The following is a 51,113-nucleotide window of genomic DNA, read 5'->3' on the forward strand; positions in this document are numbered from 1 at the left end:
AGCGACTGCAGGATCGTAGGCGGGGCTTTCAAGCCCCGACGCGGCCGCACGACGACATCAACATGCAATCGCCCTGGTTCGTGACTCAGGGCGATTGCATGTTCATTGGTGTCCCCGAAGCATCATGGAACGGGCGGTCGGGGACTGAAGTCCCCGCCTACACGCATGCCGTCGCTGCGCGACGGACACCGGGCACGGATAGGCACTGGTGCGACTGGAGCGTCGCGCAGCGACTGCAGGATCGTAGGCGGGGCTTTCAAGCCCCGACGCGGCCGCACGACGACATCAACATGCAATCGCCCTGACTCGATCCCGGGCATCCTGTTCGGCGGGTGAGGCGAGCGGCCATACTCTGAGCGGCGGTTGCGTCTTGAGCGGTGCACGGAGGCCGAGCATGCCAGGAACGATCCGGACCACCTCGCCGTATCCGATGCTGTCCGTCGCGGAGGCGACCCGCGAGATCCTGTCGCGCGTCGAGCCGTTGCCGCCGGTCCGTCTGGACTTCCGCACGGTGGCCGGGCTGGTGCTGGCCGAGGATGTGCTGGCGGACGACGATCTCCCGCCGACGCGCCGGGCCGGCGTGGACGGCTACGCGGTGGTGGCGCGGCCCGGACCGCTCCGGCTGCGAGTCGTGGGCGAGGTGACCGCTGGCAACGCGTCCTCGGTGACGGTTGAGCCTGACACGGCGGTCCGGATCATGACGGGCGGCGTGCTGCCACACGGGGCCGACGCCGTCGTCATGTTCGAGGACACCGGCGGCGAGCAGGATGGGTACGTCGAGGTCGTGCGCCCGCCCCGGTTGGGAGACCATATCCAGGCGGCCGGCGTGGACGCGCGCAGCGGTCAGGTGGTCTTGCGGGCCGGCCAGCAGCTGCACTCGCCCGAGATCGGCATGCTGGCGGCGGTCGGGCACACCGCCGTCAGCGTCCACCCCCGTCCGCGCGTCGCGGTGCTGGCGACGGGCGACGAGGTGGTGGCGCCAGACGGTACGCCGCCACCCGGCTTCGTGCGCGACAGCAACCAGTACGCGCTGATCGCGGCGGCCGAGGAGGCTGGCGGACAGGTTGTCTGGTCCGGGCACTGTGTGGACGATCCGGCTCGGCTTCGCGTGGCCGTCGAGGCGGCGCTCGGCGTAGCGGACGTGCTGATCACCTCGGGCGGGGTCTCGATGGGCACGCGCGATCTGCTCAAGCCGCTGCTGGCCGACCTCGGCGAGATCCATTTCGGGCGGGTGGCGTTCAAGCCGGGCAAGCCGCTGACCTTCGCAACGGTCCAGCGAACGGCGGTGTTCGCGCTGCCGGGGTTTCCCGTCTCCTCGCTGGTGACCTTCGAGGTGTTCGTGCGGCCGGCCTTGCGGCGGCTGCAGGGTCTGACGCGCCTGCACCGGCCCCGCGTGACGGTTGAGCTGGAGCACCCCATCGAGGCGAGCCGCTACCGGCTGGAGTATCAGCGGGCGGTGGTGCGGTGGCAGTACGGCCGGCTGATCGGCACGGCGACGGGGCGGCAGGCGTCCAGCCGGCTGCTGAACATGATCGGCGCGAACGCGCTGCTGGAGATCCCGTCTGGCGGCGAGATCCTGCCGGCTGGCGCCCGAGTGACGGCGCTGCTGACGGGGGAGATCGAAGACGCGCCAGCCCAGGGCTGACGCGTCTTCACTTCATCTTAGATGATGCCCAGGCTCAGGCCGCCGTCGACGAACAGGTCCGCGCCGGTGATGTACGAGCCGGCGTCTGAGCAGAGCAGCAGGGCTGCCGCCGCGCACTCGTCGGGCTGGCCGACGCGCCCCACCGGAATCCGCTCGTTGAGGCGGGCCACGACGTTCGGATCGGCCAGCGTCTCGGCGTTCCGGTAGGTGTCGATGGCGCCCGGGGCCAGGTTGTTGACGGTCACCCCGAACTTCGCCACCTGAAGGGAGAGGTTGCGCGCCATGTTGAGCTGGGCGTGCTTGGTCCCGGCGTAGACCATCATCTGGGCGCTGGGGCGGGCCTGCTGGACGCTCCCGATCATCAGCACGCGGCCCCAGCCCTGCGCGCACATCGACGGCACCGCCAGCTGCGTCAGCTCGAACATCGCCTTGAGGTTGACGTTGATCTGGTGATCGAACTCTTCCTCGGGGATCTCGCTCCAGCCCGAGCGGTACTGCACGGAGGCGTTGTGTACCAGGATGTCGATGCCGCCAAGCGCGTGGACCGACGCCTCATAGAGCGAGCGCGCGGCCCCTGGCTGCCCTAATTCGGCCTGGATCGCGTAGGCCGAGACGCCGAACGCCTCGGCCTCAGCCACGGCCTGCTCGGCGAGCGCGCGGCTCGACGCGTAGTTGACGACCACGTTCGCGCCGCACTCGGCCAGCGCCAGCGCGATCGACTTGCCGATGCCGCGCGGCGCGCCGGTCACGAGCGCCCGGCGGCCATCCAGCCGGAACTGCTGCAGGATTCCCATCGTTTCCGTCCTTCACTGGCCGTGTCGTGCGCGCCCCGTCCTCCGCTGGGCCAGCGGCCCCGCACGCCGTGGCCGTGAGTGTACCCGCGCCAGCCATGCGGCTCCGCTCACAGGGCGATTGCACGTTGAGCGGGTCGCGCAGCGCAGTCGGGGCTTGAAAGCCCCGCCTACCATCCTGCAGTCGCTTCGCGACGCTCCGGTCTCACCTGTTGCCGCTGGTCCCGGCGTCCGTCGCGCAGCGACGGCGTGAGTGTAGGCGGGGGTTTCAACCCCCGACTGCGCGTTTCACGGCGTTGCGGGAACATCGACGAACGTGCAATCGCCCTGGCTCCGCTCACGCCCGGCTTCGGGTTGGCGGAGGTCCGGGGTATAGTCACGCTCCAGCCTCGGCTTCAGGTCGGCTGGCCGGTGTGCCAGCGGGACCGTGAAGCACGTCAACGGCGGATCGTGGATGCAGCAGTCAGAGCCATCACGCCAGACGCGCACGCTCAGCATCCTGCTCGAAGTCTCCAGTGCGCTCGCCAGCCAGGTGCGCCTCGACGATCTGCTGGGGACCATCATCAGCAAGACGACGGACGTGCTCGACGCCGAGCGCGCGACCCTCTTCCTGTACGATGCCCAGCACGGCGAGCTGTGGAGCAAGACGACCGGTCAGCTTGAGATCCGCGAGATCCGGCTGCCGGTTGGCAAGGGCATCGCCGGCGACGTGGCGAGGACGCGGGCCGTCGCCAACATCCCCGACGCCTACGCCGATCCGCGCTTCGATCCGGCCGTCGACCGGCGGACCGGCTACCGTACGCGCTCGGTGCTGTCGATGCCGCTGATCGGCGCGCACGATCAACTGGTCGGCGTGATCCAGGTGCTGAACAAGCACAACCTGACCGGTTTTGACCGGGAGGATGAGGCGCTGCTTCGGGGGCTGACGGCCCACATCTGCGTAGCCATCGAGCGGGCGCGGATGGTCGAGGCATTCATCGAGCAGGATCGTCTGCTGGAGATGCAGAACGTCGCCAAGTCTCGGATGATCGACCACCTCTCCCACGAGCTGAAGACGCCGCTGGCGGTGCTGGCGGCGTCGAGCGGGGTGCTCCAGAAGATGGCCGCCGCCCAGCAACCGGAGCGGGCGCGGACCATCGGGGAGCGGGTGCAGCGGGCCATCAGCCGGCTGTCCGAGCTGCAGCTCGAAGCGTCGGACATCGCCGACCAGCGCAACTTTCACGAGGAGATCATCCTCTCGACGCTGCTGCGGCGGGCTGAGGATCTGTTCGACAGCCTGGCCGACGTCGAGGGCACGCCGCACGAGCTACGCCTGCGCTTCGCCCGGCGGATCGCCGCGATCTACGCCGACGACGACGATCAGGTCGCCTCGACGCTGGCGCTCGACACCTGGACGTCGGCGGTGGTGGAGTCGCTCCGGCCCGCGTTCGCGCATCGCGGCGTCAGGCTGACGCTGGCGCTGGCGGCGTGCCCGGCCGTCTGCCTGCCCGAATCGATCCTGTTCAAGTCGTTTCGAGGGCTGCTCCGCAACGCCATCGAGGCCACGCCTGACGGCAACGAGATCGAGGTCCGGCTGCGGACGCTGCACGGCGACGTGCGGCTGGAGATCCACGATACCGGGGTGGGCATCGATGCGGACTTGCAGCGCCAGTTGTTCTTCGGGTTCGTGCACGCCGGCAGCACGGACGACTACTCCTCGGGTCGCCCGTACGACTTCGGGGCCGGCGGGAAGGGGCTGGATCTCCAGCGCATCAAGCTGCTCTCGGAGCGTCACGGCTTCCAGCTCCGTTTCCGGAGCCAGGTGGGCGTCGGGAGCACGTTCATGCTGATCTTTCCGACAGCCATCCAGGCCATCCAGACGCCGCCGGCCGGCGAGCCTGAACCGACGGACAGGCCATGACGCACGACGCTGCGACGCACGATACCACCCAGCCGGCCGAGGGCGGCGGTACGTTCTTCCAGGAGCTGGACACGCAGCTGTTGGTACATGAGCTGAAGAGTCCGCTTGCGCTGGTCGAGGCGACCACCCGGACGCTGCTGGCCAGCCCCTCGCGGCATGGACCGCTGACGGAGCGCCAGGAGAAGGCGTTGCGGCGCATTCTGCGCGGGGCGCTGCGCGGGCGGCGGCTGGTCGAGCACCTGCTGGAGGTCGGGCGGGCCGAGGCATCGCAGTTCACCTATGCGTCGTTCGCCCCGGCCGAGGCGGTGCTCCACATCGTGCTGGCGGCCGTCGAGAGCTTCGACGACGCGCTGGCCGGCCACGTCTACGACGGCAGCACCGACGCCGAGCGGCTGGCGTCGCTGGCCGCCGCCGGTATCCACGTCCACGCTGGCCCGGGCGTCGGGAGCCTGACCATCCATCAAGACCCGGTCAAGTTCGATCTGATGGTGGGAAACCTGGTCCAGAACGCGTTGCACTACCGGCGGCAGACGCTCGACGTGACGCTGGAACAGGCTGGCGGGATGCTGACGGTGCAGGTGCAGGACGATGGGCCGGGCATCGCACCGGAGCACCATGCAACGGTCTTCGAGCGGTACCGGCAGGTGGCGGCGAGCGACGGCCTGGAGCGCAAGGGGCATGGGCTGGGGCTGGCGGGGGCGCGCATCCTGGCGCGTCGGCTGGGCGGCGACATCACGCTGAGCAGCGAAGTCGGGCGTGGCACGACGTTCTGTCTGACGGTCCCCACCGGGCGCCGGCGCTGAGACGCTGTGGCGCCGAACCCGTCGCGTGTGGCCCACGGTGTTCGTCTATACTCCGCCGCCAGCCTTGCGGGTCTCTGGGGGATGGGCTGGCGATGCTGGGAGGAGTGAGCTGACATGTCGGATGCAAGCGCCACGGATCGCCTGAGCGGGCTGCGGATCCTCGCCGTGGACGACGAGCCGGATATCCTTGAGACGATTGTCGACGTGCTGGACGGCGCGACCGTTGACGGCGCCCGGACCTACCAGGAGGCCGTCGCGTTCCTGGAGGCGCACACCTACGATGTGGCCGTGCTCGACATCATGGGCGTGGACGGCATGGAGCTGCTGAACCAGACGGTGGCGCTCGGCATCCCGACGGTGATGCTCACGGCCCACGCGATGAACCCGGACACGCTGAAGGCGTCCATCGAGCAGGGGGCGAACTCGTACCTGCCGAAGGAGGAGCTGGCGAACCTGGGCGAGCACATCGCGGACGTGCTGGAGGCCATCGAGGCGGGCCAGTCCACCTGGGAGCGGCTGTTCAACCGGATGGGCCGGTTCTTCGAGCGGGCGTTCGCCCCGGGCTGGCGGAACGGCGACCCCGACTTCTGGGCCTACTACTACGGCCCGGTGATGTAGGGTGCAGCCTTCGTAGCACGGGCACCTGACGCGACGACGACACGAGGCGTGCGATGGTACATCGGCGGCGTTGTGTTCGCGTTTCATGACGGCCAGGAAATCGGTCCTCGTATGCTCGCTCGCATCGCTCGACAAACTGGCCTGACGCCTGACGACCTGCAAGGTTGAGCGCGACTGCCGAAATGGCCCTGGTATCGACACCGTTGCCGGGCCCGAGGCTCTCCCGCGGCTGCTGCTACGCGCGTTTGGCGTACGCGGCGGCCTCGCACTGGCGTGCCGGCTCACGGTCCCGGGCGATCTGGTGACCAGGCTGTCTCGCGCGGAACAGCCGGGCGGCTGGCGCCGACCTATACTCAAGCCCATGCACCCGCGCAGACCGTTGATCGGGCGTGAGGATGAGCAGGCTGTCCTCGACCGCGCAATCGACGCGGCCCGAGACGGCTGTGGCAGCCTGGTGCTCGTGACGGGCGAGGCCGGCGTCGGGAAGACCGCGCTCGTCAAGGCGGCGTTGGCCGAGACAGATCTGCTGGCGCTCGCATCCGCTCCGCCACACGTCGATGCGGAGCCCTACGGGCCGATCGTTGCCGTGCTCCGCGCATTTCTCCACGACGCGCCGGATGGCTTGCCGGGACCAGGACCGCTCTCGATCCACCTCAACATCTTGCTTCCCGAGCGGGGGCCGCCACCCGAACGGAGCGACGCGCCGACGCTTCTCGAAGCGGTGCGGTGGGGCATGGAACAGATGGCCGCACGCCGGCCGGCTGTCGTGTTCCTGGACGATCTGCAGTGGGCCGACGCGGCGACAATCGACCTCCTGAGCGCGGCTGCCACCTGGCTCGAGCAACTTCCCCTCCTGATGATCGGCGCATACCGAGCCGATGGGCTCCCTCGTGACCACCCGCTCCGTCGCCTGCGCCTGGACCTGCGCCGGGCCGGTCGGGCACGCGAGCTGAGCATCAAGCCGCTCGACCAGGCTGGAAGCTCCCGTCTCGCTGCCTGCGCCCTTGGGCAGCGCGTGAGTCCCCACCTCCAGTCGATCCTGCACGACCGGACCCAGGGACTGCCGTTCTTCATCGAGGAAGTCGCGATGGCGCTGGCGGCGAGCGGACGACTGCGCGAGACGCCGGCCGGCCTCGCGCTCGATCAGCGCGATCCGCTGCCGGTTCCTGAGAGTGTTCGTGACACCATGCTGCTGCGCACCCAGGGATTGAGCCGCGACGCGCTTCAGGCCCTCCAGGTTGCGGCGGTCGCTGGCGTGCGCTTCGACCTCGATCTGGTGGCGGATCTGGCCGGCGGGGACGGTGGCCTGGACGAGCTGATCGAGCGGGGCATCGTGATCGAGGCGGAGCGCGGGGTCGGAGCGTTCCGTCACGCGCTGGCGCGCGATGCCATCTATGCCGATGTGCCGTGGGGACGCCGCCGAGCGCTTCATCGAGGGCTGGCGGAGCGTCTCGAGCCGCGTGGTGCTCCGCTCGGGCTCGTCGCGGAGCACTGGGGGGCGGCCCAGGAGACGGAGCGGGCGCGGCGAGCCCTGGTCGCCGCCGTCGAGGCGTTCTGTGCGCTCCATGCCTACCGGGACGCCGCCCGTGCCGCCGGTCGAGCGCTCGCCCTCTGGACCGAAAGCTCCGCGGCAGACCGGCTGGGGCTCCTGGAGCGCCTGGGGCATTGTGCCGAGCTGTCCGGCGAGCCGGCCGAGGCGGTCCAGGCATGGCGGCAGGCCGCCGCCGGCTGGCGCGACCTCGGCGACCTGCGCAGGGCGGCCACGGCGGAGCGTCGCCTGGCCACGGTCCATGAGATGCAGGGCGCGTGGGACCAGTCACTCGCGGCGCGGCTGTCCGCCGCCGATGCGTTCTCCGCGAGCGGGCTGCCCGGCGACGCGGCGGCAGAGCGGCTGTCGGTTGTGGCGCATCTCCGTTCGGCCGCGAGCCTGACGGCGGCGTTGCCGCTGCTCGAGATCGTCCATCGCGAAGCGGATGAAGCCGGTCGACTGGACCTCAAGGCCCGGGCCATGGGCCTCGAAGGCAGCGTTCGCGCCAAGTCGGGGCAGCACGAGGCCGGACTGGCTCTGGTGCGCGAGGGACTGTCGCTCGCGCTCGAGCGCGACTTGCCTGGGCTGGCCGCCGAGGTGTACCAGCATCTCGGCGATGCCCTGGAGCAGGCAGGGCAGTATGGCCAGGCACGGGAGACGTACCTGACGGCGGCTGAGTTCTGTCGCGCGCGCGGCGAGTCCGGCCTGGCCCACGTCTGCATGGCGTGCATGTCCGTCTTGTTGAGGCAGATCGGGGAATGGGACAGGACGCTCCGGGTCTGCCGAGACGTCCTCGCCTCCGACGAGAGCCCAGCACCTGCCCGCTCGGTCGCAGGAGCCATGCTCGGATCTATCTATGCGTTCCGGGGGGACGGACCCCGCGCGCGACCGCTCCTGCTCCAGTCGGCGACGCTCGCGCACCTGATCGAGCTGGCGGCGATCGAGATCCAGGACGCGTGGGGCCTGGCATTCGTGGAACAGCTTGCGGGAGATGACGACGCGGCGGCGGGTCATTGTCGCGCCCTCCTCGAGCGGTGGGAGCGGACCGAGGAGCGGCACTACGCGATCTCGTCACTCCGGTGGTCGGCGACGTTCTTCGCGGTCCGTGGTGCGGCGGCCGAAGCGCGCGCCTGTGCGAGCGCCCTCTCGCGGATCGCCGCCGAGAACACGCACGGCGAGGCGCTGGCTGGCCTCGCCCACGCGCTCGGCGAGACCCTGCTCCTCGAGGGCGAAGCGGAACAATCGGCTCGTCAGTTCGAACACGCGCTGGCCCTGCTGCGGGACACGCCGCTGCCGTTCGACGTGGCCCAGACACACCTCCGCGCTGGCGCGGCCCTCGGGGCGGCCGGTCAGCACCAGAGGGCCGTCGAGCACCTGACCGATGCGTATCGGATGGCGCGGAAACTGGGAGCCCGTCCACTGGCCGCGCAGGCCACGCAGGAGCTGGCGGCGCTCGGCGAGTCGCCGGAGCGGAGACCGGGCCGGGGCATGGCCTCCGGGCTTGAGCGTGGCGGCCTTTCGCATCGGGAGCTCGAAGTGCTGCGACATATCGCGTTGGGCCGAACCGACCGCGACATCGCGCGCCTGCTCTTCTTGAGCCCACGGACCGTCGAGCGGCACGTCGGCAACGTCCTGGCGAAGCTCAACTGCCGATCTCGCGCCGAGGCTGTCCGCCGGGCCAGCGAGCTCGGCGTCCTGGGCGACTGAACGCGCCACTCGAAGGCCGGGCAACGCACGACCTGGCCCATTCGGTCATCCGTGGCTGCCGAAGACGGCCTCCGGACGACGAAGCCCGCCTGAGAAAGATACGTAGGTCCCCCGATACGGCTGGGTGATCTCCCGCATCCTTGCGGCCTGCCGCCGTCGATAGGCTGAGGGTGCGAGCCAGCGAGCGCCCGGCCGCACGCTCCGGTGCGAAGTCCGCAACGGACGCGTGGACCTTGACGGAGACACCGCGGCGACGGAGACACCACGGCGGGGCACACGGCCGTGCCGGTCGGCACGACGTGCCAGTGTGCACGATAGGGGGAGACCGATGACCTTCGCGTGGACTGCTCAACGTGCGGCTGTCGCGCACGTCGCTCATCGCGCCATGCCGACCGTCGGCCTCGTGGCCGCCCTGGTCGTCACGGTACTCGGGTTGCCGGCTCCTACGCAGGCGCAGCCCGCGCGGTCCCGCGACCCGGCGGCGCGGGTGCAGCTCATTGTCAAGTCCGCCCACATCCTGGACGATCACGACTGGCACTCCGAGGGCGACCTGCAGTTGGAGGCAAAGCTCCTTCGCTGCTCGGCCACGGACACCTGCTTCCCGGGCAACGACGGAATGGCCGGCCTCACCGATCACCTGGAGCTCTTCGACGCCAGTTCCGACGAGACGGTCCCCCTGAATGTCGTGATCCCCAAACTCGGCGACCAGGGGCACAGCGGGTACGACCTGTCCGAGCGAGCCGGCTATCCGATGTACGCCGGCGCGGAGTACTTGCTCTGGCTCGACATGTACGACACGGACGACGAGCTCGATCCCGCCGGAGTCCGATGGGAGTACCTGGGCCGGATCTACGTCTGGCTCACCCCGGGCAACGACTGGGGCGTCGGCAGCTACACGCCGCGGAGCTTCTGGACCGATGGCGGCCCTGCTGACTACTACCTCGACTTCGAGATCCGCCGTACGCCGCTGCCGGACCTACGGGCGCGCGAGATCCGGAGCTTCGACGCCGGCGGGCTGCAGTACCGCTGCGTCGTCGTCGACAACGTCGGCAGCGAGCCGTCCGGCCTGTTCCAGCTCGGCATCCGCGACAGTGGCGTGCCGCTGTCGCGGACGCCGACCCTGCCGGCTCTCGAGGTCGGGGCGTCCACCGAGCACTGTGTGCTCCTGTCGGAGCTGGGGGACGGCCAGCGCGAGCTGTCGTTCGCGATCGACGAGGCGCGGCAAGTCCCGGAGATGGACGAGGCCAACAACCGGATCGCGCTGGTGGTGGACCGAACGGCGTCGCCGACGCCCGGCCCCACGCCGATGCCGACGCCGAGCGCGGCCCGGTCCGACCTCACCATCAGTGCGATCGAGGTCAACGGCCGGACGCCGGACGGCAAGGACGACTGTAAGGACGGCAAGAACGACGTGACCGCCGTCGTCAAGAACACGGGCAACGCCAACGCGGGCGCCTTCGCCGTCTCGCTCGCCGTGGACAAGGTGGAAGTTGGCAGCGAATCGGCGCCTGGACTGGACGCCGGGCAGGAGCGCGAGGTCCGCTTCGAGCATGTTCGGCTGAAGAAGGGCCAACGCACGCTGACGGCGACGGTCGACCCGGCGAAGCGTGTCGCCGAGGCGGACGAGGCGAACAACACGCTCACCGTCACCGCCGCGTGCAAGGACGACGACTAGCGCGCGGGACGACGGCCGGCCGCCCCTGAGCCGGCCATCTCGACACCACACCCGACACCACACAAGGAGGGACGCCATGCTCGCCTTCGACCCCATCGCGTACAAGGAGACGACACGGGAGCAGTGGCAGCAGGCCGCGGAGGCCTGGCATCGTTGGGGCCCGACGTTGAAGAGCTGGCTCGGCCCGGCCACGGATGTCATGCTCGATGCTGCGCGGATCAGCCCCGGCTGCCGCGTGCTCGACGTGGCGGCCGGCGCCGGCGAGCCGGCCATCACCATCGCCGAGCGCGTCGGACCGCGCGGCTACGTCCTCGCCACCGACATCGCGCCCAACATCCTGGAGCTTGCGGCCCGATCCGCCGGCGAGCGTGGACTCGGCAACGTCGAGACCCGCGAGATGGACGGCGAGCACCTCGAGCTGCCGGACGCGTCGTTCGACGTGGTGACCTCACGGGTCGGGCTGATCTACTTCCCGGACCGGCAGCGGGCGCTGTCCGAGATGCGACGGGTGCTCAAGCCGGGCGGACGCGTCGCCGCCATCGTCTATACGACGCCGGAGAACAACCGCTTCTTCTCGATCCCCGTCTCGATCATCCGCCGCCGCGCCCAGCTCCCGCCGCCGCTGTCCGGCCAGCCCGGCCCGTTCAGTCTCGGCGGTCCCGGCGTCCTGGCCGAGGCGTACCGGAGGGCAGGTTTCCGCGAGGTCGAGACGTGCATCGTCCCGTCGCCCCTGCGGATGCCCTCGGCGGCGGAATGCGTGCGCTTCGAGCGCGAGTCGTTCGGCGCATTGCACCAGATGCTGGCCGGCTTGCCCGAGGGGGAGCGCCGGGCCGCCTGGGACGAGATCGAGCGTGAGCTCGGCCAGTTCGAGGGGACCGGTGGATTCGAGGGTCCGTGCGAGCTGATCGTCGGAGTCGGCGTCAGGTAGCCGCCGGGTGCAAGGGTGACACCTGACAGCCCTGGCGCCCCGGCGCTTCAAGAGCCGGTGAGGAGGCCAGCAGGGATGGTCAACGACCGACCGGCGCGCTGCTCGGACCCGGTACAGGATGCGGCATGCACCACCACCTCTCCGGCGAGCACGGCGACACTGCTGTTCGCAGTTGGCCTCGCGACGGTGCTGCCACTCGGCGCGACGCAGCCCCCCGAACGCGACGTCCTCCCAACGATCCGATCCGACACGGACGGGATCCTCGACTCAGTCGACGTGGCGGCGATGCTGAACGGTGCAGGAGCCGAGGTCGGACGTGGGCGAGTGGCGCTGGTGGAGATGGACTGGCGACTGCGCGGGCTGGTCGTCTCGTTCCAGATCTTCCGGGTGACCGGCGGAGCGGGACTCGGGGCGCTGATCACCCTCGGCAGCGTCGGCCTCGACCGGGCAACGAGCGGTACCCGGGGCGCCACGCCCGCCGACCTCTGGACGCTGGCCCGCGAGACCATCCCGCTGTACGGCGGCCTGCGAGGATGCCACCTGGACGGGGCGGCCGACGCGATCCTGGTCCACTACGGCACGACGTCCCAGGTGGCCTGGCTGGCTGCCGACCACCTGGCGACGGTCAGCGTGACCGACCTGGGCGGCAACGAGGCGCGGCAGTCTGGGCTGGCGCAGGCCATCGCCCGCCTGGTCGCACCGCGCCTCGCATCCCGTGTCGCCGGGCGATAGCCGGCTGGGCCGAGACATGATTGGCCGTGCGACTGATCGGCCGATCATGTCTCGGCCCAGGCCCGACGGCGAGACGCTCACCGGTCCGATCGGCTCTGACGCCGCCCGGTGGCCGTGCGGACCGATCCGACGGGCTGGGCCTGCACCAGCAGCGCAGCGGCGTTGAGCAGGTCGTCGTGGCCACGGTGCTCGGGCACGAAGAAGCTCATGACTTGCCCGGCGCGCATGGCGTACTCGGCGGCCTCGCACTGGCGCAGCAGTTCGCGGCGCAGATCGTTGGCAGCCGGATCGGTCAGGAGTATCGGGGCGCCCGTCTCCTTCGGACATTCCCCCGCCTCGGCATAGAGCTTCAGGCGGCCAGCGTTGACGGCCGACAGGAAGTCGTAGGCGAGCTGGCTCTTGCTGGCCGCCGTGTACCGGAACGGCCTGACGATGGCCGGCCCAAGCGCCGCGCCCAGGAACGCCGCCAGTCCGCCGCCGACGCCGGTGGCGTCCACCACCACCGAGCGGCAGCGCCAGCGCTCGCTGACCAGCGCCAGGATGCGCGGGTACAGCTCGCGATGGCGGTCGCCGCGCCACGCATACTGGTGCACGATCTCGAAGCGCGGCTCCAGGACGCGCTCGCCGATCCGCGTCTGGGCCGCGTAGGCGATGGTCAGGACGGTGGAGTCGCGGCGCGGGTTGACACGGACGGCCTCGCCGGACGGGTCCTCCTCGTCCTCGCCGGCCACGTCCAGGCCGGCCACGTAAGCGCCCGGCCCCGCGCGGCGCGCGGACGGGGCGTCCTCGGGCGGGTGCTCCCCCAGCAGCAGCCCGAGCTGTCCGGCGTCGAGGAAGCGCCCACCACCGGCCACGGTGCGGAGCAGATACTGCGTCCGCACAATCGGGTGGTGCTCCCCGAGCCGGGCGATCTCTCCCTCGACGTGTCGACCGTAGGCCGGGTTCGCATCGGCCACGGCTGACCAGTCCACCTGGAAGTGCCGGCGGACGCCGTCCCGGGCCTCGGCCTCGCGGTTCAGGGCGACCTGGCGGGCCAGCAGCGTGTCGTCGGTCCAGGGGGTGCCGTAGAGGACGCTGGCGGCGTTGGCGGTGGCGGCCATCGGGCGGAAGTCTTTCTCCCACTTGTCTGGCAGCACGTCCTGGGCCTCGTCGCACTCCAGCAGCAGGCTGGCGGTCCCGCCGACGACGTGCGCGCCCGGCTCAGCCGAGTAGAACGCGATGCTGGCCCGCCCCAGCACGACGATGTGGCCATCGCGCCGCCGCCACTGGCCGCCCGTCAGCGGGTTGTCGAGCGTCCGCAGCAGCCGCGCCACCGAGACGAGCACCTGCGGCCGGTAGGTTGGCGCGCACTTGACGATGCTGCCGCCTCGGCGCTGGCGGCGCGTCAGCAGGTACGCCTCCAGGTGGGCGGACAGCTCGTTCTTGCCGCTCTGGCGCGGCAGCATCACCGTCAACTGGCGGCCGCCACCATCCTCGATGGCGCGCAGGACCGACCGGGCGATCTCCGCCTGATACGGGCGCAGCGGCATCGCGAGCAGGCGGGCCGAGAACGTCTCGATGTCCCCGAGCAGGCGGCGCAGGGCCGCGGGCCGGCCCCCGCTGCTCGCACTGCCGGCCGCCTGGGGTTCCGTTCGCCGTGTCGTGTCGTCTCGCATGTGCCCTCCCGACCGGGAGTACCCGCGAGGCGGCCCGAATCGGTGGGCAGGCGGGCGCACCATCTGAGACGGTTGCGGCACGCTCCCCGTCCGGCCACAATCCCGACACGACCGCACTCGCCGCGCACGCGCTCGCCGCGCATCCCCCGCATTGGAGCATGCTGCATGGACCCGAAACAGGCTGCCGCACGGCGCATCGCCCAGGAGCACGAGCGGCTGGTCGCCCTGAGTCACCGCATGTACGCCGCGCCAGAGGTCGCCTGGGAGGAGGAACAATCCTGCCGCTGGCTGGCAGACCTGCTGGCCGACGGTGGATTTGCCGTGCAGACCGGCGTCTACGACCTGCCAACGGCGTTCGTGGCCCGCGCCGGCTCGGGGCCGCTGCACCTGGCGATCTGCGCCGAGTACGATGCCCTCCCGGATATCGGGCACGCCTGCGGCCACAACATCATCGCCGCTTCGGCGCTGGGGGCCGCGTTCGCGCTGCGCGAGCTTGCCGACGATCTCGGCCTGACCGTCAGCGTGCTCGGCACGCCGGCCGAGGAAGTCCTCGACAGCGGCGGCAAGATCCTGCTGCTGGAGCGGGGCGCGTTCGCCGGGGTCAACGCGGCGATGATGGTCCACCCGGGGCCGTCGAACGTCCTCGAACCGAACCTGATCGCCGCGACGATGTTCGACGTGCGGTACGCCGGCAGGCCGGCCCACGCCGGCGCGTTCCCGCATCTCGGCGTCAACGCCGCCGATGCGATGGTCGTAGCGCAGACGGCCATCGGGCTGCTGCGGCAACAACTGCGACCGACCGACCGTGTCCACGGCATCGTGACGCACGGCGGCGACGCCCCGAACGTCATTCCGGCGAACACGGCCGCCCGCTACTGCGTCCGGGCCTCGGCGATCGGCGATCTGGTCGATGTGCGCGACAAGGTCTTTCGCTGCTTCGAGGCCGGCGCGCTGGCGACTGGCGCAGCGCTCACGCTCTCCGGCGGCGAGAAGCCGTACGCCGAGGGCCGCTGGGACGCCGAGCTCTCGGCCATCTTCGGGCAGAATGCCAGCGGGCTCGGGCGTGAGTTCGTGGTGTCCCCGATGCCGGCCTCGACAGACATGGGCAACATCTCGCACGTCATCCCGACGATTCACCCGATGATCGGGATCGACTCGCTGCCGGCCGTCAACCACCAGCCGGAGTTCGCGGCCTGCACCGTCACCCCGGCCGGCGACCGGGCCATCCGCGACGGCGCCACGGCGCTCGCCTGGACGGCCATCGACCTCGCGACCAACCGAACGGTCCGCGAACGGCTGCTGTCGCGGTCGGCCTGAGGGCAGGGCGATTGCATGTTGGGCGCGTCATGCAGCGCAGTCGGGGCGTACCACGTTCTGGGAACGCCAACGAACATGCGATTGCCATGGGCCTGAGGGGACCCAACTTGAGCGGCGGCGGCCGGGCGTGCCATCCTCACGGCGACGCGGCCGACCCGGCGATTCGGTGTCGGCACGCACCGCAACGACGTTGTTGATTCCCCGGAGGCTCCGATGCAGCCCGAGCTGATCGCCGATTACCAGTGTGTCGTGGGCGAAGGCCCCCTCTGGCACGCCACCGAAGGCCGCCTGTACTGGTCCGACATCCTGACCGGCCGCCTCTTCCGCTACGACCCCGCCAGCGGCCACCACGAACAGATCTACAGCGGCCCGCAGGTCGGAGGATTCACGATCCAGGAGGACGGCTCGCTGCTCCTGTTCATGGAGCGCGGGCAGATCGCCGTCTGGCGCGACGGCACGCTGACCACCCTGATCGACGAGATCCCGGCCATCCGCGCCAGCCGCTTCAACGACGTGATCGCCGATCCGCGCGGGCGGGTGTTCTGCGGGACCATGTCGCCGCCCGTCGAGGGCGAGCCGGCCAACAAGCGGACGGGCTTCCTCTACCGACTCGAGACGGACCTGACCTACTCCGTGGTGCTGACCGAGATCGGCGTCTCGAACGGCATGGGCTTCACCGCTGACCGGAGCAGGCTGTACTACACCGACACCTCGACCCGCGACATCTCCCTGTTCGACTACGACGCCGACTCCGGCGCGATCACCAACAAGCGCCAGTTCGTGTACGTGGCGGACGAGCCGGGCCAGGGCGCCCCCGACGGCATGACGATGGACGCCGAGGGGTGCGTCTGGTCGGCGCGGTGGGGCGGCTCGTGCCTGGTGCGGTACGCGCCGGACGGCAGGGAGCTGTCGCGGATCGAGTTCCCGGCGAAGAAGGTCTCCAGCGCCATCTTCGCCGGGCCGGACCTCTCAGACCTGTACGTCACGACGGCCGGCGGCGATCAGAAGGACGTGGACGGCCCCGGGGCCGGGGCGCTGTTCCGGGTGCGGCCGGGCGTGCGCGGCCTGCCGGAGTTCACCTCGCGCATCGGGCTGTAGCGGCCAGCAGCAGGCCGGGGTGGCCGCCGCCGCGAGGCAGTCACCCCGGCTGCTGAACCGTCTCCGGCCGGCCGCGCTCCTGGCTGCTATCCTGCCTGCTGACTCGCGCTGAGCCGCCGCTCAGCGACGCGCCGGAGGTGGCCCGTGCCCACTGCCGACTCGCTCATCACCGTCAACGGGCGTGACTACCGCCTGCCGCGCCGCCCGACCGTCGTCATCACCGTCGACGGCTGCCAGCCGGCCTACCTCGACGATGGCATGGCGCGTGGCCTGATGCCCCGCCTCTCGGCGCTGCTGGCCGGCGACGGCGCGTACCACCTCGGGCGCGGGCAGATGCCCTCGCTGACCAACCCGAACAACGTCTCCATCGTGACGGGCGTGGCTCCCGCCGTCCACGGCATCCCCGGCAACCACTTCCGCGCGCCAGACGGCTCCGAAGTCCAATTGACGGACCCGGCCCACCTGCGCTGCCCGACGATCCTGGGGGAGATGCAGCGGGCTGGCGAGCTCGGGCTGCCCGGCCTGGGCATCGCCGACGTGCCGGCCGTCGTCGGGCGGCCGGCCCCGAAGATCTACGAGTGGGACGCCAGCGCCTACGCCGCCGAGATCGGGCTGACCGTTCACCGGCACCTGCTGGCGCGCGATGGGCGCGGCCTCGACCTGTTGTACGTCTCGACCACCGACTTCGTCCAGCACAAGGAAGCCCCCGGCAGGGCGATTGCATGTTGATGTCGTCGTGCCGCCGCGTCGGGGCTTGAAAGCCCCGCCTACCGTCCTGCAGTCGCTGCGCGACGCTCCAGTCTCACCGGACGACGGCTGTTCCCGGTCTCCGTCGCGCAGCGACGGAATGACTGTAGGCGGGGGTTTCAACCCCCGACCGCCCGTTCCATGATGCTTCGGGGACACCAATGAACATGCAATCGCCCTGAAGCCCCCGGCGGGCCGATGGCCGACCAGTTCTATCGGCGCTTCGACCAGTTGCTGGGCGAGTTTCTGGATGCCGGGTTCGTGGTCGGATTCACGGCGGACCACGGCATGAACGCCAAGCAGCAGCCGGACGGCGCGCCGCGCGTCATCTACCTGGAGGACGTGCTCGACCACCTGGGCGTCCGCGACTACCACGTCGTGCTGCCGATCACCGATCCGTACGTCCTGCACCACGGGGCGCTCGGATCGTTCGCCTGGGTCTACCTGCCCGAGGCGGATCGCGAGCGCGCCCGCGCGGCCTTCGTGGCGCTCGACGGCGTCGAGGAGGTCTACCCCCGCGAGGAGGCCGCCGTCATCTACGAGCATCCGGCCGACCGCATCGGCGATCTGACCGTGGCGTCGGATGCGCGGACGGCGCTCGGGAAGGCGCAGTCCAAGCACGACCTGTCGCTAGTCGAGACGGGGCTGCGCTCGCACGGGGGCCGCCACGAGCAGATCGTGCCGATCGTGGTGAGCCACCCGTTGAAGCCACGGTATGCGGCGTGGCACGCGGCCGGCGCGCAGAGCCGCGACCTGTTCGACTTCGTGCTGAACGGCATCGAAGGGTAGGAGCGGCACGCGGTCGCCCACATCCGTCGATATAGGCGCAATATAATCTTTACATCCAGCGCGCAAACGCGATAGCATGATGGTGAAGGCGCGCGGTCATCGCTGGCAGGCTCGGTGGCGGGCGCTCCTACCGCTCACCCTCCGGAGGCCGCGCTCGTGCCCGTCCCGCCCTTGCCGTTCTTCCGATCACCTCGGGACAACGACGCGCTGGCCGGCCGTAGTGGCCTGGCGGGTGGCTTGCGCATGCAGATCGCGCGCATCGGCCCCGCCGACGACGCCGAGAGCGGCCTGCTGAGCAGCATCGACGGTGGCGGCACGCCGGCCATGCTGGTGGACGACAGCCGGGCATCCATCGCCGCGCTCAACGAGGCGCGTGACCGTGCAGCACAGGTCGGAACGGGCCTGGAGCAGCTCGAATCGGCAGCGGACAGCGCGACGACCGTCAAGACGCTCCTGGCCCAGCTTGGAGACGCGGTGGTGGTCAGCACCGGCCACGGCATGCAGCCGCAGGAGCGCGCGGCACTGCAGCGTCAGGTCAACGAACTGCTGGGCGAGATCGACTCCCTTGCCGACGGGACGCTGTTCAACCAGGAGCTGCTGCGGCCCGGGATACGCAGCGCCTCGGGGCAAACCGCCACCCCCGCCCCGTTCAAGCAGATCAGCACCTCGGCGCTGGGCCTGACCGAGCTGTCGGTGCGCTCCTCAGACCAGGCCGTCGCCGCATCCGGCGCCCTCGACCTGGCCGGCACGCGGCTGGATCGCGCCGCCGACGCCGTCCGGCGGGCGCAGGCGCGCCTCGAGGACGACCTGGATGCCCTGACCAGCCCGCCGCTCACGGCGACCGGCGAGCTGGCGTTGGGGAACTCGACGGCGGCGTTCGGCACGACGATCCAGCTGCGCTCGGATCTGCTGTCCAGCCCTGGCGACGCCCTGCTGGCGCAGTCTGGCCTGGATGTCTCGCGGGTCTTCCGCCTGCTCGATACGTCGTCGTAGACACGTTCCGTCGAGAACAGCGGCCAGCCCGTCCGATTCGGTACAACCTGACGGATGGGACAGACAGCGCCAGGAAGCATCCTCAACGCCTACGGCTTCGACGGTCTGTTCGCCGAGCGGTTCGAGCCGTACGGCGAGCAGGGGCTGCTGCCGGCCCGCGTGGTGGTCGAGTACCAACACATCTACCGGGTGGTGACCGAGGGCGGCGAGCTGCTGGCGACGGTGGCCGGCCGGCTGCGGCACCGGGCGGGCGGGCGCGTGGACTACCCGGCCGTTGGCGACTGGGTGGGGCTGCGCCGCATCCCGAACACGACGGGCGAGGAGCGCGCCACCATCCACGGCGTCCTGGAGCGCAAGAGCCGCTTCGTGCGGAAGGTCGCGGGGAGCGTCGTGGCCGAGCAGGTGGTGGCGGCCAACGTGGACGTGGTGCTGCTGGTGATGGCGCTGGTGGACGCTGACTTCAGCCCGCGCCGGCTGGAACGGTACCTCGTGCTGGCACACGAGAGCGGCGCGCGTCCGGTCCTGGTGCTGACCAAAACCGATCTGTGCGACGACCTGAACGACCGGCTGTCTGCCGCCCGCGCAGTCACCGGCCCGAACCTGCCGATCCACACGGTGAGCCGCCCGCGCGACGAAGGGTATGACGACCTGTTCGCCTATCTCCAGCCCGGGCAGACGGTCGCGCTGCTCGGGTCATCGGGCGTCGGCAAATCCACCATCGTCAACCGGCTGGCCGGGCGCGAGCTGCAGCGCACCCAGGAGGTCCGCGAGTTCGACGGGCGCGGACGCCACACCACGACCCATCGGCAGTTGCTGCTGCTCGACGGCGGCGGCCTGATGATGGACACGCCCGGCATGCGCGAGCTGCAGCTCTGGGACGTGGACGAGGGTGTGGAAGAGACGTTCGCGGACATCGAGGACCTGGCGCTCCAGTGCCGCTTCCCGGACTGCCTGCACACGACGGAGCCAGGGTGTGCCGTGCTGGCGGCCGTCGAGGCGGGGACGCTGGGGCAGGATCGGCTGGAGAGCTACCACAAGCTGCGCCGCGAGCTGCGGGCGCTGGCGGCTCGCCAGGATCACCTGAACCGCCAGTTCGAGAAGCGGCGGGTGCGGGCGGCCACGAAGGCGTTCAACAAGCACGCGCCTCGGCGGTAAGCTCGCCATCGGCAAGCGCGCCATCCGTTCGGCAGGCGCCGAACGGCCGCGCACCCACTTGACAGCCCGTGAGGACCGCTGTATGCTGCGGGAAGGTTACCGGTAACGTTACCGGAGTTCGTGCGCAGTGGCACGGAGTCTCGCAGTGCGCGTCACCATCCGCGATGTCGCGGCGAAGTCAGGCGTCTCCGCCAACACGGTCTCGCGCGTCCTCAACGGCAAGCAGGACGTCAGTCCGGTGACCCGTGAGCGGGTGCAGGCCGTCATCGACGAGCTTGGCTTCCGCCCGAACAACCTCGCGCGCTCGCTGCTGCGGCGGCAGAGTCACACCATCGGGCACGTCGTCACCGACTGCACGAACCCGAATACCGCCCAGCAGATCCGCGCCATTCAGGACGTGACGACCCGCGAAGGGTACAGCGTCGTCCTGTTCGACACGAACGAGCGGGCGGACCGCCAGACCCAGTCCCTGCACCTGCTGGAAGGGCAGGTGGTGGACGGCATCATCCTGACGCCGGCCCGCTCCGAGGACGATGGGCTGGCGAAGTTCGTCGGGCGGGGCAACCGGCTGGTGCTGCTCAACCGCGACGTGCCCGGCCTCGACGTGGACCGGGTGATGATCGACAACCGGGCCGGCGCGCGGGCGGCCATCGAGCACCTGATCGAGCTTGGGCATCGGCGCATCGCCTACATCACCGGCCGCCCGGAGATCTCGACGGTTTCCGAGCGGCTGGCGGGCTACCAGGATGCGCTCGCGGCACACGGGATCACACTCGACCCGCACCTCGTCTGCCGGGTCGAGATCGACGTGGAAGCGGCCACCGAGGCGACCGGCAAGCTGCTTGGACGCCGCCGACGCCCGACGGCGATCTTCGCCTACAACGACCTGATGGCCGTTGGGGCGCTGGTGGCGATCCGCGCGGCCGGCCTGCGCGTGCCCGAGGACATCTCGCTGGTCGGCCACGACGACATCCTCTACGCGCCCTATCTCCAGGTGCCGCTGACCACCGTGGCCCAGCCGACCCGTGAGATGGCCGAGACGGCCGCCCGGCTGCTGGTCGCGCGGGTGCGCGGCGACACCGCTCCCCATCGTCGGATCGTCCTGCCGCCGAGGCTCGTCGTGCGGGCGTCCACCGCTGCCCCTCCCGGACTGGAGGCCGTCTCATGAGCGCATCGGCGCGCCCATCGTCGCCCCGCGCAGCCACCCACGACGCGCCGTCCACGGGCGGCCTCGGCGCGTTCCTGGAGCGGCGCATCGCCTACATCCTGGTCTTCCCCACGGTTGTCGGCATCCTGCTGGTGGACGTGTACCCGCTCCTGTTCAACCTCTGGATCAGCTTTCAGGAGCGCAAGATCTCCTCGGCCACGGCCACCTTCATCGGGTTCCGCAACTATCAGCGCATCCTGGCCGACCCCGAGGTCTGGAACGCCATCTGGATCTCGATCATCTTCACGGTGGCGTCGGTGTTCTTCTCGTTCATCATCGGGTTCGGGCTGGCGCTGCTGCTGAATCGGCAGTTCCCCTTCCGGGGCATCGTCCGCTCGGTGTTCATCATCCCGTGGGCGATCCCGGCCTTCGTGGCGGCGCTGGTCTGGGCCTGGATGTTCAACGACCAGTTCGGCATCCTGGCGGCGCTGTTCCGAAGCGCTGGCTGGCGCGCCCCGATCTGGCTCGGGAAGGACTGGGCGCTCTGGTCGCTGATCGCGGTGATGGTCTGGAAGAGCTTCCCGTTCCAACTGGTGGTGCTGCTGGCGGGCCTCCAGTCGATCCCGAAGGAGCAGTACGAGGCGGCGGCGGTCGACGGCGCGAACGTCTTCCAGCGCTTCTGGTCGATCACCCTGCCGTTGGTCAAGCCGGTCGCGATGGTGGGCGTCCTCCTGGCGGCCGTCAACGCCTTCCACTACTTCACAATCCCCTGGATTCTGACGCGGGGCGGCCCGGCCAACGCCACCAACGTCATCCCGATTGCGACCTACAACATCGCCTTTATCGCGGGGGACTTCGGGTACGCCGCCGCCGCCGCCGTGCTGATGTTCCTGTTCATCCTGCTGATCAGCGGCATCTACATCTGGCAGTACATCCGGGAGGTGCAGGACGTTGGCTAGCCTTGCCGTGAGCGCCGCTCCGCGCCGCCCGCTGCGTCGCCGCCTGAGCCAGCATGTCGGCAGCGCGGCGGCCTGGGCCGTCATCCTGTTCGCCATCTTCGTGGCGCTGTTCCCCTTCTTCTGGGTCTTGCGGACGGCCGTCACGCCGGCCCCGGAGGCGTTCTCGCTGCGCCCGACGCTGCTCCCGAACAGCTACACCCTGGACAACATCGTTCGGGTGATCGTCTCGCCAACCCTGCCGTTCGGGCGGTACTTCTTGAACAGCGCGCTGGTCTCGCTGGGGACCACCGTGCTGGTGCTGGTCGCCGGCTCGTGGGGTGCATACGCCCTGGCGAGGCTGAAGTTCCGGGGGCAGCGGGCGTTCGGGATCTCGCTGCTGCTGATCCAGTTGTTCCCGGCCGTGCTGCTGGTCATCCCATTGTTCGTGGTGTTCGCACGGGTCGGGCTGGTGAACAACCTGCTCGGGCTGGTGGTGGCCTACACCACGTTCAACCTGCCGTTCGTGACGTGGCTGCTGCGCGGCTACTTTCTGTCGATCCCACGCGAGCTCGAGGATGCCGCCAGAATCGATGGGTGCAGCTACCTGGGCGTGCTGTTCCGGGTGGTACTGCCAATGGCCGCGCCAGGGCTGGCGGCTGTCGCCACGCTGGCGTTCGTCAACTCCTGGAATGAGTTCTTCTTCGCCTACGTGATGATCAACGACGACGCCAAACGGGTGCTGGCCATCGGCTTGTCGGCGTACATCGACCAGTTCCGCACGGACTACACCGGCCTCTTCGCGATGGCGACGCTGACGACGCTGCCGGTCGTCGCCGTCTTCGTGATCTTCCAGCGGTACCTCGTCGGCGGACTCACCGCCGGCGCCGTCAAGTCGTGAGCGTCGCCGACGCGGACGCTCGACCCAAGGGAGGGGCAATGTCTGGTTCACCTCGTTCGGACCGTGGAACCCCCCGCGCCGGCAAGCGGCCGGCCTCGCCGGCTCGACGGCGGCTGCTGCAGGCTGGCTCGGCGTTGGGCCTGGGGCTGGCGGCAGCGCCGCTGCTGGGAGGATCGGCGGCGCAGGCGATGGGTCTGGCGGACCTGGGCGCGCCGCCGATGCGGCAGTCCGCGAACACCGTGGAGTTCTGGAGCCGCGAGACGGCGGACAACGGCGCACGGCAGCCGCTGATCAACGCTCACCTGGCTGCCTTCGACAGCGCGAACGGCACCAGGTCCAGCGCGCAGTTCATGGTGTTCCAGGAGTCGATCCAGAAGACCCAGGCGGCCATCGCGGCTGGCTCACCGCCGGACCTCGGGCAGCAGGGTCCAGACGTCACGATGCAGTTCGCGGCGGCCGGCCACCTGCTGCCGATCGACGATGTGTCGGCGCAGATCGCCCCGACCCTCGCGCCGCTCCAGCGCGACGCCTTCGTCTCGCTGGGCGGGCAGGCGTACAGCGTGCCCTGGTACATCGAGACGCGCGTGCTCTTCTACCACAAGGACTTGCTGGACGCGGCCGGCCTGAAGCCGCCGACGACCTGGGCCGAGTGGACCGAGACGGCGAAGGCGCTGACCACTCCGGATCAGTTCGGCTTCGTGGTGCCGATGGAGGGGACGAACCCGGGCCAGTTGTGGGTGCCGCTCGGCATCTCGAACGGCGGGCTGGTCATCGACGGGGCCGGCAGCGTGATGGTCAACAGCGCCGAGATGAAGGAGTCGCTGAAGTTCTGCTCCGACTTCCTGCTGACCCACAAGACGATGGACGAGGCAGCGCTGACCTACAAGGCCACCGACCTGATTCAGCTGTTCATGCTGAAGAAGATCGCGATGGTGGTCGCGAACGGCGAGCTTGCGCGGGCCATCGCGGACCAGGCGCCGCAACTACTGGACACGCTCGGCGCGGTGACGCTGCCGGTCAACAAGGCCGGCCAGACGACGCGCTCGTTCCTGGGCGGCTGGCAGTTGTTCGTGTTCTCGGGCGGCAAGAACCCACAGGGCGGGCTCGACCTCCTCAAGTGGCTGTACGACCCAACCTTCTACACGGACTACGTGGAGCGGACGCGCGGCGCAGCCCTGCCGGTGACGAAGGCGGCGCTCAGCTCGTCGTTCTTCACGGCTGACCCGATCCGCAGCGTGCTGGTCAAGCAGATGGAGACGGCTGTGCGCTACGGCGGCCCGGTCTACGGCACCACGCCGTACATGGGCGAGGCCGAGGGCAAACTGCTGTTCAGCCAGGCGCTGGGCGACGTGATGAACGGCAAGCGTGGGGTTGAGGAGGCGGTCACCTTCCTGGAGCGGGAGCTGAAGACGCTGGCCGGCCAGTAGGCTGCGGGAGGCCCTCACCCCCGAGACCGACCCCTCACCCCCGAGACCGACCCCTCACCCCCGAGACCGACCCCTCACCCCCGAGACCGACCCCTCACCCCCCAACCCCCTCTCCCTCAAGGGGAGAGGGGGAGCCACGCTGTGACGCACACGTTTCCATGTTTCTAGGCCGTGTGCTGACCGCGCACGACCTGCCTGGGAGAGCGATCATGGCCCGGATCGATGTTGACTGCGGGCGCTGGCTCGGTCCGCTCAGGCGGATCTGGGCGAGCATCGGCTATGACGAGATCAACTTCACCTACACCGGGCGCGGCAAGCGGCTGTATCGCACGCTGCGCGACGTGTTCGACGTGCGCTACAGCGTGCGGAATCACAACGCCCTGACCAGCAGCAACGGCCTGTCTGGGCCGGCCTGGGGCGGCGGCAACGTCTACCACGAGGACGCCGAGGGACAGCCGCGCTACTACTGGGGCTACCTGGACCAGATCTACGACACCATTCTCGGCGGCAACGGGATCCCGCTGATCGAGCTTGGCTTCATGCCGCAGCAGTTGTCAAGCGAGCAGGCCCCGAACATCGGGTTTGGGGCCGGCCTGGATGTCGGCAAGGAGCCGTATGAGGCCGGGGCCTGGAAGTACCCGCCGAAGGACTGGGACCGCTGGGAAGAGCTGATCTACCAGACGGTCCGGCACTGCGTGGAGCGGTATGGCGAGGAGGAGGTCGCCCGCTGGAAGTGGGAGGTCTGGAACGAGCCGGACATCCGCCACTACTGGCACGGCACCTTCGACGAGTACTGCAAGCTGTACGACTACGCCGCCCGGGGCGCGAAACGGGCATTTCCACGCGCGCAGTTTGGCGGCCCGGCCACCACCCACCGCAACCCGGACTTCCTGCTGAAGTTCCTGGAACACGTAACCGAGGGGCGGAACTACGCGACCGGCGAGATCGGGAGCCCCATCGACTTCATCTCGTTCCATACGAAGGGCGCGTTCTACGATCCCCGCCGCTCGTACAACCCGTTTGTCGAGCTGCCGGAGCAGAGCCCGTCTACTCCGACAATGCTCGGGGACATCCAGCGGAGCCTGGGGATCATCGCGCGGTTCCCGACGCTCGCCGGGCTGCCGTGCCTCGTGGACGAGTGCGACCCGGCCGTTGGCACCGTCTACGGCGTCTACGACAACCCCGACTTCGAGGTCTGCAACACGCCGTACTACGCGTCGTTCGTGTGCGCGCTGGCGCGGCGGCTGCTGGACATCAGCCCGGAGAGCATCGGGGCAACGGGTGAGTGTCCGCGCGTGGACGAGTTCACGTCGTGGGCGTTCTACATGGAGGGGAAGCGCTGGTTTGAGGGGAACCGCTCCCTGGTGACCAACGAGAACGTGGAAGGGGCCATCGTCAACGGGTTCCGGATGCTGAGTCGGATGGCCGGGACGCGGGTGGCGCTCTCGACGGACGCACGCACGGACCCGCTAGCCGACGGCTTTTCCTGGTCAGACCGCGAGGTTGACGGGCTGGCTGCGATGGACGCCGACCGCGTGACGGTGATGGTCTGGCACCATGCTGACCGCTGGCGCGAGACTGGCACGGCCACGGTTGACCTGACACTCTCGGGCATCGCGTTCGCCGGTGAGACGGCCATGCTGCGACACTGGCGCATCGACGGAGAGCACTCGAACGCGCACGGCGAGTGGGTGCGACTCGGCAAGCCGGAAGACCCGACGCCGGTCCAGCTTGAGAGGTTGACGTCGCGGATGGGGCTGGAGCAGCTCTCGCCGCCGGCGGCTGTGCCGGTCGTAAACGGTCAGGTGACGGTGCGCTTCGAGCTTCCGCTCCATGGCGTGTCGCTGCTGGAGCTTCGACGGTAGCGATCCCTGCCGAACTGCTCGTCGGCCCGCGGGTGGGTCTGCTACGCTGCACTCCTCTGGAGGCATGCCATGGCACGGCTCACCGGCGGGCAGGCGCTCGTGCAGTCGCTCCTGCGCGAAGGCGTCGATACGATCTTCGGCATCCCGGGCATTCAGCTCGACTGGGCGTACGACGCGCTCCACGCCGAGAGCGACCAGATCAATGTGATCCACACACGCCACGAGCAGGCCACGGCGTACATGGCCGACGGCTACGCGCGCTCGACGGGGAAGATCGGCGTCTACCTCGTGGTCCCGGGGCCGGGCGTGCTCAACACGACGGGCGCGCTCTCGACGGCCTACGCCTGCAACACCCGCGTCCTCTGTCTGACCGGCCAGATCCAGTCCGACGCCCTGGAGGTCGGCCGGGGGCTGCTGCACGAGATCCCGGACCAGATCGGACTGCTGCGGCACCTGACCAAGTGGGCCGGCAGCGCGCTGGCCCCGTCTGAGGTGCCGTACCTCGTGCACGAGGCGTTCCGGCAGATGCGCTCGGGGCGGCCGCGCCCGACGGCCATCGAGGTTCCTCCCGATGTCCTGGCCGCCGAGCGTGAGGTCAGGCTGCTGGAACCGTTCCCGCCGGCCGTCGAGACGGGCGAGCCGGCCTTGCTGGAGCAGGCGGCAGCCATCCTCCGCAACGCAAAACGGCCGCTGATCATCTCGGGCGGCGGCGTGCTGCTGGCCGAGGCCTGGAACGAGGTCCGCCTGCTGGCCGACCTGCTCGGTGCGCCCGTCGCGATGACGGCGAACGGCGTCGGGGCGGCGCCCTCGTCGCATCCGCTCGGGTTCTCGTTTGTCGGGCTGCCGCGGCTGCTGGAGGATGCCGACGCCGTGCTGGCAGTCGGGACGCGGCTCGTCGGACTGCGGAACCGGACGATTGCGCCCCGGCCGGGCGTGCCGCTGATCCGCATCGACGCGGATGGCACCCAGATGTACCGCAGCACGCCGCCAACGGTCGGCATCGTGGCGGACGCCCAGCCCGCCCTGGCCTCGCTGATCGAGCTGGTGCAGGCCGACAACCCGGCCCGCCCCGACCGCGGCGCCGAGCTGGCAGCGCTCAAGCGGCAGATGGCTGAGGACATCGGGACGCTGGAGCCGCAGGCTCTCTATGGGCGGGTGCTGCGCGAGGAGCTGCCAGACGACACGGTCTTCGTCACTGAGAGCACGCAGGTCGGCTACTGGATGACGTTTGGCGGACTGCCCATCGAGCAGCCGCGCACGTTCCTGGGGTCAGGCTACCAGGGGACGCTCGGGAACGGCTTCCCGACGGCGCTCGGGGCGCAGGTCGGGAACCCCGATCGGCGGGTCGTGTCGATCAACGGCGACGGCGGGTTCATGTTCAACGTGCAGGAGCTGGCGACGGCCGTCCAGCACAATATCCCCGTCATCGCGGTGGTCTTCGACGACGGCGCGTACGGAAACGTCCGCCGCATCCAGGAGTACCAGTTCGGCGGGCGGACCATCGCCTCGGAGCTGAAGAACCCGTCGTTCGCGGCCCTGGGCGAGGTGTTCGGGGTCCAGGGGCTGCGGGCGGTCGGCCCCGACGAGCTGCGAGCCGCGATCCGACAGGCGCTGGCGCACAACGGCCCGAGCCTGATCGAGGTACCAGTGGGGAAGATGCCGATGATCTTCTCGCACATGGAGGCGCGGGCGACAGCAAGGCGGGGGTAGGGGGAGGCCCTACCCTCAACCGACTGCTTCTACTGCGGCTTCTCGGAGACCTGGACCGTCAGCACGGCGTCCGTCAGGTAGGACAGGCACGCCGACATCTCGCGGATGTCCGCTGACTGGTCGTCTGCGCCGAGCACCAGCACGCCCTTCTGCTGGCCGGCCGCCACCCAGTCGAGCACCTGCGGCAGCACGTTCCAGACGCCAGACTCGGCGGTCGTGGCGGGCGTCATGCCGTCCGTCTTCGCCGGCTGGGTGGCGATCAGGCGGTCGGTGCTGCCGTTCCAGGCCGAGGTTGGCACGCCGAGCTTCGTGTTGCACGAGGTCAGGATGCCGTACTCCGACTCGCCGGCCGCCGACCGTTTCGTGGTGCTGACCTCGGAGAACATCAGCTCCGCGAAGTCGATCGCCTGATTCGGGCCGACCGTGATCTTGGTCAGGTCGAACTGCATGGCGACCTGGAGCACGTGCTTCTCGGCCAGATCCTTGTTGCTCTCGAAGCCGACGACGAAGATGGATGGGTCGGTCAGAATGTCACCTGCCGTGAAGCCCATGCAGTTCGTGGTGGCGGTGGAGAGCGTCGCGCCGCCACACCGATGCAGGGCGATGGTCTTCGCCGGCTCGGGCGTCAGCGCGATAGAGGTCGGCTCCTGCGCCGACACGACGAGCGATCCCAGGGACAAGACGGCAACGGCTGCAGCCAGGACTCCGCGAGCAACGGCGCGAACACGCATGGGGGCGGCTCCTCAAGGGTGCGGGACATCGTCCCGCGAAATCCACCAGCAATCCAGAGTATGCCGCGGAAAGATGACGCCGAACTGTTCGTCTGCTAACGCCGAACAGCGCATCGTTACGGGCCATGCTGCCAACGCTGCCGGTGCGCAGCCGATGGTCAACTACCGGAGAGGAGTTCCGTCGACATGCGCGTTCAGGTGACCGCGCCCCCGCGCGGTCATCCGACCTACGCCCGGAGCATCCGTGCCAGCATGATCAGCACCATGCCGACCACACCGGCGACCAGTCCGAGAAACACGAGCTGCGCGATGGGGTACTCCAGCATGTCCGGCCTCCGAGCAGGCGCTGCAGGTCGAGCGGGCGCGGGAGCGACTCCGGCCTCTCGTTATGCCCATTATGTCTGTGCAGGGGCGCAAAACAGTGCGCCGCCAGTAGCCGTTTTGAGCCACCTGTTCGGGGGATTTTGGGGCTGCGTCGAGTATATGGGACGAATGGCACCTGTCTAGAGCAGATTTCCAGGGGATGGAGCCTCTGCACCTGGCAGGCCGTCTCGGCACCATGCGTGTGGCCCGATCTACGGCGCGGACGCGCGCCAGACGCCCGACGCACTCGCGGCGAAGAGCGTGCGCCCGTTCGGGAAAGGCCGCTACTCCCCTGATCTCACTTCAACTGTATACCCGCCAGCCCCCGGCCGGATGCGGTTTGAGAACGGATATCCGGAGTCCGTGTACTGGCTCCGAGCGCCATCAACACGCCGATCTGCCTGCCTCGCCGATCAGGCGCGACGACTGCCCTGCATGACGGGCATGCGGTGGCGGGCCAGGAACGAGGCGAGCGCCGCCGCGAAGCGCTCAGGCTGCTCCAGGTGCAACAGGTGGCCGGCTCCCGGCAGCGTAAAGGCGTCGGCGCGCGGCAGCCACTCCAGCAGCAGGTGTTGGCGCTGGGCAAACACGGGTGGGCTCTCCGCACCCGCCACGACGAGCGTCGGGCAGATCACCCGCCGCGCCTGCTCCTCGGAGAAGCGCCACGCCAGCAGGGCCGGGATCTCCTGGCGGAAGAGGCCGTCCGCATCCGTCAACGCCTGGCTGAGCGCATCCGGAGGCAGCATCCGCACCACCACCGACTGCCAGCGCTCACCGCAGACGGAGCGCATGAACCCATCGACGGCGCCAGCCGTGTCGCCGGCGGCGTGCTGCTCGATCAGCGTCCGCAGGAGCGGCGGCGCACCGGCCCGAGTCGCGGCGCCGGGGGAGAGCGCCGGGTCCATCACCGTCAGCGATTGCACCAGCCTCGGCGCGTCGTGGGCCAGTTGCAGCGCGATGGCCGCCCCCGCCGAGTGCCCGACAAGGTGTGCCCTGGTGATACGGAGGTGGCTCAGCAGTTGGCGGCACTGCTCCGCCTGCTCGGGCACGCTGAAGCGCGCGCACCCGTGCTCGCTCGTCCCGTAGTTCGCTCGGTGGTAGACGATCAGTTGATACCGATTGGTCAGGATCGGCTGCTCAAGCAACGGTCGGAACCAGTCGGCCAGCGCGCCCGCATGGATCAGTACGACCGGCTCACCGTGGCCGCTCACGGTGTAGCCAAGGCGCACGTCACCTGCCACCACTGCTGCTGCATCCATGCGTTCTCCCGACGTACGTGCTGCACGGAGCTGCTGCCGGTCCTGCCCTGTTGCGGCACCATCATCTGTTGAGTGTCTCTTGCGACGCTGCGTCGTTCGGGCCGGAGCAGGCCGATATCAGATCGCAATAGTGAGGTCGCACACGCGCCAGCGTCGCGAGCATGGCACAGCATGCTGCGCGCCACCAGCCCAGAATCCTCGTGAGGGGGCCGGCTCCGAGCTATCATGCCGTGCTGGCCGAGATCGTGCTGTCATGACGCGGTCAGACACCGCTCACACCTGAGCCTCGTGGCCGGCCCCCGGTCGCGAGCGGACGAGGAGTGCTCATGAAGCGCCTGCCTACCCTGATCGCAGTGCCCCTCGCCGCCACGGCGATGTTCGCCGCGTCGCTCGCAGCCCCGGCCGCGCCAGACGCTGCCGCCCAGGTGCCAGCGCCCAAGCCGACGGCCGCGCCGGCCGTCCCTGCCCCTGCTGCCAAGCCGGCGGGCGCGCCTGCCACCACCGCCCCACGCGCCGGCGGCATCCCGCTGGAGCTGGCGGGCGGACTCGTCGCCGGCGGGTCGGCGCTGATCGGCGGCGGCCTGTACGCCTTCCGACGGCGGAAGCACTCAGCCTGATCGCCCGGGCGACCGTTCGCTTGCCCCATGCGCCCATGAGCCCGTCCCGTGGCTGACCGACTCCCGAAGCTGCTGGCCGGGTTGGCGGTGCTGCTCGGCGTCGGAGTGGTCGGCGTCGGCCTGAGCGTCTTCGTCGAGGCGTGGCAGGCGAACCAGGCCTGGGCCGGGACCGCGCACGCCCCGCAGGCGGACCTCCCCTCCGAGCAGCCGCCGCTCTGGCTCGACGCCGCGCCGACGGCCACGCGTGGACCCACACCGCAACCGGCGGAAGCCCCTCACCCCCCGACCCCCTCTCCCGCACGCGGGAGAGGGGGAGAGAATGCACTGCCTCGTTCTGGAGCGGCAGAGGTGGTAAGCGGCCCCGCTCCACGCCGTGAAGATGGCAGAACAGCGATCCCCCCTCCGCTCCGCGCTGGAGATGATGTCGGCGAAGCTCCTGAGCGATGTCGTTCCGCAGAACGATATTCGCGCTCCGCGGGAGCTTGCGAGCCGAAGGATAGTCGCGCCGCGCAGCGGGGCCGGGGGGATGAGGTTCACCCGGATCTGGGGGCTGAGGTTCCTCCCGAGGCCCGAGGGAGTGATGTCGGCCAGCAGGGCGCCGTCGCCCCTGAGGCGCCGGCGGCCGTCGCCGCTCCCGCTGACCTTGACCTGACCGAGGCCGATTTCCGCTTCCTCGATCCGCCGGAGCCGGGCGCGCATGCCCGCCTCGCCGTGACGATCCAGAACCGGAGTGTCGCCGGCACCGGCCCGATCTCCCTGGTGCTGGCGCAGCGCTGGCTTCAGTCGTACACGGTCCTGGGGGCGGCGCCGGCCGTCCTCGACGACCGCCCGGACGGGGAGGCCGCCCGCCGCTTCATCTTCGCGCCGCTCGGCCCTGGCGAGCGCCAGACTGTCGAACTGCACCTGATCGCCACGGCTGATGAGGTCGACGGCCCCGAGGTGCGCGTCCTGCTGGGGGAGGACGCCGAGATCGGCAAGGCCCAGCCGCGCACTGTCGCGCCGCGCCCGCGCCCCGGGCCTGCCCGCACGGTGGTGGTGCCCAGGCTGAACGTGCGCGCCCCCGTGGTGCCCGTCACCTGGGAGCCGCCGCCGTTCGTCATCGGGCAGGTGCAGGGCTCGGCGGCCGTCAGCGAGGGCAACACGGTGCTGATCGGGCACCTGGCCGGCCCGCAAGGCGACGTCTTCGCCCGGCTGGGTCAACTGCGGCCCGGCGACACGGTGACGGCCACCTCGCGCGGCGTCGAGTACATATTTGTGGTCAGCGACATCTCGGTGCGCCCGTACACGGATGTCTCGCCCACCGAGCCGACTGGCACGCCGCGCCTCACCCTGATGACCTGCACCGGCCAGTGGAGCGTCGCGCGGCAGGACTACTCGCACCGGCTGTGGGTCGTGGCCGAGCCGGCCGAGCTGGCCCAGCAGACGATTCGTGCGAACGCCGAGCGCGCCGCGCAAGCCGCCCGCGAGGCCGAGATCGCATCGGCCCAGCGGGCGGCCCACGAAGCAGCGGTCGACGCCCAGGCGACCCAGGCCGCCGCTGGCTCGCCGTCCGGGGCGGCGACGCAGGGAGCCGCGCAGCCGGCCAGCGATCCGGCAGCGGCGGGCGGCCCGCCATCGGCCACGGCGCACAGTGACGCGCCGGCCGGCCCTGATGGCTCGTCGGTCGCCGCTGACGGCTCGTCGGTCAACCTGACACCTGGGGCTGCTGAGGCACAGGAGCCGCGCGCGCCCGGCATCCTGCTCGACGCGCCGACCGAGGGCGGGCGCGTCCCCGAGCGGCTGACGGTGCGCGGCCGGCGCACCCCGGACGCCGATCAGGCCGGGCCGCTCTGGCTGTTCGTGCGGGCGGAGGTTGAGGGCAGCCGGTGGTACGCCCTGCCCCGTCCGCTGGAGATCGATGCCGAGGGCCGCTGGCAGGCCGACCTCGTGCTGGGCGGCGCTGCCGGCATCCGCCACGAGATCCGCGTCGGCCCGCTCCCGCCCGACGCCGACGCCCTGCTGCGCCGCCACGCCAGCGAGCGCCCTGGGCAGCCCCTCGACGCCCTGCCGGCCGGGTTTGTCCTCGGCGCGCGGATCACCGTCGAGCGCCGCTGACCCTCCCCGGGTACCACTCCCTCTCCTGGGTGCGTGTCCGAGGACGGGCAGCTTCTCGCCGACGTAGACTGTCGCTGTATGTACAGTATGCGAGCTGCAATGTCATCCTGAGCGCAGCCCCCATGCCGCTTCGCGGCACCTCAAAGGATGAAAATGGACGGCTCCGCGCCGGCTCCCCCGCTCCCGCGTGCGGGGGACGGGGTCGGGGGTGGGGGGCATCCCGAAGCCTGTTTTCAGGACAGCGTACGCGCCGACGCCGGTGTGGGGACCAGACCGCCCGGAGGCTGCCCGACACGCCACGAGCGGGCCTCGCGTGAGAACGACGTCAGGAAATGTCTGTCTCGCGGGGAATCGACCGTGGATGCCATCACAATGCGCTGACGCGCGGCGTTGTCTGATCGGACGGGGGGAGCGACTTGCACGTTTCGCTCCGCAGCCGCGCTCTCGGATTCCCTATGAACGACATATCCCACCTTCGCATCGCTCCTCAGCGTGGGGCGGTCTGCTCGGCCGCCATGCACCGCGTTCGGCTCTACGAGCACCTGGATGCGCTCGCCGCAACGTCGGCGGACTTCCTGGCCCCGGCGCTCGCGCGTGGGGAGTCCACGATTGTGGTGGCCGCCCCGATCCACCGGACCGCCATCGACGCCGCCCTGCGCGCACGCGGCCTGGATCTGGAGCGGCTGACGGCCGCCGGACGGCTCGTCGTCTGTGACGTCGCCGTCGTCCTGTCACGGTGCCTCGAAGATGGCCTGCCAGACCGCAACCGCTTTCTCGACGTGCTTGGTGCGCTGATCGGAGAGGCGTCAGCAGCGGGGTCCGGGCCGGTGTCGACGTTCTGCGAGATGGCCGACATGCTGGCCGCCGTGGGCAGCGTCGAGGCGGCCCTCACCGTCGAGGCACTGTGGAACGAGCTGCTCCGGGTGCAGCCCTCGGCGCTCTGCTGCGCGTACCCGCTCGACCGCTTCCTCGGCGTGACCGGCGGCGAGACGCTGGCGCGGGTCTGCGCCGAGCACGGGACAGTCGTGCCGACGGAAGCCTACACCGATCTGCCGTCAGACGACGCCCGACTGGAGATGGTGGCGCGCCTGCAGCAGCAGGGGCGGACGCTGGCCGTCGAGCGCGAGGAGCGCCGGCACATCACCGACCGTCTCCGCCGGCAACTGCTGGCCAACCCGCTGCCGACCTTCATCTGGGAGCGCACCAACAGCGCCGACCCTGACGATGGCGACGAGTTTGTGCTGGTGGAGCGCAACGAGGTTGCCGAGCGCATGCTCGGGACCGACGCCACGGGGCTGCTGGGGACGCGCCTCTCGGAGCTGTCCGCCAACGGGCCGATGGGCGCCTTGCCGGAGATGCTGGCCTGCGCCGAGCCAGATCGCCGTGTCTGGCGCGAGCACGTCTTCACGCCCTCCGGCCAGGATTTCCCGCGAACCGTCAACGTGAGCCTCGTGGTGCTCCCGCCCGATCTGCTGGTGGTCTTCGTGGAAGACCTGACCGACCGCACGGCCGCTGCGCGCTGGCCGGTGGACCGAATCCAGGCGGAGCGCCTCCAGATGCTCGGGCAGTTGACCAGCGGCGTCGCCCACAACCTGAACGAGCGGCTGACCGTGATCGCGGGCTACGGCGAGCGCGTCCGCGAGGCCCTGCGCCACGATGGCGCATCCCCCGAGATATGCGCCGCGCTCGACGAGATCCTGCGGGCGGCCCTCGACAGCGGCGAGACGGTCGGGCAGTTGCAGCGTTTCGGGCGCAGCGACGCCTTCGCCGAGCGGACGACCATCGACGTGCGGCTGCTGCTGCACGACGTCTCACGACTGACCGCCCCTCGCTGGCGCGACCTGGCCCAGCTCGAAGGCCGGCCGATTCGGCTGGAGGCCGTCGCGGCGGGGGTCGGGCTGAACGTCGTCGGCCACGAGCCGGGCCTGCGCGACGCGCTCACGGCCCTGGTCTTCAGCGCCGTCGATGCCCTGCCGGAGGGCGGTGGCATCCAGGTTGCATCAACGCGGGCACAAGATCAGGTCGTGCTCGCGGTCACGGCCACGCCCCTGGCGCCCCCCGCTCCGAGTCTCGTCGCGGGCAGCCCGGCGCTCGACAGACGGCAACCGCCGCCACGCAGCCTGCGAACGCCGACACGCCCCCGCTGGAATCTCCGCAGTGCGAGCCCCGGGTTGGCTCAGGTCTGGAGCATCGTGAACCGCCACGGAGGAACTGTGCATGTAGAAGCAGCGGAGGCGGAGACGACGATCCGGCTGCTCTTGCCGGCTGCGCCCGCACCGCGTCCGACGGCATCCCGGCCGCCGATGCCCCAGGCCGGAGGCCGCCTTCGCCTGCTCGTCGTGGACGATGAGCCGGCCCTGGCCCAGCTCGCCGCGCAGGGGCTGCGACGGGCCGGCCACGAGGTCGTCGCGCTGCACGCCGCCCACGAGGCGCTGACGACGCTCGACGCCAGCCCCATCGACGTGCTGGTGACTGATCTCGGGCTGGGCGAGGGCATGAACGGCTGGGATCTCGTCCGACTCGCCCGTCAGGCGTGCCCGTCTCTGCGCGTCGTGATGGTCAGCGGGTGGGCGTCGGACATCGAGCCGGCCCTGGCCGCCGAGAACGGCGTTGATGCCGTCGTCGCCAAGCCGTACCAGCTGTCGTCGCTGATCCGGGCCGTCGAGGGGGTGGCAGCCGGCACGGTCGGCGATGGGACCAGAGTAGACCGCGATCCTGCGCCGGATGTCGTCCCGCCGTTCCTGGATACGAAGCCGGGTCGGGTCTCGCGCGGCGCGTAGGCCAGCGCGAGGGCATCCTGCTGACGGGCGGGCGGCAGCCGGCATACTGACGGCAGCTTTCGCCGGCCGCCGGGCCGGCTCGGGGCTGTCCATGTTCCCCATCGCCGCCACGAGCGTGCCGCATGCCTGGGCCTGATCGCCTCTCCGAGCGTCTGCTGCTCGACGCGCTGGAGGCAGAGGCCCGCCGCCCGGACCGACAGTCGTCGGGCGGTCCGTCTGCGCTGCTGATCGGCGTGCAGGCCTGCGAGACGGTGGCCGCCGCGAACGCGCTGCTCGGCGCAGATCGGGTGTGCCTGCTGCACCTGGATCGTGCGGCCGGCGGCGTCGGGTGCGGTCTAGGCAACGCCGAAGCGATGCTGGGCGGCGATGGCCTGCCCGCTGGTCCGTTCGACGTGCTCGGTTTGAACGTCGAGGCGGCGCGCACCTACCGGGTGCTCCGCGAGATCGTGGCGACGGCGGCCGGCCAGCTCGCGCCAGACGGCTGCCTGCTGGTGGCCGGGCCACGGAAGGGCGGCGCGGAAGCGATGGCGAGCACGATGCGTACGCACTTCGCAGCCGTCGAGGTGGTTCACTATCGGAAGGGCCACCGCGTCTACCGGGCGGCGCTGCCGCTGGGGCCAGGAAGCACACAGGATGCGGCAGATCAGTCCGATGCGGCGTCAGCCACCCCAGCAGCGGCGGCGCTGCCGGTCGTCTCGTTGGAGCTGCGCGGCCAGACGCTCCAGCTCGTGCAGGACGACCGCGTCTTCGCACGGGGCGGGCTGGACCCGGCAACCCGGATGCTGGCAGAGGTCTTCGAGGTGCCGCCCGGCGCGGAGGTGCTCGATCTCGGGTGTGGCGGCGGCGTGCTGGGCATCCTGGCCGCGCTGCTGGACCCGACGGCCCGCTGCACGCTGGTAGATGCCGACCCGCTGGCCGTGGCAGCCGCCCGGCAGGGCGCCGAGCGCTCCCGAGCAGCGGGCGTCGCCATCCACCTCTCGAATCTGCTGGACGATCTGCCCGGCCAGACCTTCGACGCCATCCTGATGAATCCGCCGTTCCACCGGGGCCGCGCGCAGGACGTGACCCTCGGCGAGCGGTTCCTGCGGACGGCGGCTGCCGCGCTCCGGCCGGGCGGCCGGGTGTGGGTCGTCTGCAACCGGTTCCTGCCCTACGAGCGGACGCTCAGGGCCGCCCTGGGCAACGTCCGCGAGGCGGCCGGCGATCGCGCGTACAAGGTGCTGGTCGCCGAGCGCGGCGGCTCAGCCCCCTCGCGCTGAGTTGCCCGCACCTGCCTGCCCCTCCCGAACTGTCGCGGAGGGGCAGACGCATTCACGACCAGGATGATGACCGGGAGGCCCCGCCGGCCGTGCGGCGTCTTGGGCGCTAAATCGGTGCACTGAGCGATGCGCGATCGTCTCTGGAGTCGCAACGCTTGCGTAGTTGCACTTCTGGTGATAGTCTTCCGACACCTATTCTCCAATGGGAGGGACCGGTGAGTTCCAACCGCTCCGCTTCTGAGGAATCCTTGCCACACCGCCATGTGACCAGGCGCCAGATGCTCCGTGTCGGGCTGTCGCTGGCGGCCCTGCCGCTGTTCGCGGCCTGCGGTCAGTCTGCTGCACCAGCCCCGGCCAAGCCGGCGGAGACCAAGCCCGCTGAGACAAAGCCGGCCGCTCCGGCTGCGACGACGGCCCCGGCCGCCGCCGCCAAGCCGGCCGAGACCAAGCCCGCCGAGAGCAAGCCGGCCGAGGCCAAGCCCGCGCAGTCCGCGCCGGCCTCCTCCAGCAGCAAGCCGACCGGCGCGCTGAAGCTCCTGCTCTGGCAGGCGCCGACCATCCTGAACCCCCATCTCTCCCAGGGAACCAAGGACTACATCGCCGCCCGGTGCTGCACCGAGCCGCTGATGACCGTCGACGGCGACGGCAAGTTCGCGCCGGTGCTCGCGGCCGAGATCCCGAGCCAGGCGAACGGCGGCGTGGCGGCGGACGGCAAGTCCGTGACCTACAAGCTGAAGTCTGGCGTCAAGTGGGCGGACGGCCAGGCGTTCTCCGCTGACGACGTCGCCTTCACCTTCGAGTTCATCGCGAACAAGGAATCGTCGGCGGTGACGGCCGGCACCTACGCCAACATCGAGAAGGTGGAGGCTGTCGATCCCGGCACCGTCAAGATCACCTTCAAGGAGCCGACCGGCGGCTGGTTCGTGCCGTTTGTCGGCACGAACGGCCAGATCCTGCCGAAGCACATCATGAAGGACTTCATCGGCTCGAAGTCCCGCGAGGCGCCGCTCAACACCAAGCTGATCGGCACCGGTCCGTACATGGTCGAGGACTTCAAGCCCGGCGACCTCGTCATCTACAAGGCGAACCCGAACTACCGCGAGCCCGGCAAGCCCGGCTTCGAGCGCATCGAGATGAAGGGCGGCGGCGACGCGGCCTCGGCGGCGCGCGCGGTCTTCCAGACGGGCGAGTACGACTGGTCCTGGAACCTCCAGGTTGAGGCTCCGGTCCTGGCCGACATCATGAACGGCGGCAAGGGCGACCTGCTGACGGCTCCGGGCTCGGGCGTCGAGCAGGTCTACTTCCCGTTCATGGACAACACCAAGGAGACCGACGGGGAGCGCGGCAAGGCCGGCACCAAGCACCCGTTCCTCTCGGACATCAAGGTCCGCGAGGCGATGTCGCTGGCCATCGACAAGAAGACGCTGGTCACCCAGCTCTACGGCCCCACGGGTGAGGCCACCAACAACGTCCTGACCACGCCCGGCAACCTCTCCTCGAAAGCCTCGACGCACGAGTTCAACATCGAGAAGGCCAACAGGATCCTCGACGACGCCGGCTACAAGCGCGGCGGCGACGGCATCCGCACCACCCCCAGCGGCGCACGGATGAAGGTGGTGTTCCAGACGTCGATCAACTCGCTCCGCCAGAAGGAGCAGGCGATCATCAAGGACGGCTGGCAGAAGATCGGCATTGAGACGGAGATCAAGTCGGTGGACGCTGGCGTCTTCTTCTCGAGCGATCCTGGCAACCCGGACATCTTCGCCCGCTTCTCGGTGGACGTGCAGATGTTCACCTCGACGTTCGACTCGCCGTTCCCGGTCGGCTACATGAACCGGTTCTACACCGGCAAGGATCCGGACCGGACCTGGGGCCAGAAGTCGAACAACTGGTCGGGCCGCAACTTCCAGAAGTGGCAGAACGCCGAGTACGACGCGCTGTTCGACAAGGTGCTCGTCGAGCTGGACACGGCGAAGGCCGCCACCATGTGGCAGCAGCTCAACGACATCATCGTCAAGGACTTCGCGGACATCCCGCTGGTGGACCGCAAGTTCACGAACGCCAAGATCAAGGCCCTCACCGGCCCGGAGTCCCGGGCCTTCGACAGCGAGACCTGGAACATCGCGGACTGGAAGAAGGCGTAGCCTTTCGCGCCCACCGACCTGTGCTGCGACCGGCTGCCGCCTGGCAGCCGGTCGTTCCATATCAGCGGCTGCGCCGATGCCGTCTCACGGCCGCACTCTTGCACGAGGTCATGCCGTCCGATTGTGGCAGTCAGACGCTTGCCTGATACCGCGACTGGTGGTAGGCTGGCGCACATCGGCGATGGTCGCGTCAGGTGGCACGCGGCGGCCATCCCCGAAGCGGGACGCGGGCCGTGTACACGGCACCGGGTGACGGTCTCAGGCGGGAACGCGGACCATCGTTCCTGTACGTTTCAAGCAGCAGCTCAGCGCGGACGACCTGGAACGGCGCATCCGGGAGAAACGGAGTGATCCGAGCGTGACAACTTACGCCATCCGCCGGCTCTTAATCGCAATTCCGACCCTGCTCGTGATTAGTCTGGTGGTCTTCTCCGTGCTGGCGCTGGCGCCGGGTGATCCGCTGTCCAACCTCGCGGGCAGCAGCGACATCCCCGTCGAAGTCCGCGAGAACATCCGCAAGCAGTTTGGTCTCGATCAGCCGATCTATATACGCTACTTCAAGTGGCTGTTCGCCTATGTGCAGGGTGACTGGGGCTACTCGTTCGGCAGCCGCATTCCGGCGTCCACCCTGATCATGCTGCGCGTCCCGACCACCCTCTGGGTGATCGGTCTCGCGTACCTGACGGCCGTCCTGATCGCCATCCCGCTCGGGGTGCTGACGGCCGCCCGGCAGTACACCTGGTTCGACCACGTGTTCACCGGCATCAGCTTCATCGGATTCTCGTTGCCGACGTTCTTTACCGGGGTCTTGCTGATCATCACGTTCAGCGTCACGCTCGGCTGGTTCCCGATGGTTTACAACCAGCAAGTGACCGATCCCGTGGAGTGGATCCGCCAGGCGATCATGCCGATCTCGGTGCTGGCGCTGCTCCAGGCTGCCACGTTGAACCGCTATGTGCGGGCATCGATGCTGGACAACCTCAACCAGGACTATGCGCGCACGGCCCGCGCGAAAGGCCTCGCAGAACGGGTTGTGGTTACCCGCCACGTTCTACGGAACGCCCTGGTGCCAGTCGTCACGCTGATCGCGTTGCAGCTCCCGACCGTGTTCACGGGCGCCGTCGTCACCGAGCAGATCTTCCGGGTGCCTGGGATCGGCTCGCTGCTGATCTCCTCGATCCAGAACAATGACACGCCGGTGATCATGGCCATCATCATGGTATTTGCCGCGCTCGTGGTATTCTTCACGCTCTTCGCGGACCTGCTGTATGGCATCCTCGATCCGCGCGTCCGATATCGGTAGAGAGGGACAGGAGTCGCGATGAGCACGACCGAAACCGCCCAGTCTGGCAGCGCTGTCGTTGCCGCGGCGGCGCCCGTTCCCGCCCGCTACAACCGGTCCCTGGTCAGCGACACCTGGCGCAGGTTTCGCCGCCACAAGCTCGCGGTGATCGGCGCATTCGTCTACTTTGCGTTGATCGCCCTCACGCTGCTCGGCCCGATCCTCTGGCGCACGCCGATCAACGATCTCGACTTCATGTACAACCCGAAGGCAGGGTTGTTCACGGCGGCGCACCCGCTCGGCGCGGATGACCTGGGCCGCGACACGCTGGCGCGCGTCCTCTACGGCGGGCGCATCTCCATCGCCGTGGGTCTCTGCGCGATGCTCGTGTCGATCACCATCGGCGTGCTCATCGGGGCGATGGCCGGCTTCTTCGGCGGCTGGGTGGACATCTCCCTCAGCCGCATCATCGAGGTCTTCCTGTCGGTGCCGCAGCTGCCGCTGCTGCTGCTGGTGATCTACCTGTACCGCGACGCCCTCAGAAACGCGTTTGGGCTTGAGCTTGGCGTGTTCCTGATGATCGTGGGGGTGATCGGCGGCCTCAACTGGATGCCGACCGCCCGCCTCGTGCGGGCCGGCTTCGTGACGCAGCGCGAGCGCGAGTACGTCGAGGCGGCCCGCTGCCTCGGAGCGGGCTCCGGGCGGATCATGAAGCACATCCTGCCGAACGTCCTCAGCCCGATCATCGTGGCGGGCACGCTCTCGGTCGGCTCCTCGATGATCGCCGAGTCCACCCTGTCGTTCCTGGGCCTCGGATTCCCGCCCGACGTGCCGACCTGGGGCCGCCTGCTGTTCGACGCTCAGAACTTCCTGGGCACGAACCCGGCGCAGGCGCTGATCCCCGGCACGATGATCTTCCTGGCGGTGCTGTCGATCAACTTCGTGGGGGACGGCCTGCGCGACGCGCTGGACCCACGCCGGACGCTCTAGCAGCGAGCCCACGCGGCACGCTCAGGGCAGGCTCTGCCAGGGAAATGGGACGCCGTCCACACCGCGAGCGTCAGCGAGTCGGACCGTCACCATTCGGGTCCACTCGCTGACGCTCGTGGTACGGAAGCGCGACGCGCGCCGAACTGAACGGCAGTGGGGTTTCAACCCCCGACCGCTCGCTCACCCGCTGACACGCGCGTTGACGGTCAGCGGGTGAGACACAAGCTGGCGGTCGGAGCGTGACGCGAGCGTTGACGGTCAGCGGGTAACGCGCGCGTTGACGGTCAGCGGGTGACACGCGCGTTGACGGTCAGCGGGTGACACGCGCGTTGACGGTCAGCGGGTGAGGTCCTTCGCTGCGCTCAGGATGACAAGTGAGAGTTGCACGCTTTCACGAACATCCATGACCCATGACCCATGACCCATGACCCATGACCCATGACCCATGACCCATGACCCATGACCCATGACCCATGACCCATGACCCATGACCCATGACCCATGACCCAGCCGCTACGCCGTGCCGGTCACGCGCGTCGCGGCGGCCCGGAACCGCTGTTCCGAGTCCGTCGACTCACGGGCGGCCTTCCCGAGCGCCTGCTCCAGCGCCATCGCATCGTCGATGGGCAGCGCCGCGTCGATGATCCGCTTGAGCGCCTGCACGGCGATCTGCGAGTTGGCGGCGATGCGCGCGCCCATCGCCACGGCCGTGTCGAGCACCTCGGCCGCTGGCACCACCTGATTCGCCAGCCCTGAGCGGAGCGCCTCGTCGGCGTAGACGATGTCGGCGGTCATCAGGATCTCTTTCGCCTTGGCGTCCCCGACGATGCGCGGCAGGATCGCTCCGCAGGCCGGCATGCCGTACTGCGCCGCCACGAACCGGAACCGGGTGTCGTCGCCGCAGATGCGGATGTCACAGTTGACAGCCAGGTGGGCCGCGCCCCCGTAGCAAATGCCGCGAATCGCCGCGATGACCGGCTTCGCGCAGGTTCGCACGCGCTCGCTGGTGTTCGGGCCGCCACCGCTACGGCCATTCGGCCCCATCCGGTCGCGAACCTCGGTCATGTCGCCGCCGGCCGAGAACGCTCGCTCGCCGGCCCCGGTGACGACGATGACGGCGATCTCGTCGTCTGCCTCGAAGGCGTCGATGGCATCGACGAGCTGCTGGCTGAGGGCCGAGCTCATGGCGTTGTGTTTCTCTGGCCGATTGAGCGTCGCAATCCCGACCGGCCCGCGCTTCTCTACCAGGACCAGCCGCTCCGTAGCAACCGACATCACACCCTCCCACTGGTGGGGACATGGTACCCGGGCAGAGGCCGCGTGTCAGCTATCGGCCGTCAGCGAGCAGGGCGTTCGCATGTTGGGCGTGTCGTGCAGCGTCGTCGGGGCTTCAAAGCCCCGACCGCTCGCTCACCCGCTGACGCGGGCCTTGACGGTCAGCGGGCGACACGAGCGTTGACGGTCAGCGGGTGAGGTCCTTCACTGCGCCCAGGATGACAAGTGAGGGTTGCATACTTTCACGAACAGGCCACGGCCCACACCCCAATCTTATTAAGGGATCTTTACATTCACCCTGTTGGGCTGCTATCGTCTCTCCGCGTGCTCCTTGCTGCCGGCCTCCGATGCTGGCGCGACGGTCTGCTTGCCCCGCTGCATGCTCTCTTTTCAACCTGCCAGACTCGCCCCCACCTGGAACCTGCCCTGGTCCGTTCGTGCCCGCCGCCTGCGTCACGAGCTGGCTGGCAGCAGCGTCGCCCTCGTCGCGCTGCTCGGTCTCTTCGGGCGGTTTGTCGTGCCGGGCGTCGTCGGCCACCAGCGGGACACGGGCGCGTTCTACTACCCGCTCACGGCATGGCTGGCCGGCGAGCTGGCCGCCGGCCGATTCCCCCTCTGGTGCCCGCTGATCTTCGCCGGGTATCCACTGGTCGCAGACGGCGAGATCGGGTTGCTCTACCCGCCCAACATCCTGCTCCTGCTGCTGTTGCCGGTGGATGTGGCGTTCATCGCCCTGCGGAGCGCCCACTACCTGCTGGCGGCGGCCGGCCTGTACGCGCTCGGGCGGGTGCTGGGCCTGGGGCGGATGGGCAGCGCCTTTGGCGGGGTCGTCTTTGCGCTGGGCGGCTTCATGTATGGCCACCTGGATCACGGCAACATCGTCCGCAGCGCCGCGTGGCTGCCGTCGATGCTCGCCTGTGCCGACCTCGCCCTGCGCGTCGAGGACCGTCGCCGCTGGCTCTGGCTGGCGCTCGGGGCTGGCACGCTGACGCTGGCCGGCCTCGGGTTGCACCCGCAGATCGTCCTGATCGAGCTGGTGGCGCTCGGGGCGTGGGTCGGCCTGCGCGCCCTGGCCCTCGCGCTGGCCGACGGGGATACTCGCCCGCGTATGCTGGCGGTGCGCTTGACGCGGCTGGCGGGGCGCAGCCTGCTGGTCATCGCCGCGATCGGCGGTCTCGGGCTGGCCGGTGCGGGCGTTCAGCTCCTCCCCACCTACGAGCTTGGCGCGGCCTCCTCGCGCGGCGACGGCCTCAGCTACGCCCAGGCGGCGGCCGGCGGGCTGGCCCCGGTCGATCTGTTCACGTTGCTGCTCCCCTACGGCTTCCGCGCCGATCCGGCCGTGCAGTGGATGCGCTACCCCTACTGGGAGAGCACCGTCTACGTCGGAGTCATCGGGCTGTTCCTGGCGCTCGTCGGGCTGGTGGCCGGCCGACGCAGCGTCTCGCTGCCGGTCGCCGGCGTGGGGCTGCTCGGCCTGCTGCTCGCGATGTCCTCGAACGCGCCGGTCGATCTGTACGGCTGGCTCTGGACGCTCCCCGGCTTCTCCTCGATGCGGGCGCCCGTCCGCTACTCGCTGGTGTTCGAGCTGGCGCTGGCCGTGCTGGCGGCGCTCGGCGTCGACCGGCTGCGGGCGCAGACGGCCCCGCGCGGCGCGCGTCCGCTGGCCGTGTTCGTCGTCGGGAGCAGCATGGCGCTGGCCGTCGGCGGGTTCCGGCTGCGCGCGTGGCTGCTGGCGGACGAGTCCGGCACGCTGCGCTGGCTCCAGGAGACGTACCTCCAGCTCCCACGGGACCGTGCGGCCCTCACGGCGAGCGCCGTCCGCGAGGGACTGCTCGGGACGCTCCTGCTCGACAACCCGTGGACGCTGCTGGCGCTGGCGAGCGGGGCTGTCATCGGCGCGCTCCTGCTCACGTGGGCGTGGCGTGGCCGAGGCTCGGCGCGGCTGGCAGCGCTGGCGGCGGCCCTCGGCGCGGCTGAGCTGCTGACCGTCGCGCACGGGTTCCATCCGACCGTCTCACGGGCGGAGCTGCGCGCGGCCTCCCGCCCGCTCCGCTTCCTGAGCGAGCAGCCCGGCCTCTGGCGCACGTTCCTCACGGGCCGCTCAGACCTCTCGGTGACCAGCCGCCCCGCCCTCTTCGGGGTCGCCCAGGCCTACGGGTACAGCTCCCTGCCGACGGCCAGGATGGAACGCTACTGGACCCGCGTCAACGAGGTGGACGACGATCTGCTGGATCTCTGGAACGTTCGCTACGTCGTCGAGCCGAAGGGGAGCCTGCCGCCCATGCACGCGGCGTCCGTCTCGTTCGACCCGGCCCGGCCGCTCCTCGACGGGCGCGCCGACAGCCCGCTCGGCGACGAGCATTTCCGGCTCGCACCGACCCCGGCCGACGCGATCCGTGTCCTGGGCAGCCTGACATATGGCGGCAGCCTCGCAGACGGCGAGCCGGTCGCGGAGATCACCGTCTCCGGCAGCGGCTTCTCCCCCCTGACGCTGGTGCTGCGGGCCGGCGAGCATCTCTCCGAGGCGGCCTACGACCAGCATCCCGGCGCGGTTGCCCACCGCAAGGCCCAGGTGGGGATGCGCTGGGAGCCGCGCGATCCAGCGGGCAAGGCGTTCCCGCGCGACGTCTACCTGGCCGATCTGCCGCTGCCTTCCACGCTCCAGATCGAGCAGATCGACGTGCGAGCAGTCGCGCGGACGGGCCTGCTGCGGCTGGCCGGCCTGGGCCTGCACGAGCGGGGACCAAACGTCGTGCGGTCCGTGCTGGCGTCCCACCGCGCCAAGTACCGCGTGGCCTACGACGCCGACGCCACCCTCATCTACGAGAACCTCGGCGCACAGCCGCGCGCCTACCTGGCTCCGCGCGCCGTCAGCGCCCCGCCGAACGACTGGACCATCGTGCGGCTGACCGACGACGCGCTGAATCCCCGCACCACGGCGCTCCTCGAACGGCCGGCCGAGGAGCGCGTCCACGTGGTGCTCGACGGCCCGCCCATCGCCCCGGCCGAACGGGCTGAGATCGTGCGCTACGAGCCGGACCTGGTGCAGATTCAGGTCCGTGCCCAGGAGACGCGCTACCTCGTGCTGGCCGACGCCGACTTCCCGGGCTGGGCGGTGACGGTGAACGGCGTGGAGGCGCGCTCGGAGCGCGCCAACTACCTGTTCCGGGCGGTGGAAGTCCCGCCCGGCGAACATACGGTGACCTGGCGCTACCGCCCGACCAGCCTGCTGCTGGGGGCCGGCATCACGGCCGCGGCGCTGGTCATGATGGTGGCGCTCACAGCGGCCGGCCTCGGCCGCCGACGGGCGCCCGTGCCGCGGCCGGCGGCAGCCGCCGGCTGACTACCCAGCGTCCGGGATGATGTGGACCCGCGAGGCGTTCACCTGGACCACCACCGAGCCTGCGAGCGGTGGCCCGGCGCCCGGGTCTGGCTGGTCGACGAGCCACTCCTGGCCATCGGACCTGACCGCGTAGCGCATCAGCCGGCCCAGGAACGTGTGCCGAACCACCTCGCCGTGGAAGACCGCGCCAGCATGGACGTGGGCATCGGCCGGCGCGGCGACCGACAGGCTCTCCGGGCGGATCGAGAGCACGACCTGGCTGCCCGAGGACAGCGCGGACCAGTCGCCCGGCACCACGATGGTCTGATCCCCGACGCGAACGTGGGCGGCGTCAGGCCCGGCGGAGGCCACCTGCCCCTTCACGAGGTTGACGGTCCCCACGAAGTCGGCCATGAACGGCGTGCGCGGGTGGTAGTAGATGTCCCAGGGCGGGCCCCACTGCTCCACCTTGCCGCGGTTCATGACGGCCACCCAGTCGCTCATCGCCAGGGCCTCGTCCTGATCGTGGGTGACGTAGATGGTGGTGATGCCGAGCTGCCGCTGGATCGACATCAGCTCGTCGCGGATGCTGACGCGGAGCTTGGCGTCCAGGTTGGAGAGCGGCTCGTCCAGCAGCAAGACTTCCGGGTTCATCACCAGCGCCCGCGCGAGCGCCACGCGCTGCTGCTGGCCGCCGCTCAACTGGCTGGGGGAGCGCTTCTCCAGGCCAGTGAGGCCCAGGAACTTGAGCGTGTCCGCCACCCGCTGCTGGCGTTCTGGCCCCTTCACGCCGGCCAGCTTGAGGCCGTAGCCGACGTTCTCGGCCACGCTCATGTGCGGGAAGAGGGCGTAGTCCTGGAAGACCATCGCGGTGCCGCGCCGGTGGGCCGGCACGTCGTTGATGCGGCGGTCGCCGAGCAGGATGTCGCCGGCGTCCGGCTCGTAGAAGCCGGCGATCATCCGCAGCGTGGTGGTCTTGCCGCAGCCGGACGGCCCGAGCAGCGTCGTGAAACTGCCGCGCGGCACCTCCAGCGAGATGTTGTCCACGGCCGGCGGATTCTGCCCGACTGGGCCAAATCGCTTGGTGATGTTGACGAGCCGGATGTGCGGCTCGATCCGCTGCGACTCAGCCACCGGCCACCTCTTCGAGATTGACGCGCCGCCCGGCAATCGTCCAGACCACCAGCAGCACGAGGATTGCCGACCCGATCACCGAGACGGTGAACGCCGTGGCCCCGCCCCAGTTGAAATCGTTGACCAGTTGGAAGATCGTGATGGTCGCGACGGTCGTGGACGGCGTGAACAGGAAGATGACCACCGAGAGCGTCGTGATGGCCCGCACGAACGTAGTGACGAAGCCCGTCGTCAGGGGGCCGCTCAGGATGGGGAGCAGCACGTCGCGGAACGAGCGCAGGCTGCTCGCGCCCATGCTGGTCGCCGCCTCGTCAATCGAGCGGTCGATCTGCTGCAGCCCGGCCACGGCCGCCCGGTAGCCGACGGGGATGTTCCAGAAGATCATGCTGATGGTGATCAATGCGCCCCGATCCAGCCAGTCCAGCCACTTCTGGTTGAAGGTCGTGGCGTAGCCGATGCCGAAGAAGATGCCCGGGACGGCGGCCGGCACGATCGCGATGAAGTCCACCAGCCCGCGCCCGCGCCACGATTTTCGCTGGACGATGTAGGCCAGCAGCATCGCCAGCAGCGAGCAGACGGCCGCCGCGACGAGCGCGTAGATCAGGCTGTTCCGCAGCGAGGTGAAGTGCGCGCCCACGTAGGCGAAGTGCTTCAGCGTGGGCGTGAAGTTAAACGGGTACGCCTCGACCAGCGCGCTCAGGATCAGGACACCGTAGACCAGGACGATCAGCACTGCCAGGATCAGGCAGATCGCGAAGCAGGCCCAGTTCACGACGCGCGGCACCGGTGGCCGGGGGATCGAGGAGCCGCGCCCGCTGACCGTCACGTAGCCGTGGCGGCCCTCCAGCTTGAGGCGGATGACGTACATGGTCATCGCCAGCCCGAGCAGGATCGTGCTGACGACGGCCGCGCCGGCGAAGTCGCCGAAGCCGGAGATCAGGCCGTAGGCGAGCGTTGGCAGGACGGTGTACTGCCCGGCGATCAGGGCCGGGTTCCCGAAGTCCTCCACGACGTAGATCGCCACCAGCAGGATCGCCGCGACGAGGCCCGGCCGCGAGAGCGGCAGCGTGACCGTCAGAAAGACCTTCCACGGGCCGGCCCCGAGGTTGCGGGCGGCCTGCTCCAGCCTGGGATCGGAGCGCGCCAGCACGTCGGCGATCAACTGGTAGGCTATCGGGAAGAAGGCGATGGTCTGGACGCCCCACAGCCCGTAGAACCCGAGGATGTTCGGGCTCTTGCCGAAGACGTAGAAGGTGATGAGGCCGCGCGGCCCGAAGAGGAGGATGTAGCTGGCCGCCACCACGAACGGCGGCGAGAGCATCGGCAGGATCGCGATCAGCCGAAAGAACCGCTTCCAGGGCATCCGGCTGTAGACCATCGCGTAGGCGTAAATGAACCCGAGGACGACGGCGGTCGTCGTCGAGTAGAGCATCACCCAGAGGCTGTTCTGGGTGGCCCGGATCCAGTTCGGCCCTTCGCGGAAGAACGCCTCGTACCCCTTGAGGCCGGGCGCCAGCACGACCTGTACCTGCGGGATGATGATGAACGCGATCATCAACCCGACCAGCACCAGGGCGGTCAGGCCGAGGGCAGGCTCGCGGATGAACACCTTCATGGCGCGGTCACATGCATGGCGGCCTCAGGCGTGGGTTCGCAGGAGATGACGGAGAGGCCCTCACCCCGCGTCCTCGCGGAGCGAGAAAGGCCCCTCACCCCCAACCCCTCTCCCTGTGCGCGGGAGAGGGGAGACGGAACAACTACACGGCTGTACCCACACGACTGGGCATGAGTCGCAGTGCCGAACCGCATTGATATGCCTCCCCTCTCCCGCGCACAGGGAGAGGGGTTGGGGGTGAGGGCCTTCTTGTCCCTCACCGGACGCTCTACATCCCGATGGCCGACTGCCACTTCTTGATCAGGCGGTCCTTGTTCTCGGTGGCCCAGACGCGGTCGTAGTTCGTCAGGGTGACCTGATCCAGCGTCGGGGCGCCGGCGGCTGGCGGGACGCTCGGCAGCACCGAGAGCCGGTTGGACAGCTTGACATTCAGGGCCGCGGCATCGGGCGTGAGCACCCAGTCCACGAACGCCTTCGCGCCCTCGGTGTTCGGGCCGCCCTTGACGATGCTGACCGCGCCGACCTCGTTGGCTGTGAGGGCCGGCGCCACGAACTCGACGGGCATGCCACGGTTGGCGGCCGTCAGGATGTCGTGGCCCCAGTTCGGCCCCATCAGGAACTGCCCCTGCGCCACCAGCTCGATGCCCTGCGGCGAGGTGCCGACGTACTGCCCGATGTTGTTGTGGAGGCCCTTCATGTACTCCATCGCCTTCTCTTCGTCCCGGTCGAACCGGAACACCTGGTTGGCGATGAAGATGTAGCCGCCGCCCGTTTTGACCGGGTCTGGCATGTCGAGCTTGCCGGCCAGGGCCGGGTTCAGGAGGTCGTCCCAGGTCCCGGGCTTCGCCATGCCGGCCATCTCGCTGTTCCAGCGGTCGGTGTTGATGACCAGCCCGAAGATGCCGACGTACCAGCCGACCCAGTTTCCATCGGGATCCTTGTACGCGGCGTCCACCGTCGCCGCGTTCGGCGAGACGTACTGCTCCAGCAGGCCTTCCTTCCCGAGCGGATCGTGGAACTCGCTGGAGCCGCCGATAAAGACGTCCGCCTTGGGCGAGTTCTTCTCGGTGCGGATACGGGTCTGAAGCTCGCCGGCGGCGGCCAGCGGCAGCAGCTGGGCATCGGCACCGGGCACGGCCTCCTTGAACGCGGCGACGAAGGCGTTGTTGGTGGACTCGTTGAGCGCCGAGTAGATGGTGACCGTGCCGACGCTCTGCCGGACGGCTGGCACAGCGACCTGCCGAGGATCGCTCTTGACGGTCTCGGCGGTCAGCTCGGCGGCCAGGGCCGGCGTCGAGCCGAGGAGCGCGGCAGCGCCCACGCCGAGCGCCACCTGCCGCATCAACTCGCGGCGCGTGATTGAGCGACGACCCGTCGCGGTCTTCCGTTGTCCGCCAGTGGACGCCATGATCCCCTCCCTGTTGCCATCGACACACCAACGCGGTGTGAAGTGTGCCGATTCTACTCCGAGACGGGCAGGCTGACAATCGGGTCGGGCCACCGGGGAGCACTCTCACGTGCGAAAGCCAGCGAGCACGGGACGAGTTGCTCGTGAACATTCCCTGGAGAGCCTCACCCCCGACCCTACTCCGGCGCGGAGAGAGGCCACCGATAACCGCTACGACGAGCCAATCAGCCAACGGTGGGTCAGGAAGCTGGTCACCACGTACCGTGAGGCGGCCGGCATTGCCAAGAAGGCCATCCCCACGCATTCCGACGCACCTTCGCCGACCACAAGGCCAGAGCGGGCATCCCCCTGCCCGACCTGATGGACTGGATGGGCCACAAGAAGCCCTCCACGACCCAGGGGTACCTCAACCCGAATGCGGTGAATAAGCGGAAGCTGATGGAGGCGACCAGTCTATGACGCCGCGTGAGCCTAAGGATCGAACACAGCGGCGGGCGGTCGATCCGAAGACGGGGCGGCTCTACCGGATCGTGCGCTCACTCAAGGCACCACCCAGGATGATTCGGAAGGCGCGGCTGGACAACGTTGCGCTCGTCCCAGCTTCACTCCTGCCCTATAGGGCTCGGTACCAGCAACTCGCGAATGAATGTCAATGGCCACGCGGAAGTCCCCACCGGTGGCCAGGGAAAAGTCCCCACCCCGGCAGGGCTAGCGTGAGGTAGTGAGGGCACCTCCCTTCGTCGTGGTCGGCAGGAGATCGGAGAACGCGACGGG

At 69.7% G+C, this 51,113-nt stretch carries 36 protein-coding genes and 1 pseudogene; 29 read left to right on the forward strand and 8 right to left on the reverse strand.

Annotated features, from left to right (window positions below; translation table 11 throughout):
- Positions 1-394: 394 nt before the first annotated feature.
- Positions 395-1,645, forward strand: a complete 1,251-nt coding sequence (locus IT306_09605; protein MCC7368668.1) for a molybdopterin molybdotransferase MoeA — start codon at positions 395-397, stop codon at positions 1,643-1,645.
- Between the two features lie 17 nt (positions 1,646-1,662).
- On the opposite strand, the gene IT306_09610 is transcribed toward IT306_09605, so the two are convergent.
- Complete coding sequence (locus IT306_09610; GenBank protein MCC7368669.1) at positions 1,663-2,439, reverse strand: SDR family oxidoreductase; 777 nt, start codon at positions 2,437-2,439, stop codon at positions 1,663-1,665.
- Positions 2,440-2,890: 451 nt separating this feature from the next.
- Between IT306_09610 and IT306_09615 the strand changes: the two genes are divergently transcribed.
- The 7 genes from IT306_09615 (at position 2,891) to IT306_09645 (ending at position 12,327) form a co-directional block, all read left to right on the forward strand.
- Entirely contained in the window at positions 2,891-4,336 is a 1,446-nt protein-coding gene (locus tag IT306_09615; protein ID MCC7368670.1) for a GAF domain-containing sensor histidine kinase, read from the forward strand.
- Positions 4,333-5,139 carry a HAMP domain-containing histidine kinase gene (locus IT306_09620; protein MCC7368671.1) on the forward strand — a complete coding sequence of 269 codons (807 nt, stop codon included), beginning with the start codon at positions 4,333-4,335 and terminating at the stop codon, positions 5,137-5,139. Before IT306_09615 ends, IT306_09620 begins: the two co-directional genes overlap by 4 nt.
- Positions 5,140-5,253: 114 nt before the next feature.
- The gene (locus IT306_09625) at positions 5,254-5,757 is read left to right on the forward strand and encodes a response regulator (protein ID MCC7368672.1); all 504 of its coding nucleotides are present in this window, start codon (positions 5,254-5,256) and stop codon (positions 5,755-5,757) included.
- A gap of 301 nt (positions 5,758-6,058) precedes the next feature.
- Positions 6,059-8,992 carry an AAA family ATPase gene (locus IT306_09630; protein MCC7368673.1) on the forward strand — a complete coding sequence of 978 codons (2,934 nt, stop codon included), beginning with the start codon at positions 6,059-6,061 and terminating at the stop codon, positions 8,990-8,992.
- 328 nt (positions 8,993-9,320) lie between these two features.
- Positions 9,321-10,667, forward strand: coding sequence for a hypothetical protein (locus IT306_09635; protein MCC7368674.1), 1,347 nt, complete (start codon positions 9,321-9,323; stop codon positions 10,665-10,667).
- 76 nt (positions 10,668-10,743) lie between these two features.
- Positions 10,744-11,595: a class I SAM-dependent methyltransferase gene (locus IT306_09640; GenBank protein MCC7368675.1), complete on the forward strand. Its 852-nt coding sequence runs from the start codon at positions 10,744-10,746 to the stop codon at positions 11,593-11,595.
- Between the two features lie 75 nt (positions 11,596-11,670).
- A complete protein-coding gene (locus IT306_09645) occupies positions 11,671-12,327 on the forward strand; it encodes a hypothetical protein (GenBank protein MCC7368676.1) in 657 nt (218 codons plus the stop codon).
- 77 nt (positions 12,328-12,404) lie between these two features.
- Here IT306_09645 and IT306_09650 read toward each other — a convergent pair whose 3' ends face one another.
- Positions 12,405-13,982 carry a hypothetical protein gene (locus tag IT306_09650; protein MCC7368677.1) on the reverse strand — a complete coding sequence of 526 codons (1,578 nt, stop codon included), beginning with the start codon at positions 13,980-13,982 and terminating at the stop codon, positions 12,405-12,407.
- Positions 13,983-14,147: 165 nt separating this feature from the next.
- Between IT306_09650 and IT306_09655 the strand changes: the two genes are divergently transcribed.
- The 12 genes from IT306_09655 (at position 14,148) to IT306_09710 (ending at position 28,066) form a co-directional block, all read left to right on the forward strand.
- Entirely contained in the window at positions 14,148-15,299 is a 1,152-nt protein-coding gene (locus IT306_09655) for an amidohydrolase (GenBank protein MCC7368678.1), read from the forward strand.
- Between the two features lie 213 nt (positions 15,300-15,512).
- Positions 15,513-16,397 (forward strand): SMP-30/gluconolactonase/LRE family protein, encoded by an 885-nt coding sequence (locus IT306_09660; GenBank protein ID MCC7368679.1) that lies wholly within the window; start codon positions 15,513-15,515, stop codon positions 16,395-16,397.
- Positions 16,398-16,541: 144 nt separating this feature from the next.
- On the forward strand, positions 16,542-17,126 hold the full coding sequence (locus IT306_09665) for an alkaline phosphatase family protein (GenBank protein MCC7368680.1): 585 nt from the start codon (positions 16,542-16,544) through the stop codon (positions 17,124-17,126).
- Positions 17,127-17,342: 216 nt separating this feature from the next.
- Positions 17,343-17,933, forward strand: a complete 591-nt coding sequence (locus IT306_09670; protein ID MCC7368681.1) for a hypothetical protein — start codon at positions 17,343-17,345, stop codon at positions 17,931-17,933.
- 243 nt (positions 17,934-18,176) lie between these two features.
- The gene (locus IT306_09675; GenBank protein MCC7368682.1) at positions 18,177-18,926 is read left to right on the forward strand and encodes a hypothetical protein; all 750 of its coding nucleotides are present in this window, start codon (positions 18,177-18,179) and stop codon (positions 18,924-18,926) included.
- A gap of 54 nt (positions 18,927-18,980) precedes the next feature.
- The gene (rsgA, locus tag IT306_09680; protein MCC7368683.1) at positions 18,981-20,081 is read left to right on the forward strand and encodes a ribosome small subunit-dependent GTPase A; all 1,101 of its coding nucleotides are present in this window, start codon (positions 18,981-18,983) and stop codon (positions 20,079-20,081) included.
- 145 nt (positions 20,082-20,226) lie between these two features.
- Positions 20,227-21,249 carry a LacI family DNA-binding transcriptional regulator gene (locus tag IT306_09685; GenBank protein MCC7368684.1) on the forward strand — a complete coding sequence of 341 codons (1,023 nt, stop codon included), beginning with the start codon at positions 20,227-20,229 and terminating at the stop codon, positions 21,247-21,249.
- A complete protein-coding gene (locus tag IT306_09690; protein ID MCC7368685.1) occupies positions 21,246-22,187 on the forward strand; it encodes a sugar ABC transporter permease in 942 nt (313 codons plus the stop codon). Before IT306_09685 ends, IT306_09690 begins: the two co-directional genes overlap by 4 nt.
- A complete protein-coding gene (locus IT306_09695) occupies positions 22,180-23,064 on the forward strand; it encodes a carbohydrate ABC transporter permease (protein MCC7368686.1) in 885 nt (294 codons plus the stop codon). The genes IT306_09690 and IT306_09695 overlap by 8 nt, the downstream gene beginning before the upstream one ends.
- A gap of 38 nt (positions 23,065-23,102) precedes the next feature.
- Positions 23,103-24,491, forward strand: coding sequence for a sugar ABC transporter substrate-binding protein (locus tag IT306_09700; protein ID MCC7368687.1), 1,389 nt, complete (start codon positions 23,103-23,105; stop codon positions 24,489-24,491).
- 209 nt (positions 24,492-24,700) lie between these two features.
- Positions 24,701-26,356: a glycoside hydrolase gene (locus IT306_09705; GenBank protein ID MCC7368688.1), complete on the forward strand. Its 1,656-nt coding sequence runs from the start codon at positions 24,701-24,703 to the stop codon at positions 26,354-26,356.
- A gap of 69 nt (positions 26,357-26,425) precedes the next feature.
- On the forward strand, positions 26,426-28,066 hold the full coding sequence (locus IT306_09710) for a thiamine pyrophosphate-binding protein (GenBank protein MCC7368689.1): 1,641 nt from the start codon (positions 26,426-26,428) through the stop codon (positions 28,064-28,066).
- A 29-nt stretch (positions 28,067-28,095) separates the two neighbouring features.
- Here IT306_09710 and IT306_09715 read toward each other — a convergent pair whose 3' ends face one another.
- Together IT306_09715 and IT306_09720 are read right to left on the reverse strand one after the other, a co-directional pair.
- Positions 28,096-28,797, reverse strand: coding sequence for a hypothetical protein (locus tag IT306_09715; protein MCC7368690.1), 702 nt, complete (start codon positions 28,795-28,797; stop codon positions 28,096-28,098).
- A 776-nt stretch (positions 28,798-29,573) separates the two neighbouring features.
- Positions 29,574-30,419, reverse strand: a complete 846-nt coding sequence (locus IT306_09720; GenBank protein MCC7368691.1) for an alpha/beta hydrolase — start codon at positions 30,417-30,419, stop codon at positions 29,574-29,576.
- A gap of 326 nt (positions 30,420-30,745) precedes the next feature.
- Between IT306_09720 and IT306_09725 the strand changes: the two genes are divergently transcribed.
- The 7 genes from IT306_09725 (at position 30,746) to IT306_09755 (ending at position 41,585) form a co-directional block, all read left to right on the forward strand.
- Positions 30,746-31,036 carry a hypothetical protein gene (locus IT306_09725; protein ID MCC7368692.1) on the forward strand — a complete coding sequence of 97 codons (291 nt, stop codon included), beginning with the start codon at positions 30,746-30,748 and terminating at the stop codon, positions 31,034-31,036.
- A gap of 48 nt (positions 31,037-31,084) precedes the next feature.
- Positions 31,085-33,130, forward strand: coding sequence for a sortase (locus IT306_09730; protein MCC7368693.1), 2,046 nt, complete (start codon positions 31,085-31,087; stop codon positions 33,128-33,130).
- Positions 33,131-33,585: 455 nt separating this feature from the next.
- Positions 33,586-35,910, forward strand: coding sequence for an MEDS domain-containing protein (locus tag IT306_09735; GenBank protein MCC7368694.1), 2,325 nt, complete (start codon positions 33,586-33,588; stop codon positions 35,908-35,910).
- A 122-nt stretch (positions 35,911-36,032) separates the two neighbouring features.
- Positions 36,033-37,169, forward strand: a complete 1,137-nt coding sequence (locus tag IT306_09740; protein ID MCC7368695.1) for a methyltransferase — start codon at positions 36,033-36,035, stop codon at positions 37,167-37,169.
- Positions 37,170-37,447: 278 nt separating this feature from the next.
- On the forward strand, positions 37,448-39,313 hold the full coding sequence (locus tag IT306_09745; GenBank protein ID MCC7368696.1) for a peptide ABC transporter substrate-binding protein: 1,866 nt from the start codon (positions 37,448-37,450) through the stop codon (positions 39,311-39,313).
- 358 nt (positions 39,314-39,671) lie between these two features.
- Positions 39,672-40,616 carry an ABC transporter permease gene (locus IT306_09750; GenBank protein ID MCC7368697.1) on the forward strand — a complete coding sequence of 315 codons (945 nt, stop codon included), beginning with the start codon at positions 39,672-39,674 and terminating at the stop codon, positions 40,614-40,616.
- 18 nt (positions 40,617-40,634) lie between these two features.
- Positions 40,635-41,585, forward strand: a complete 951-nt coding sequence (locus IT306_09755; protein MCC7368698.1) for an ABC transporter permease — start codon at positions 40,635-40,637, stop codon at positions 41,583-41,585.
- Between the two features lie 513 nt (positions 41,586-42,098).
- On the opposite strand, the gene IT306_09760 is transcribed toward IT306_09755, so the two are convergent.
- On the reverse strand, positions 42,099-42,860 hold the full coding sequence (locus tag IT306_09760; GenBank protein ID MCC7368699.1) for an enoyl-CoA hydratase/isomerase family protein: 762 nt from the start codon (positions 42,858-42,860) through the stop codon (positions 42,099-42,101).
- 379 nt (positions 42,861-43,239) lie between these two features.
- Between IT306_09760 and IT306_09765 the strand changes: the two genes are divergently transcribed.
- Complete coding sequence (locus IT306_09765) at positions 43,240-46,203, forward strand: YfhO family protein (GenBank protein MCC7368700.1); 2,964 nt, start codon at positions 43,240-43,242, stop codon at positions 46,201-46,203.
- On the opposite strand, the gene IT306_09770 is transcribed toward IT306_09765, so the two are convergent.
- From IT306_09770 to IT306_09780, 3 genes are all read right to left on the reverse strand, one after another.
- The gene (locus tag IT306_09770; GenBank protein ID MCC7368701.1) at positions 46,204-47,316 is read right to left on the reverse strand and encodes an ABC transporter ATP-binding protein; all 1,113 of its coding nucleotides are present in this window, start codon (positions 47,314-47,316) and stop codon (positions 46,204-46,206) included.
- Positions 47,309-48,931 carry an iron ABC transporter permease gene (locus tag IT306_09775; GenBank protein ID MCC7368702.1) on the reverse strand — a complete coding sequence of 541 codons (1,623 nt, stop codon included), beginning with the start codon at positions 48,929-48,931 and terminating at the stop codon, positions 47,309-47,311. The genes IT306_09770 and IT306_09775 overlap by 8 nt, the downstream gene beginning before the upstream one ends.
- A 268-nt stretch (positions 48,932-49,199) precedes the next feature.
- Entirely contained in the window at positions 49,200-50,339 is a 1,140-nt protein-coding gene (locus IT306_09780; GenBank protein MCC7368703.1) for an extracellular solute-binding protein, read from the reverse strand.
- Positions 50,340-50,627: 288 nt separating this feature from the next.
- On the opposite strand from IT306_09780, the pseudogene IT306_09785 reads away from it, so the two are divergent.
- Positions 50,628-50,798 (forward strand): annotated as a pseudogene (locus IT306_09785) (site-specific integrase).
- Positions 50,799-51,113: the final 315 nt, after the last annotated feature.

It is taken from the genome of Chloroflexota bacterium, from assembly GCA_020850535.1.
In the GTDB taxonomy this organism is placed as follows: Bacteria; Chloroflexota; UBA6077; order UBA6077; family JACCZL01; genus JADZEM01.

What these genes read in the sequence shown, in the direction of transcription:
- IT306_09605 (MCC7368668.1), top strand. Translation starts at nt 395, where the DNA reads ATGCCAGGAACGATCCGGACCACCTCGCCGTATCCGATGCTGTCCGTC.
- IT306_09610 (MCC7368669.1), bottom strand. Translation starts at nt 2,439, where the DNA reads ATGGGAATCCTGCAGCAGTTCCGGCTGGATGGCCGCCGGGCGCTCGTG.
- IT306_09615 (MCC7368670.1), top strand. Translation starts at nt 2,891, where the DNA reads ATGCAGCAGTCAGAGCCATCACGCCAGACGCGCACGCTCAGCATCCTG.
- IT306_09620 (MCC7368671.1), top strand. Translation starts at nt 4,333, where the DNA reads ATGACGCACGACGCTGCGACGCACGATACCACCCAGCCGGCCGAGGGC.
- IT306_09625 (MCC7368672.1), top strand. Translation starts at nt 5,254, where the DNA reads ATGTCGGATGCAAGCGCCACGGATCGCCTGAGCGGGCTGCGGATCCTC.
- IT306_09635 (MCC7368674.1), top strand. Translation starts at nt 9,321, where the DNA reads ATGACCTTCGCGTGGACTGCTCAACGTGCGGCTGTCGCGCACGTCGCT.
- IT306_09640 (MCC7368675.1), top strand. Translation starts at nt 10,744, where the DNA reads ATGCTCGCCTTCGACCCCATCGCGTACAAGGAGACGACACGGGAGCAG.
- IT306_09645 (MCC7368676.1), top strand. Translation starts at nt 11,671, where the DNA reads ATGGTCAACGACCGACCGGCGCGCTGCTCGGACCCGGTACAGGATGCG.
- IT306_09650 (MCC7368677.1), bottom strand. Translation starts at nt 13,982, where the DNA reads ATGCGAGACGACACGACACGGCGAACGGAACCCCAGGCGGCCGGCAGT.
- IT306_09655 (MCC7368678.1), top strand. Translation starts at nt 14,148, where the DNA reads ATGGACCCGAAACAGGCTGCCGCACGGCGCATCGCCCAGGAGCACGAG.
- IT306_09660 (MCC7368679.1), top strand. Translation starts at nt 15,513, where the DNA reads ATGCAGCCCGAGCTGATCGCCGATTACCAGTGTGTCGTGGGCGAAGGC.
- IT306_09670 (MCC7368681.1), top strand. Translation starts at nt 17,343, where the DNA reads ATGGCCGACCAGTTCTATCGGCGCTTCGACCAGTTGCTGGGCGAGTTT.
- IT306_09675 (MCC7368682.1), top strand. Translation starts at nt 18,177, where the DNA reads ATGCAGATCGCGCGCATCGGCCCCGCCGACGACGCCGAGAGCGGCCTG.
- rsgA (MCC7368683.1), top strand. Translation starts at nt 18,981, where the DNA reads ATGGGACAGACAGCGCCAGGAAGCATCCTCAACGCCTACGGCTTCGAC.
- IT306_09690 (MCC7368685.1), top strand. Translation starts at nt 21,246, where the DNA reads ATGAGCGCATCGGCGCGCCCATCGTCGCCCCGCGCAGCCACCCACGAC.
- IT306_09700 (MCC7368687.1), top strand. Translation starts at nt 23,103, where the DNA reads ATGTCTGGTTCACCTCGTTCGGACCGTGGAACCCCCCGCGCCGGCAAG.
- IT306_09705 (MCC7368688.1), top strand. Translation starts at nt 24,701, where the DNA reads ATGGCCCGGATCGATGTTGACTGCGGGCGCTGGCTCGGTCCGCTCAGG.
- IT306_09710 (MCC7368689.1), top strand. Translation starts at nt 26,426, where the DNA reads ATGGCACGGCTCACCGGCGGGCAGGCGCTCGTGCAGTCGCTCCTGCGC.
- IT306_09715 (MCC7368690.1), bottom strand. Translation starts at nt 28,797, where the DNA reads ATGCGTGTTCGCGCCGTTGCTCGCGGAGTCCTGGCTGCAGCCGTTGCC.
- IT306_09720 (MCC7368691.1), bottom strand. Translation starts at nt 30,419, where the DNA reads ATGGATGCAGCAGCAGTGGTGGCAGGTGACGTGCGCCTTGGCTACACC.
- IT306_09725 (MCC7368692.1), top strand. Translation starts at nt 30,746, where the DNA reads ATGAAGCGCCTGCCTACCCTGATCGCAGTGCCCCTCGCCGCCACGGCG.
- IT306_09735 (MCC7368694.1), top strand. Translation starts at nt 33,586, where the DNA reads ATGAACGACATATCCCACCTTCGCATCGCTCCTCAGCGTGGGGCGGTC.
- IT306_09740 (MCC7368695.1), top strand. Translation starts at nt 36,033, where the DNA reads ATGCCTGGGCCTGATCGCCTCTCCGAGCGTCTGCTGCTCGACGCGCTG.
- IT306_09745 (MCC7368696.1), top strand. Translation starts at nt 37,448, where the DNA reads ATGCTCCGTGTCGGGCTGTCGCTGGCGGCCCTGCCGCTGTTCGCGGCC.
- IT306_09755 (MCC7368698.1), top strand. Translation starts at nt 40,635, where the DNA reads ATGAGCACGACCGAAACCGCCCAGTCTGGCAGCGCTGTCGTTGCCGCG.
- IT306_09760 (MCC7368699.1), bottom strand. Translation starts at nt 42,860, where the DNA reads ATGTCGGTTGCTACGGAGCGGCTGGTCCTGGTAGAGAAGCGCGGGCCG.
- IT306_09765 (MCC7368700.1), top strand. Translation starts at nt 43,240, where the DNA reads ATGCTCTCTTTTCAACCTGCCAGACTCGCCCCCACCTGGAACCTGCCC.
- IT306_09775 (MCC7368702.1), bottom strand. Translation starts at nt 48,931, where the DNA reads ATGAAGGTGTTCATCCGCGAGCCTGCCCTCGGCCTGACCGCCCTGGTG.
- IT306_09780 (MCC7368703.1), bottom strand. Translation starts at nt 50,339, where the DNA reads ATGGCGTCCACTGGCGGACAACGGAAGACCGCGACGGGTCGTCGCTCA.